The organism is Mesorhizobium sp. WSM4935 (genome assembly GCF_029625735.1).
Lineage (GTDB): Bacteria > Pseudomonadota > Alphaproteobacteria > Rhizobiales > Rhizobiaceae > Mesorhizobium.
This window is the reverse complement of sequence record NZ_JARTVR010000008.1, coordinates 56,536-113,398: the sequence shown is the minus strand read 5'-3', so window position 1 is coordinate 113,398 and position 56,863 is coordinate 56,536. Positions and strand designations below refer to the sequence as shown.

Annotated in this window: 51 protein-coding genes and 1 pseudogene (2 of these 52 running past the window's edge); 28 read left to right on the top strand and 24 right to left on the bottom strand. The window is 62.0% G+C overall.

Annotated features, from left to right (window positions below; translation table 11 throughout):
* The 4 genes in view from P9273_RS19420 to P9273_RS19405 are tightly spaced (each overlapping or abutting the next) and all read right to left on the bottom strand, a layout consistent with a single transcriptional unit that may run on beyond the window.
* Window positions 1-17 carry the start of a MaoC family dehydratase gene (locus P9273_RS19420; RefSeq protein WP_278050348.1) on the bottom strand. The gene continues 436 nt to the left of window position 1, outside the view, so 17 of the gene's 453 nt are visible here — the first part of the coding sequence; it begins with the start codon at window positions 15-17; its stop codon lies beyond the left edge, outside the window.
* Window positions 14-454 (bottom strand): Zn-ribbon domain-containing OB-fold protein, encoded by a 441-nt coding sequence (locus P9273_RS19415; protein ID WP_278050347.1) that lies wholly within the window; start codon window positions 452-454, stop codon window positions 14-16. Before P9273_RS19415 ends, P9273_RS19420 begins: the two co-directional genes overlap by 4 nt.
* A complete protein-coding gene (locus P9273_RS19410; protein WP_040998159.1) occupies window positions 454-1,605 on the bottom strand; it encodes a thiolase family protein in 1,152 nt (383 codons plus the stop codon). Before P9273_RS19410 ends, P9273_RS19415 begins: the two co-directional genes overlap by 1 nt.
* Entirely contained in the window at window positions 1,602-3,548 is a 1,947-nt protein-coding gene (locus P9273_RS19405; protein WP_278050346.1) for an acetoacetate--CoA ligase, read from the bottom strand. Before P9273_RS19405 ends, P9273_RS19410 begins: the two co-directional genes overlap by 4 nt.
* A 133-nt stretch (window positions 3,549-3,681) precedes the next feature.
* On the opposite strand from P9273_RS19405, the gene P9273_RS19400 reads away from it, so the two are divergent.
* Window positions 3,682-4,857 (top strand): acetyl-CoA C-acetyltransferase, encoded by a 1,176-nt coding sequence (locus tag P9273_RS19400; protein ID WP_278050345.1) that lies wholly within the window; start codon window positions 3,682-3,684, stop codon window positions 4,855-4,857.
* A 156-nt stretch (window positions 4,858-5,013) separates the two neighbouring features.
* Here the strand turns inward: P9273_RS19400 and P9273_RS32400 are convergent, their stop codons facing one another.
* Window positions 5,014-5,490 carry an alpha/beta fold hydrolase gene (locus P9273_RS32400; RefSeq protein WP_442920245.1) on the bottom strand — a complete coding sequence of 159 codons (477 nt, stop codon included), beginning with the start codon at window positions 5,488-5,490 and terminating at the stop codon, window positions 5,014-5,016.
* A gap of 428 nt (window positions 5,491-5,918) precedes the next feature.
* Window positions 5,919-6,206 (bottom strand): annotated as a pseudogene (locus P9273_RS32395) (winged helix-turn-helix domain-containing protein); the annotation flags it as partial.
* 174 nt (window positions 6,207-6,380) lie between these two features.
* On the opposite strand from P9273_RS32395, the gene P9273_RS19390 reads away from it, so the two are divergent.
* Both P9273_RS19390 and P9273_RS19385 read left to right on the top strand, forming a co-directional pair.
* Window positions 6,381-7,457, top strand: a complete 1,077-nt coding sequence (locus P9273_RS19390) for a methyltransferase (protein ID WP_278050343.1) — start codon at window positions 6,381-6,383, stop codon at window positions 7,455-7,457.
* A gap of 789 nt (window positions 7,458-8,246) precedes the next feature.
* Window positions 8,247-9,362, top strand: coding sequence for a branched-chain amino acid ABC transporter substrate-binding protein (locus tag P9273_RS19385; protein ID WP_278050458.1), 1,116 nt, complete (start codon window positions 8,247-8,249; stop codon window positions 9,360-9,362).
* 108 nt (window positions 9,363-9,470) lie between these two features.
* Here the strand turns inward: P9273_RS19385 and P9273_RS19380 are convergent, their stop codons facing one another.
* Entirely contained in the window at window positions 9,471-9,647 is a 177-nt protein-coding gene (locus tag P9273_RS19380) for a DsbA family protein (protein ID WP_278050342.1), read from the bottom strand.
* Window positions 9,648-9,654: 7 nt separating this feature from the next.
* Window positions 9,655-10,077 carry a DsbA family protein gene (locus tag P9273_RS19375; protein ID WP_278050341.1) on the bottom strand — a complete coding sequence of 141 codons (423 nt, stop codon included), beginning with the start codon at window positions 10,075-10,077 and terminating at the stop codon, window positions 9,655-9,657.
* Between the two features lie 389 nt (window positions 10,078-10,466).
* Here P9273_RS19375 and P9273_RS19370 point away from each other — a divergent pair, with 389 nt between their 5' ends.
* The 3 genes from P9273_RS19370 to P9273_RS19360 all read left to right on the top strand — a co-directional run bounded on the left by P9273_RS19370 (window position 10,467) and on the right by P9273_RS19360 (window position 14,005).
* Entirely contained in the window at window positions 10,467-11,369 is a 903-nt protein-coding gene (locus tag P9273_RS19370; protein WP_278050340.1) for a branched-chain amino acid ABC transporter permease, read from the top strand.
* A gap of 127 nt (window positions 11,370-11,496) precedes the next feature.
* On the top strand, window positions 11,497-12,612 hold the full coding sequence (locus tag P9273_RS19365; protein WP_278050339.1) for a branched-chain amino acid ABC transporter substrate-binding protein: 1,116 nt from the start codon (window positions 11,497-11,499) through the stop codon (window positions 12,610-12,612).
* Window positions 12,613-12,805: 193 nt separating this feature from the next.
* On the top strand, window positions 12,806-14,005 hold the full coding sequence (locus tag P9273_RS19360) for an MFS transporter (protein ID WP_336619396.1): 1,200 nt from the start codon (window positions 12,806-12,808) through the stop codon (window positions 14,003-14,005).
* 28 nt (window positions 14,006-14,033) lie between these two features.
* Here P9273_RS19360 and P9273_RS32390 read toward each other — a convergent pair whose 3' ends face one another.
* A complete protein-coding gene (locus tag P9273_RS32390) occupies window positions 14,034-14,273 on the bottom strand; it encodes a DUF1127 domain-containing protein (protein ID WP_442920244.1) in 240 nt (79 codons plus the stop codon).
* A 253-nt stretch (window positions 14,274-14,526) separates the two neighbouring features.
* Between P9273_RS32390 and P9273_RS19355 the strand changes: the two genes are divergently transcribed.
* Entirely contained in the window at window positions 14,527-15,489 is a 963-nt protein-coding gene (locus P9273_RS19355) for a LysR substrate-binding domain-containing protein (protein ID WP_278050338.1), read from the top strand.
* Between the two features lie 61 nt (window positions 15,490-15,550).
* On the opposite strand, the gene P9273_RS19350 is transcribed toward P9273_RS19355, so the two are convergent.
* Both P9273_RS19350 and P9273_RS19345 read right to left on the bottom strand, forming a co-directional pair.
* A complete protein-coding gene (locus P9273_RS19350; protein ID WP_278050337.1) occupies window positions 15,551-16,969 on the bottom strand; it encodes an aminotransferase-like domain-containing protein in 1,419 nt (472 codons plus the stop codon).
* A 47-nt stretch (window positions 16,970-17,016) separates the two neighbouring features.
* Window positions 17,017-17,532, bottom strand: a complete 516-nt coding sequence (locus P9273_RS19345) for a GNAT family N-acetyltransferase (RefSeq protein WP_278050336.1) — start codon at window positions 17,530-17,532, stop codon at window positions 17,017-17,019.
* Window positions 17,533-17,788: 256 nt separating this feature from the next.
* Here P9273_RS19345 and P9273_RS19340 point away from each other — a divergent pair, with 256 nt between their 5' ends.
* The 4 genes from P9273_RS19340 to P9273_RS19325 all read left to right on the top strand — a co-directional run bounded on the left by P9273_RS19340 (window position 17,789) and on the right by P9273_RS19325 (window position 20,540).
* Complete coding sequence (locus P9273_RS19340; RefSeq protein WP_278050335.1) at window positions 17,789-17,965, top strand: EamA family transporter; 177 nt, start codon at window positions 17,789-17,791, stop codon at window positions 17,963-17,965.
* Window positions 17,966-18,180: 215 nt separating this feature from the next.
* Entirely contained in the window at window positions 18,181-19,125 is a 945-nt protein-coding gene (locus tag P9273_RS19335; RefSeq protein ID WP_278050334.1) for a DMT family transporter, read from the top strand.
* A 346-nt stretch (window positions 19,126-19,471) separates the two neighbouring features.
* Window positions 19,472-19,687, top strand: a complete 216-nt coding sequence (locus P9273_RS19330; protein WP_336619397.1) for a nitronate monooxygenase — start codon at window positions 19,472-19,474, stop codon at window positions 19,685-19,687.
* 235 nt (window positions 19,688-19,922) lie between these two features.
* Window positions 19,923-20,540: an NAD(P)H-dependent flavin oxidoreductase gene (locus P9273_RS19325; RefSeq protein ID WP_278050333.1), complete on the top strand. Its 618-nt coding sequence runs from the start codon at window positions 19,923-19,925 to the stop codon at window positions 20,538-20,540.
* 689 nt (window positions 20,541-21,229) lie between these two features.
* On the opposite strand, the gene P9273_RS19320 is transcribed toward P9273_RS19325, so the two are convergent.
* Together P9273_RS19320 and P9273_RS19315 are read right to left on the bottom strand one after the other, a co-directional pair.
* The gene (locus tag P9273_RS19320; protein WP_278050332.1) at window positions 21,230-22,792 is read right to left on the bottom strand and encodes a hypothetical protein; all 1,563 of its coding nucleotides are present in this window, start codon (window positions 22,790-22,792) and stop codon (window positions 21,230-21,232) included.
* Window positions 22,793-23,167: 375 nt separating this feature from the next.
* Window positions 23,168-23,551 carry a GFA family protein gene (locus tag P9273_RS19315; RefSeq protein WP_442920243.1) on the bottom strand — a complete coding sequence of 128 codons (384 nt, stop codon included), beginning with the start codon at window positions 23,549-23,551 and terminating at the stop codon, window positions 23,168-23,170.
* A 766-nt stretch (window positions 23,552-24,317) separates the two neighbouring features.
* On the opposite strand from P9273_RS19315, the gene P9273_RS19310 reads away from it, so the two are divergent.
* The 11 genes from P9273_RS19310 to P9273_RS19260 all read left to right on the top strand — a co-directional run bounded on the left by P9273_RS19310 (window position 24,318) and on the right by P9273_RS19260 (window position 35,240).
* Window positions 24,318-24,632, top strand: a complete 315-nt coding sequence (locus P9273_RS19310) for a hypothetical protein (RefSeq protein WP_278050330.1) — start codon at window positions 24,318-24,320, stop codon at window positions 24,630-24,632.
* A gap of 1,440 nt (window positions 24,633-26,072) precedes the next feature.
* Window positions 26,073-26,792, top strand: a complete 720-nt coding sequence (locus tag P9273_RS19305; RefSeq protein WP_278050329.1) for a heme-binding protein — start codon at window positions 26,073-26,075, stop codon at window positions 26,790-26,792.
* 92 nt (window positions 26,793-26,884) lie between these two features.
* A complete protein-coding gene (locus P9273_RS19300) occupies window positions 26,885-28,663 on the top strand; it encodes a methanol/ethanol family PQQ-dependent dehydrogenase (protein ID WP_278050328.1) in 1,779 nt (592 codons plus the stop codon).
* Window positions 28,644-29,513, top strand: a complete 870-nt coding sequence (locus tag P9273_RS19295) for a substrate-binding domain-containing protein (protein ID WP_442920240.1) — start codon at window positions 28,644-28,646, stop codon at window positions 29,511-29,513. The genes P9273_RS19300 and P9273_RS19295 overlap by 20 nt, the downstream gene beginning before the upstream one ends.
* A complete protein-coding gene (locus tag P9273_RS19290) occupies window positions 29,510-30,043 on the top strand; it encodes a c-type cytochrome (protein ID WP_278050327.1) in 534 nt (177 codons plus the stop codon). The genes P9273_RS19295 and P9273_RS19290 overlap by 4 nt, the downstream gene beginning before the upstream one ends.
* Window positions 30,040-31,053 (top strand): cytochrome c oxidase subunit II, encoded by a 1,014-nt coding sequence (coxB, locus tag P9273_RS19285; protein WP_278050326.1) that lies wholly within the window; start codon window positions 30,040-30,042, stop codon window positions 31,051-31,053. Before P9273_RS19290 ends, coxB begins: the two co-directional genes overlap by 4 nt.
* The gene (gene ctaD / locus P9273_RS19280) at window positions 31,050-33,026 is read left to right on the top strand and encodes a cytochrome c oxidase subunit I (RefSeq protein WP_278050325.1); all 1,977 of its coding nucleotides are present in this window, start codon (window positions 31,050-31,052) and stop codon (window positions 33,024-33,026) included. Before coxB ends, ctaD begins: the two co-directional genes overlap by 4 nt.
* Window positions 33,023-33,628 carry a cytochrome c oxidase subunit 3 gene (locus P9273_RS19275; RefSeq protein WP_278050324.1) on the top strand — a complete coding sequence of 202 codons (606 nt, stop codon included), beginning with the start codon at window positions 33,023-33,025 and terminating at the stop codon, window positions 33,626-33,628. The genes ctaD and P9273_RS19275 overlap by 4 nt, the downstream gene beginning before the upstream one ends.
* A gap of 1 nt (window position 33,629) precedes the next feature.
* Complete coding sequence (locus tag P9273_RS19270; RefSeq protein WP_278050323.1) at window positions 33,630-33,971, top strand: hypothetical protein; 342 nt, start codon at window positions 33,630-33,632, stop codon at window positions 33,969-33,971.
* The gene (locus tag P9273_RS19265) at window positions 33,968-34,846 is read left to right on the top strand and encodes a cytochrome c oxidase assembly protein (RefSeq protein WP_278050322.1); all 879 of its coding nucleotides are present in this window, start codon (window positions 33,968-33,970) and stop codon (window positions 34,844-34,846) included. The genes P9273_RS19270 and P9273_RS19265 overlap by 4 nt, the downstream gene beginning before the upstream one ends.
* Window positions 34,827-35,240, top strand: a complete 414-nt coding sequence (locus P9273_RS19260) for a c-type cytochrome (RefSeq protein ID WP_278050321.1) — start codon at window positions 34,827-34,829, stop codon at window positions 35,238-35,240. The genes P9273_RS19265 and P9273_RS19260 overlap by 20 nt, the downstream gene beginning before the upstream one ends.
* Here P9273_RS19260 and P9273_RS19255 read toward each other — a convergent pair whose 3' ends face one another.
* The 4 genes from P9273_RS19255 to P9273_RS19240 are packed head-to-tail and all read right to left on the bottom strand — an operon-like array spanning window position 35,241 to window position 38,864.
* Window positions 35,241-36,047: an ABC transporter permease gene (locus P9273_RS19255; protein WP_278050320.1), complete on the bottom strand. Its 807-nt coding sequence runs from the start codon at window positions 36,045-36,047 to the stop codon at window positions 35,241-35,243. It abuts the gene before it with no gap.
* On the bottom strand, window positions 36,044-36,769 hold the full coding sequence (locus P9273_RS19250; RefSeq protein WP_278050319.1) for an ATP-binding cassette domain-containing protein: 726 nt from the start codon (window positions 36,767-36,769) through the stop codon (window positions 36,044-36,046). The genes P9273_RS19255 and P9273_RS19250 overlap by 4 nt, the downstream gene beginning before the upstream one ends.
* Window positions 36,766-37,725: a PQQ-dependent catabolism-associated beta-propeller protein gene (locus tag P9273_RS19245; protein ID WP_278050318.1), complete on the bottom strand. Its 960-nt coding sequence runs from the start codon at window positions 37,723-37,725 to the stop codon at window positions 36,766-36,768. Before P9273_RS19245 ends, P9273_RS19250 begins: the two co-directional genes overlap by 4 nt.
* Entirely contained in the window at window positions 37,713-38,864 is a 1,152-nt protein-coding gene (locus P9273_RS19240) for an ABC transporter substrate-binding protein (RefSeq protein WP_278050317.1), read from the bottom strand. The genes P9273_RS19245 and P9273_RS19240 overlap by 13 nt, the downstream gene beginning before the upstream one ends.
* A 1,141-nt stretch (window positions 38,865-40,005) precedes the next feature.
* On the opposite strand from P9273_RS19240, the gene P9273_RS19235 reads away from it, so the two are divergent.
* The gene (locus tag P9273_RS19235; RefSeq protein WP_278050316.1) at window positions 40,006-40,269 is read left to right on the top strand and encodes a hypothetical protein; all 264 of its coding nucleotides are present in this window, start codon (window positions 40,006-40,008) and stop codon (window positions 40,267-40,269) included.
* 452 nt (window positions 40,270-40,721) lie between these two features.
* Window positions 40,722-41,699: a manganese catalase family protein gene (locus P9273_RS19230; RefSeq protein WP_278050315.1), complete on the top strand. Its 978-nt coding sequence runs from the start codon at window positions 40,722-40,724 to the stop codon at window positions 41,697-41,699.
* A gap of 204 nt (window positions 41,700-41,903) precedes the next feature.
* On the opposite strand, the gene P9273_RS19225 is transcribed toward P9273_RS19230, so the two are convergent.
* From P9273_RS19225 to P9273_RS19215, 3 genes are all read right to left on the bottom strand, one after another.
* On the bottom strand, window positions 41,904-42,380 hold the full coding sequence (locus P9273_RS19225) for a DUF2269 family protein (protein ID WP_041000743.1): 477 nt from the start codon (window positions 42,378-42,380) through the stop codon (window positions 41,904-41,906).
* Window positions 42,380-43,666: an SDR family oxidoreductase gene (locus tag P9273_RS19220; protein WP_278050314.1), complete on the bottom strand. Its 1,287-nt coding sequence runs from the start codon at window positions 43,664-43,666 to the stop codon at window positions 42,380-42,382. The genes P9273_RS19225 and P9273_RS19220 overlap by 1 nt, the downstream gene beginning before the upstream one ends.
* Window positions 43,667-44,243: 577 nt before the next feature.
* Window positions 44,244-45,161, bottom strand: coding sequence for a hypothetical protein (locus P9273_RS19215; RefSeq protein ID WP_278050313.1), 918 nt, complete (start codon window positions 45,159-45,161; stop codon window positions 44,244-44,246).
* 307 nt (window positions 45,162-45,468) lie between these two features.
* On the opposite strand from P9273_RS19215, the gene P9273_RS19210 reads away from it, so the two are divergent.
* Entirely contained in the window at window positions 45,469-46,641 is a 1,173-nt protein-coding gene (locus tag P9273_RS19210; protein ID WP_278050312.1) for a glycosyltransferase, read from the top strand.
* Window positions 46,642-46,643: 2 nt separating this feature from the next.
* Complete coding sequence (glf, locus tag P9273_RS19205; protein ID WP_278050311.1) at window positions 46,644-47,780, top strand: UDP-galactopyranose mutase; 1,137 nt, start codon at window positions 46,644-46,646, stop codon at window positions 47,778-47,780.
* On the opposite strand, the gene P9273_RS19200 is transcribed toward glf, so the two are convergent.
* On the bottom strand, window positions 47,777-48,943 hold the full coding sequence (locus tag P9273_RS19200; RefSeq protein WP_278050310.1) for a beta-glucosidase: 1,167 nt from the start codon (window positions 48,941-48,943) through the stop codon (window positions 47,777-47,779). The two genes, glf and P9273_RS19200, sit on opposite strands and share 4 nt — an antisense overlap.
* Window positions 48,944-49,642: 699 nt before the next feature.
* Between P9273_RS19200 and P9273_RS19195 the strand changes: the two genes are divergently transcribed.
* Window positions 49,643-50,038, top strand: a complete 396-nt coding sequence (locus P9273_RS19195) for a DUF982 domain-containing protein (RefSeq protein WP_278050309.1) — start codon at window positions 49,643-49,645, stop codon at window positions 50,036-50,038.
* Here P9273_RS19195 and P9273_RS19190 read toward each other — a convergent pair.
* A complete protein-coding gene (locus tag P9273_RS19190; protein WP_278050308.1) occupies window positions 50,012-53,173 on the bottom strand; it encodes a GAF domain-containing protein in 3,162 nt (1,053 codons plus the stop codon). The two genes, P9273_RS19195 and P9273_RS19190, sit on opposite strands and share 27 nt — an antisense overlap.
* A 616-nt stretch (window positions 53,174-53,789) precedes the next feature.
* Here P9273_RS19190 and P9273_RS19185 point away from each other — a divergent pair.
* Window positions 53,790-54,626 carry a class I SAM-dependent methyltransferase gene (locus tag P9273_RS19185; RefSeq protein ID WP_278050307.1) on the top strand — a complete coding sequence of 279 codons (837 nt, stop codon included), beginning with the start codon at window positions 53,790-53,792 and terminating at the stop codon, window positions 54,624-54,626.
* Between the two features lie 40 nt (window positions 54,627-54,666).
* Here the strand turns inward: P9273_RS19185 and P9273_RS19180 are convergent, their stop codons facing one another.
* Window positions 54,667-56,004 carry an aspartate aminotransferase family protein gene (locus P9273_RS19180; protein ID WP_278050306.1) on the bottom strand — a complete coding sequence of 446 codons (1,338 nt, stop codon included), beginning with the start codon at window positions 56,002-56,004 and terminating at the stop codon, window positions 54,667-54,669.
* Window positions 56,005-56,142: 138 nt separating this feature from the next.
* A protein-coding gene (locus P9273_RS19175; protein WP_278050305.1) for a LysR family transcriptional regulator crosses the window boundary here: on the bottom strand, window positions 56,143-56,863 show its 3' portion. The gene runs 257 nt beyond the window's last position; 721 of the gene's 978 nt are visible here — the last part of the coding sequence; its start codon lies off the right edge, out of view; the stop codon is at window positions 56,143-56,145.

Below are 56,863 nucleotides of genomic sequence, written 5' to 3'. Positions count from 1 at the left end.
TTCGTCTCGGTGCTCATTGCGGCTTCTCCTCTGCTCTGGGTTCGACTGGTTTGAAGGCCGGCAGGACACGGCCGCCGATGGCGGTCGGCGCAAGCCGCAGCATGGCCCCGACTTGTAGCTGCTGTGTGCCGGGCAGGATGAAAGTCAGCATCGTCGGGCCTTCGACCAGCTCGACCAGGCCGACCACATAAGGCGCGGCCGGCAGCCAGCCGGGATGGCCGGGCTTGTGCACCGCCGAAAAGGATTTGAGCCGCCCCCTGCCCGATGCGTCTTTCCAGACCAGACGCTTGCTCCAGCAATGGGGGCAGATCGGGCGCGGATAGAAAACGCCCTTACCGCAATCCTCGCAGCGTTGGATGATCAGGCGCCCCTCGGCGGCGGCATCCCAGAATGGCTTGGTCAGCGCGGTGATTGTCGGGCCGGCGGTCTTCAGCGTGTTGAGATCTATGGACATCATGCGGCTCCCAGCACGAGCGCGGTCGCTTCGCTCATCGTCGCGCCATTGCCGGTGACCAGCGCAAGCCCGGCCTTGCCGATCTGGCGTTCGCCCGCCTCGCCGCGCAACTGCCGCACCGCCTCGACGACATGGGTCATGCCGCCGGCAAGGTCGGGCTGGCCGAAGCCGAGCTGGCCGCCATGCGTGTTGAGCGGCTTGTCGCCCTGGTGGGAAAGGTCGTGGTCGCCGAGCCACGCACCGAATTGGCCCGGCGCGCAGAGGCCGGCATCCTCGATCGTGGTCGCGACCATGATCGTGTAGCAGTCGTAGAGCGATAGAAGGTCCATCTCGTCGGCTTGTGTGCCGGACCGCTGGAAGGCCCGCGCCATGGCGCTCTTCAGCGGACCGGATGTCAGGCTCGGCGCCTGGCTGACGGCGCGATGCGTGACCTTCTCGCCGGCGCCGAGCAGATGCACGGGAGGCCTGCGCAGCGAGCGCGCGCGTTCGGCGGAGGTGACGACGACCGCCTCGCCGCCGGCGACCGGCATGACGATCTCGAGAAGATGCAGCGGCGAGGCGATCATCGGCGAGGCCAGCACCGCCTCCACATCGGCCGGCTTGCCGAAGAAGATCGCGTCGGGATTGAGCTGGGCGTTGGCGCGCGCGGCCGCCGCAATTATGGCGAAGTCCCGCGCGGTCGAGCCGTACTCCGCCATATGTGCCTGCATCAGCAGCGCGTAGGAGATATTGGCGCCCGAAGCGCCGAATGGCACGTCGAACTCTCGGATCGGATTGCGGTTGGGAGAACGGGGCGCCGTCTCCTCGCGGTTGTTTGCGAGCACGCAGAGCACCGCCTCGCACATGCCGGCCTCGATCGCCGCCGCCGCACGCCAGACCATGCCGGCGCCGGACGCGCCGCCGAGATCGACGACATTGGCCATGGTCGGGGAGAGGCCCAGATATTCGGCGATGGTCGCTGGAACATGCTGCGGCGTCTCGCCGACCTGCGGCCCGACCAGCAACCCGTCGATCGCCGCCGGCTCCAGCCCAGCGTCGAGCACGGCCAGACGCGATACCTCGGCGATCATCTCCAACGTCGTCACGTCTTGCGTCAGGCGTTGCGGCTTCAACTCGCCGATGCCGACGATCGATCCCCTCGATCGGCTCATGCCGCCTTGCTCCGGTCGAGCGCGCGATATTCCTCGAGGCATGCCGGATTGGCGAGCGAGGCCATGTTCTTGACCGGCTTGCCCTCGAGTGTCGTGCGGGCAGCGCCCTCGACACGCTTGCCATTCAGCGTATAGGGCACCGCCTGCACCGCGTGAATGCGATGCGGCACGTGACGTGGCGAAGCGCCTTCTCGGATCGCCTTGCGAATTCGCGCGGCAAGCTCGGGGGTCAGCGCATAGCCGTCATTGAGCTTGACGCAGAGCACGATTTCCTCGTCGCCCTCGGCGGGTGCTCCAAAGACCAGGCAATCCTCGATCTCGGCGAAATTTTCACAGGCCGCGTAGATCTCGGCCGTGCCGATGCGCACGCCGCCGGGCTTCAGCGTCGTGTCGGAGCGGCCATGGATGATGCCTGAGCCATGGGCCGTCATTTCGGCGACGTCGCCATGCGTCCAGATCTCGCGGCGCGCGGCGAAATAGGTGGCGTGATAGCGCGCATCACCGTCCTTGCCCCAGAAGGTCAGCGGCATGGACGGAAACGGCTCGGTGCAGACGAGATCGCCCTGGCGGCCGATGATCGGCGCGTTGCGCTCGTCCATCACAGCGACCGCAAGGCCGAGCCCTTTCACCGTCAGCTCGCCGCGACGAACGGGGTGGATCGGCGATCCCAGCAGAAAACAGCCGATGATCTCGGTGCCGCCAGAGATGGAAGCAAAGATCATATCGCGCTTCACGTGCTGATAGACCCAGTCGAATTGCCCGGGCGACACCGGCGCACCGGCCGACAGCAGAGAGCGCAGCGACGAGAGATCGTGCAGGCGCCCCGGCGCGTAACCCTCGGCGGCAAGCGTGGCCAGATATTTGGGGCTGGTGCCGAAATGCGTGACCCTAGCGCGCTCGGCCATTTTCCAAAGTGGGCTGGGGTCGAGGCCATCGGCCGATTTCAGGATCGGCGCGCCGTCATAGAGCACCACCGCGGCACCGCAGGCGAGGCCGGATATTAGCCAGTGATACATCATCCAGGCGGTGTTGGTGTACCAGCTCATGACGTCGCCGGGGCGAATGTCGGCGTGGAGCAGGTGTTCTTTCAAATGCTGGAGCAGCACGCCGCCGGCGCGGTGGACGATCGCTTTCGGCGCGCCTGTCGTGCCGGAGGTGTAAAGCACATAGGCCGGATGGTCGAAAGGCACGCGCTCGAAACTCAGCGGAGCGTCGCCGCCGAAATCGTCGAACGAAATGCAGTCCGCCGCGCAGTTTGGCCGGGGCCCCGGCTCGCCGGTCAGCACCAGCGTGGTCACCGTCGGCATTGCGGCGACGATCTCGGCCAGCCTGCCGGAGATGTCGTGCTCCTTGCCAGCATAGCGGTAGCGCGGCGCGGCGAACAGCACCTTGACGCCGATCTGGCCGAGGCGGTCGACGATCGCGGCGGCGCCGAAATCCGGCGAACAGGACGACCAGATGGCTCCTATGGAAAGCGTCGCCAGAAGCGCTACCAGACCCTCGACGCGATTGGGCAGGATGCCGCCGACGCAATCGCCCTTGCCGATACCGGCCGCGCGCAGGCCATGCGCCGTCCGGGCGACGAGCCGACGCAACGCGCCGAGCGTGACGGTGCGAAAATGACCGCTCTCGTCGACCTCGATAAGAGCGACCCTTGCCTCGTCGCCGCGCAGCAGGTTTTCCGCGAGATTGAGCGAAGCTTGCGGCAGGAAGCGGCTCCCGGTCATCGGCGCATTGTCGTCGCGCAGGAAGGAGATCGCGCCGGGATCGCCGACGACCTCGGCGAAATCCCACACTGCCCGCCAGAAAGCGCCGGGATCCCCGACCGACCAGCGATGCAGCGTCTCGTAGTGGCGCGGGTCGAAGCCGTTGGCTGTCGAAAAGCGCGCAAGATTGGACGATTGGAACGCGGCCGGCGCCGGCGTCCAAAGCACGGATGACATGGATTCCTCCCGCAATGCAGGCCGGGCTCGATGCCGCGACCTTGCCTGCCGATGCATTTCATGATTATTGGTTATAACCAGAATGTCAAGCGACGATCCGCCTCTGTGGATCGCGCGGGTCGGAGGATCAGAAATGGATGCGGTTTATATCGTTGCCGCGAAGCGTACGCCCATCGGCAAGCTGAACGGCGCGTTTTCCGACCTCTCGGCTGCGGAGCTGGGGGCGCAGCTTATCCAGAGCATGCTGGCGGAAACGCAACTTGCGCCTGACGCCGTCGGCGAAGTGATCATGGGCCAGGTGCTGACGGGCGGCGCCGGCCAGAACCCGGCCAGGCAGGCTTCACTGAAGGCCGGCCTGCCGGTCAGCGTTCCCGCCATGACCGTCAACAAAGTGTGTGGCGCGGGCCAGAAGTCGATCCATCTCGCAGCCCAAGCCATTCGCTGCGGCGACGCCGATTGCGTGATCGCCGGCGGGCAGGATTCGATGACCTCGGCGCCGCATTTCATTTCCGGTATCCGCGGCGGCATCCGCATGGGCGACCGTACCGTGAAGGATTCGATGATCACCGACGGCCTGTGGGACGCCTTCCATCAGGTGCATATGGGTGTCACCGCCGAAGCGCTGGCGCAGCGCTATCAGATCACCCGCGAGGAGCAGGACCGTTTCGCGCTGCGCTCGCAAGAGAAGGCCGACGCCGCCATCCGGGCCGGTCGGTTCGACGAAGAGATCGTCCCGATCTCGACAAAGGCCAAGCAGGGCGATCTCGTCATCGACCGCGACGAGCATCCCAATCCCTCCACCACCATGGAAGGCCTCGGCCGGCTGAGACCGGTCTTCGACGTGGCGGGAACGATCACGGCCGGCAACTCGTCAGGCCTCAATGACGGCGCCGCCGCGGTGCTGGTGATGTCGGAGGCGCGCATGACCGAACTCGGCCTGACGCCCCTCGCCCGCATCGCGTCTTACGCTTCCGCCGGTGTCGAGCCGATGGACATGGGCCTCGGACCGGTGGCGGCTTCGCGCCGCGCGCTTGACAAGGCCGGCTGGCGCGCATCCGACCTCGACGTGATGGAGATCAATGAGGCTTTCGCCGCTCAGGCCATCGCGGTCAACCGCGAGATGGGCTGGGACGAGGACATCATCAACCTGAGCGGCGGCGCCATCGCGCTTGGCCATCCGCTCGCCGGCTCCGGCTGCCGCATCGTGGTGACGCTGCTCCACGAGATGGTCCGCCGCGACGCGCGGAAAGGCCTCGCCTCGCTCTGCATCGGCGGCGGCCAGGGCGTGGCCATCTGCCTGGAGCGATGAACACGGGCGGTCGCCTTTGCTTGGGCTTGCGCGAGAGATGCGCTTCACCCTGCAATCGCATTGGCGCATGATTTGACGCGGCACCTGCCCGACCAGCAGTCTGCCGGGGCCGGTCATGCTCGGCCGACGCAATTGCGCAGCGCCGCGCCGGATCGTTTAACGGCCGTGCTGGCGGACCGCGCCCGCGGGCTCGCGACCGGCTAGAAATTCTTCAATGAGCCAAAGAATCTCATCAGTGTTGTTGCCCGCCCAGGGGAGATGATCAGCGCCAGGGAGTTCGACCAAACGTGCGTTCGGTATGCTGGCGGCAAGCTGCCGCCCCCCTTCAATATCAACGCAGGCGTCTCCCGTTCGGTGAATGACCAGGGTCGGAACACGGATGCGGGGAAGGATACCGGTGATATCGATCTCGCTGTTGAGACGCATAAGCGCCATGGCGGCGGCGGGAGTCGCGCCGAGCCGCTCGTATCGTCCCCACCATTCTTGGAATGCCGCATTTCCGACCATCGAGGGAGCGAACATGGGCAGGCTCGCGCCGCTGCCCCAACTCGTATCGATATATTGCAACAGTCTCTGCAAGGCCTCTTCGCTTCTGATCCAAGAGGCAAAGTGCGCGAACGCACCATAGAGCACGAGCGCTTCGCAGCGGCGCGGCTGCGTGGCGGCGAAATAGGCGGCGAGCGAGCCGCCTTCGGCGGGCCGATGATGGCCGCCCGTTCGACGCCCACAGCATCCAGGACGGCACGCAAGTCATCTACGCGCGCATCAAGGCCGGGAACCCTTTCGACACCGTCCGACATGCCGGTCCCACGCTTATCGAACATGACGACGCGCGCGAACTGTCCCATGCGGCGCAGAAACCGGGCCATGCTCGGCTCGGTCCACGCGTTCTCGATATGGGTGACAAAGCCGGGGCAGAACACGAGATGGCGAGGACCTTCTCCCCAGACCCGATAGGCGATGTGGACCTCGCAGCTTTTGGCGAAGCGGATCGGGGATACGGAGTCGGCTGAAATTGGTGGGTTCGCGCCGTCCGTGACGACCGCCGCGAACAGGTAGCCGCGTCGCGGAAGAGTCTTGACGATACGCCGCTCCTGATCGCAGATCGCCTCGCGAATGTCCTTTATGCACTGCACGAGCGAATCGTCCGTGACGACGGTCCCGGACCAGACCCTCTCCATCAATTCGTCTTTGGTGACGACGCGGCCAGAGTTCGCCGCCAGGTAACGCAACACTTCAAATGATTTGGGCCTGAGGAAAATCTCCCTGCCTTCGCGCTCCAGCGAAAGGCGTGCCAGATTGAGGGTCCAGCCGGCGAAGTGAAGGTTTCCGGGCAGGTCGGCTTTCATCCGCGATGCCGCCGCGTCCATGCGGCTTGCGGCACTTTCGTCGAAATTTCGGCCAACCATCGTCGGTCTTTCGTTACACGCCGAGCTGCAATCCCTACCATCGCCAGCATGGCGTTGAGTACCTGCGCGGTCACCCGCTCCGGGCGACCAAAGATTTCAGCAAAGGAGAATGCCATGCAGCAACAGCAATTGCGAGAGCTGGTCGAGGTTTCGCCGCCTCGGCACGCTCCGGCCGAAGATGTCAGCGCACAGGTGATCGAACTTATCTTCGGGCGATGGCGGAGCCAAATCCTCTATGCGGGAACCAAGCTGGGCGTCTTCGACGCCCTCGCGAGCGGTCCCAAGACCGCCGCCCAGGTCGCCGGCGTACGCGGGTTGGATGCCAACCTGTTGTACCGGCTCATGCGGGCGCTCGGTTCCTTGGGGCTGTTGAGCGAGGATCGGGCCAAAACCTTCTCATTGACCGCGAGCGGCCAAATGCTGCGCGAGGACCACCCGCACAGCCTGCGCGCGATGACCCTGCTGGAAGAAGGACCGGAGCACTACGCCGCGTGGAAGCATCTGAGCGCCCTGATCGCAGAAGGGAACCAGGACGGCTTTGCTCGCGAGTTTGGCGCGCCCGCCTTCGAGTATGCGGCGCGAAATCCGAATTACGGCGCCGTATTCAACGCGGCGATGAGCAGCTTCTCCGGCATGGACAATATGCTGGTACTGCAAGCGTTCGAAACTTACGACTTCTCCCGCGTCTCGCATCTCTGCGACGTCGCCGGCGGCCATGGCTATGCCCTGTCCAACCTGCTGGCCAAATACCGGCACCTCAAAGGCACGGTGTTGGAACTGCCTGGCGTGATCGCCAATCGAGAGCTGTTGTGGGCAGCGAAGTTGGGGGTAGCAGATCGCTGCACCTACGTGGCCGGCGACATGTTCCAAGCTGTCCCTTCCGCCGATGCCTACATGTTGAAGCGCATTCTACATGACTGGAACGACGCGGAATGCCTGCAGATTCTCTCCACCATTCAGCGGACGGCGCCGAAGCAGGCCAGGGTGTTGATCATCGAGCAGGTCGTCCCCGGCCCGGACATCTCGCATTTCTCAAAACTGTTTGACATCCACATGCTGGTCTGGGGCAGCGGCCGGGAACGCACGGGAGAGGAATACGCTGCGCTGCTGGAAAGATCCGGCTGGAAATATCGCCAGACCTGGTATCCGCCCTCGAAGATGCTGGGCATCGTCGAAGGCGTGAAGGAATAGCGGCGGCTTCCCGGCAGATGGGGCGCCCTCGTTTCGTCAGGGAGGCAGCGAAATCGCCTACTCTATTGCCGTCGTTTGCATCCCCTCACTCCCATTCAATTTTTTTAACTCAACTAGGCTGTTGATCCCTTGGTTTTTCCTTCTTTGCGGCACTGCAAGCCGGCGCTCGACCCGCAAAAAGTTACGCTGCTGATTTTAAAAGAAAAATTGCCACAAAAAATATTTTGCGGTTCCATCGATTATCGGGGCTAATCGGTCAACTTTTCCCACTTGTGGCATAGGACGACACCATGCCCGATCTCGAAAAGTACCGCCAGCGCTCCAGATAGGGACCCTTTTTCGCCATAGACGGCCCGGACGACGGCATCGCAGCGGACCACTGAAATACGCAGACCTGCTGTCATCCTCAGAAGCAACGCGACTCGTGTGGCGAATGTCCGATCTGGCGGTCGGAAGTTTACTGTCGGCTTTCAGTGTGAAAATCGCATAACCAAGCATTCACCACGAGGGATCTGCCCGTCCTGCCGCCTTTCTGAAGTCGCGCTCCATTGACGATTACCGCCCCGATATTCCGGAGTGATGGCCCTTCGATACAAATACCCATCAACCGGAACCGCCTTTGTGCCGCAGTCTGGGATTCCACGTGGCCTCGTTGGGCTTGCGCTCCTGAAGAGCGTTCATGGCGTGTTGAACAATTCTCTTTTGCCGGGCCATTTCAGCCTCGCCATTGTCCACCACCAACAGTCGGCGCCGCCGTTTCATGTCGAGGCCAAGAGGGAACAAGAGGCAATGAAAACGACAAGTTCGAGAACATCCTTGGGGCTCGCCGTTGTCGCGTCCCTCATTGCCATCACGGCAGCGAGGGCCGACATCACAATTGGCCTGGTCGCACCACTTACCGGCCCCGTCGCGGCGTACGGCGACCAGGTGAAGAACGGAGCCCAGGCCGCGGTGGACAACATAAACCAGTCAGGCGGCATAGGCGGCGAAAAGGTCGTGTTGAAGCTGGCCGATGACGCCGGCGACCCGAAACAGGGCGTGTCGGTAGCCAACCAGTTGGTCGGAGAAGGAGTGCATTTCGTCGTCGGCCCGGTCACGTCGGGTGTGGCGATTCCCACGTCCGATGTCTTCGCCGAAAACGATGTTTTGATGGTGACGCCGACGGCCACTGCGCCCGATCTGACGGCGCGTGGTCTCACCAACGTTCTTCGCACCTGCGGTCGTGACGACCAGCAGGCCGACGTGGCTGCGAACTATGTACTTCAGCACCTCAAAGACAAGCGCGTCGCCATCATTCATGACAACGGCACCTATGGCAAAGGCCTTGCCGATGCGTTCAAGAGAGCCATCAACGGCGGGGGCATCAATGAGGTCCTCTACGCTTCATTGACACCCGGCGAGAAGGACCTTTCGGCCCTCGTCGCGAGGCTGAGGTCGGAGAAGGCGGACGTGGTCTATTTCGGCGGCTTCCACCCGGAAGGAGGACTGCTCGCCCGGCAGCTCGCCGACATCCAGGTCAAGGCGCAGATTATCGGCGGCGAGGGCATTTCCAATACTGAATACTGGGCCATTGCAAACGAGGCCGCCGCCGGCACAATCTTCACAAACGCCAGCGACGCCGCAAAGAATCCAGCCTCGGCCGACGCTGTCAAAACATTGAAGGAAAAGAACATTCCGCCGGAAGCCTTCACCCTTAATGCCTATGCAGCGGTCGAGGTCTTGAAATTCGGAATCGAAAAGGCCGGAAAAACCGCGGATGCCGGCGCCGTCTCGGCGGCGATCAAGTCCGGCGAGGCGATCCCGACCGCCATCGGTCAGTTGACCTACAGCAAGAACGGCGACCTCAGCTCTCCCCGCTTCAGCCTGTTCACATGGAAAGACGGCAAGATCGTCGACATGGAATGACGGCATCGCAAAATACAGGCAAAAGACCGGGTAAACGCGGCCTCCTGTGCGCTCAAAGGTCGCCATAAGAGCTGGCAGCTGGCCCACAACGAAGCGTGGGCGGAAAAGCTACCAGCCGCCGCTCGCCAGCCACCGATCGACCATCGCCAACCGATCGGATCCCCAGAACCCCTCACCGTCGACCACGAAAAAAGGCGAGCCGAATATACCGCGCTCGACTGCTTCTTCGTTTCGGGCCCGCAGCGCGTCCTTCCATCGTTGGTCCGACGCGGCATCGGCAAGCATCTGCTCGTCATGCCCAAGCTCGGCGCAAAGGCGCGCCGAGGTGGGACACCTCGGCTATATTGGCTCCCCGTTCGTACATCGCGGCAAGGAGATGACGAGCCAAGGCGCCAGCCATGTCCGGGCCCATGGCATCCACGGCATAAGTCATACGGGCCGGGGCAAGCGAGATGATCGGAAAAACCGCGGGCAAGGAGAACGGCACGCGGCGCAATCTCGCCAGGCGCTGCCAGTCATGAATTGCATAAGCACCGCGCATTGGCTGGCCGGGCAACGGCTCCATCCTGGTCACCTTGAACACGGCGCCGAGTAGAAAAGGACGCCAGACAATCGACCGCGAATGGCGCTTGGCGATGTCACCGATCTCGAACGCCGCGAAATAGGCGTAGGGGGAGCTGTATTCGAACCAGAATTCGATTGGTCCGTGCCTCATCGGTCCGCTCCTGCCAGCGCCACCCAACGCGAACTCGGCGCGACACAAAAGGTGGAACGGTCAACAGGTCACAGAGACCGCTAAAGGAATGGGAGTCCTTGGCGATTTCCGTTCGTTGACCGTTCCGACGAGCCGTCCGCTAGCCCATCCACAAGCAGCGGGCGGCCCGAAGTCATGTGGGTACGCCGTCTTGGTAGCCAGCTCCCCAGCTATGTCACAAGCGAACTATCTTCAGCCGCTCATTAGCAGCGCTCATGCCGAAAACGCGCCGGTCACAGCGCGCGTGAGCGATCCTCACTCGGGCGCGAAAACAACTCGCTTGAGACGCCCATCCGCACGCCTTCTGTTGCGCCGATGAAGAGGGCTCCAATCACCAGCAAGAGGCCTAGATGGAATATTTCGCCCAGCAAGTTTTCAACGGCCTGACCTTGGGCGCCATCTACGCGCTGATCGCCCTTGGCTACACGATGGTCTACGGGATCATCGGCATGATCAATTTTGCCCATGGCGACATCTTCATGCTTGGCGCCTTCGCCGCGATGATGGTGTTCCTGATCCTGGTGGCGATTTTCCATTCCTTGCCCGCGGCGGTCGCCTTGCTGGTCATGGCGATCGTCGCGATGGTCCTGACCAGTCTCTGGAGCTGGATGATCGAGCGGATCGCTTACCGGCCGTTGAGAGGCTCCTTTCGGCTGGCGCCTCTGATAACGGCCATCGGGATCTCGATCGCGCTTTCGAACTTCGTGCAGGTGGTCCAGGGGCCGCGCAACAAGCCGATCGCGCCGATGATCTCCCAGACCTTTGACGTCTTCGGCGTTGTCGTTGCGCTGAAGCAGATTGTGATCATCGGCGTGACCGCGGTGCTGCTTGCGGTCTTCTGGTATCTCGTCAACAAGACACCGCTCGGGCGCGCCCAACGTGCCTGCGAGCAGGACCCGAAGATGGCGGCGATGGTCGGCATCGACGTCAATCGCACTATTTCGGTAACGTTCATCATGGGCGCCGCGCTGGCCGCGGTGGCCGGCACGATGTTTGTCATGTACTACGGCGTGATCTCGTTCTCGAGCGGCTTCATCCCAGGCGTCAAGGCATTCACCGCGGCAGTTCTGGGCGGCATCGGTTCGATTCAGGGCGCTGTTCTCGGCGGGCTGCTTATCGGCCTGATCGAGGCACTTTGGTCGGCCTATTTCTCCGTCGACTACAAGGATGTGGCGGCATTCTCGATCCTTGTCGTGGTGCTGATCTTTCTTCCTTCAGGCCTTCTGGGCAGGGCCGAAGTCGAGAAAGTCTGAACACTCGCAAATCCCCACAGCGATCCCGCTAGCCGGGTCATCGTCGGACACAACGAATTCCCGTGGCGAGGGGTGAGGGCTGCGGGGGAAGCCAGCATTCTCACCATTTAACCAATGGAGCACAGGCATGAGAAAACGACTTGTCCCAGTCCTGGCCGCAGCAACACTTGCGGCTTTCGCAGCCAGCGCGCATGCCGACATACTGCTTGGTGTCGGCGCGCCGATAACCGGTCCGAATGCCGCGTTCGGCGCGCAGATCCTGCGTGGCGCCCAGCAGGCGGTGGACGACATCAATGCGGCGGGCGGCGTCAATGGCGAAAAGTTCAAGATCGTTGTCGGCGATGACGTCTCTGATCCCAAGCAAGGCATTTCCGTTGCCAACAAGTTCATCGCAGACGGGGTAAAGTTCGTTGTCGGACACTATAATTCGGGTGTGTCCATACCGGTCTCCGAGGTTCTGGCGGAGAACGGCGTCCTGGAAATCACCCCCGCCTCGACCAACCCTCGCTACACCGAACGAGGCCTGTGGAACACATTCCGCATGTGCGGCCGCGACGATCAGCAAGGTGTGGTCGCGGGGGCCTATCTGACCAAGACTTTTCCGGGCGCCAAGATAGCGATCGTTCACGACAAGACGCCCTACGGCCAGGGCCTCGCGGACGAAACGAAGAAGGCGCTGAATGGAGCTGGCGTGCATGAGGTAATGTATGAGGGTATCAATCCGGGAGACGTCGACTTCTCGGTCCTCATCGCCAAGATGAAAGATGCCGGGATCTCTGTCGTCTACTATGGCGGCCTGCACACCGAAGCCGGTCTGATCCTTCGCCAGCTTGTCGATCAGGGACTCAAGGCCACGGTCATGTCAGACGACGGCACCGTCTCCACTGAAATCTCGTCGATCGCGGGAGACGCCATTGACGGCTTCACCTTCACCTTCCCGCCGGACCCCCGCAATCGTCCCGCCGCCAAGGCAGTCGTTGAAACATTCCGCAAGGCAGGCTTCGAGCCCGAGGCCTATACGCTCTATTCCTATGCCTCGGTCCAGGTGATCGCCGAGGCGGCCAAGGCCGCCAACAGTCTCGATCCGACGGCGGTTGCCGAGGAGATCAAGAAGCACGGCAAATTCAACACCGTGCTTGGCGATCGCAGCTTCAACGAAAAAGGCGACACCACAAACCCCGACTATGTCGTCTATCGCTGGAAAAAGGGGGAGGATGGCAAATACAATTACAACCAGCTCTGATGGCGGCAACGCCTCGGCTTGTGACCGCGGCGTGAACAACCTTCCACTGAGGTGAGCCATTCTCGCACGCCTGAACCTCCTCGGCTGGCTATCATCCGCTAGCCGACATTCTTCCTGGGGATCACCGGTGAGCCGTTCTGTCGCCCATTCGAGCGAAGTGCCACGGCCGAGCTTGGCACCGTCATCGTTGCGGATGATCATCGTAGCCGCAGCCGTGCTCTCGATCTGCATGGGGCTGCGACAGAGCTTCGGCCTTTTCCTTCAACCCATGCGCGCCGACATCGGCGTTTCGGCAAGCGCGTTCGGCTTCGCGCTTGCCGTGCAAAACCTGGTGTGGGGCCTGGCTCAGCCTATCGTCGGGATGGCCGGCGACCGTTACGGTCCGCGGCCGGTGCTGATCGGTTGCGCTGCCACTTACGCACTTGGCCTTGTGCTGATGAGTTGGGGCGGGCCGATATTGGGGCTCAATCTCGAAGCCGGAGTGCTGGTTGGCGTTGGGATCGCAGGATGTGGCTTCGGCGTCGTCCTCGGCGCCGTATCGCGCAGCGTTCCGCCGGAAAGACGCGTTCAGGCGGTCGGCATCGTTTCGGCCGCCGGTTCGATGGCGACCCTGGTGATAGCTCCTCTGGGCCAATCCATCATCGAGAGGGCCGGTTGGCAGGCAGCGGCACTTGTCTTCGCCGCGCTCGCGCTCGCTATCGGCGCCATCTCGATTTTCATCGGCGGCCGGACGGCGCTTCTGGAGGACGCCGCGCGACGGCCCTTCTCCACGAAGGCCTCTATCAGCAGGGCAATGCGTCACCCCGGCTTCCTGGCTATGACGCTCGCTTTCTTCGCCTGCGGATTCCAGCTTCAGTTCATCACGGTCCATTTGCCCACTTATCTCGGGATTTGCGGCATATCCAGCGACGTCAGCGCGCTTGCGCTCGGGGTTATTGGGATCGCGAATGCGATCGGCTCATACGTTGCAGGAAGACTGGGGGCCCGCCATAGCCCGAAACAGCTTCTGGCTCTTATCTATCTCCTGCGCACCCTTGCCATCATCGGCTTTGTGGCAGCGCCAGTGACGGCATTTTCGACCCTAGCCTTCGCCGCTGTGATGGGCTTCCTTTGGCTGGGAGTGGTTCCCCTCGTTTCCGGCCTCGTCTCGAAACTGTTCGGCCTGCAATATTTCAATACGCTGTTTGGAATTGCCTTTCTCAGCCATCAGCTCGGCGGCTTTGCGGGAGCGTGGCTGGGCGGTTTGTCCTACGACCTTACGAACTCATACATGACCGCCTGGGCTTCCATGGTCGTGGTGGGCCTTGCGGCCTTCCTGCTGCAATGGTCGATGGACGATCGCGACCGTTCGCCCGCAGATCCTGCCAACGATCTCGTCGGGCGCGCCGCTTAGACAATTAAGCCTTAGGGGGACCGCAACCTTAAAGGTCAATACCCCGGCGCCGTGCGATTTCGCGAAGCGACTCGGCGGGGTCCATGGAAAGCGGGAGTTTCAGCACCAGCCGCACGTCGTGGCTCGACAGTCCGATATCGTTCAATTCGTGGTCGCTCAATTCCAAGAGCGCGGAGACCCTCCTCCTGCTCGCCAAGATCCTGCAGAGTCTTATCGGCCAGCATAACGGAGAGCGTTGACCAAGGGCGGCGATGTCGCAGCGGGGCATCGTCACGGCAATCTCCTCGACATGATTTTCGCCCGGGAAGATCAGGCCGGGGGTAAGAGCCCGCAAACGAATCTTGCTTGCCGCCGATGAAACTGGCTCACGCGCGAACAGCTGGCAGGCTGGAAAATTGTATCAGATACAATATCAATATTGACTTAGAGACGCCGCCGGTGTGACTACTCGGGGTGCAGCCGGCTCCTGGGCATGCCGGCATCTGGGGACGAGGAAGATCATGGGTTTCAGGCTTCCCCCGATGAACACGCTGCGCCTTTTCGAGGCCGCGGCGAGGCTCGGCAGTTTTAAACAGGCCGCCGAAGAGGTCCATGTCACCCCAAGCGCGGTAAGTCACGGCCTGCGGACGCTCGAACATTGGTTGGGGGCGGAGCTTTTTCTGCGGGACGCCCGGGGCCTCACTCTCACTCCCGCGGGGGAGACCTATGCGTCGGAAGTCCACCATGCGCTGAAAATCCTGGCGAGCGCGACGGAGGGATTCCCCGGCCGCCGGAAGGCGACTGGCGCGCTGTCGGTCAGCGTGGCGCCGACATTCGCAAATCGCTGGCTGCTGCCAAGACTGCCAAAGTTCACGGAACGCTACCCGGACATAAGCATCACGATTGACACGGCGCGAAGGCATGTGGATTTCCTCACTGATGGGTTCGATCTCGCCATCCGGATGGCCACGTCGTCGCGCTCGAGCGAATCGTGGACGGAACTGGTCGCCGAAACATTCGTGCCAGTCTGCTCCCCCGAATTGTTGCGCAAGCATGGGCCCAACGACGAGATCCGTCTGATCGAGCGGGTTCCGACGATTCATGTCACCGCCGCCTCCGAAGACTGGGCAGCGTGGTTCCGTGCCAAGGACATGACTGCTGTTACCGGGTCGCGGCGGATCAACGTCGATACCATCCAGCTGGCCGCGGAAGCGGCTATTCAGGGGCTCGGCATCGCGATGGGGCGCAAGCCCTTGATGAACGGCTACATTGACGCTGGCGACCTTATCGAGATAGCTGGACCGCCTGTTCCGGTCGCGACGAGATACTGGCTGGTGGGAAGCCACAAATCGTTTGACCGGCCCGAAATCAAATCGTTCCGAAACTGGATCCTGCAGGAGCTCAAGTCACGCTCCTCACCACAGGCGCCATCGCATTCGCACGATGCAAGGATTTCGATGAGCGGCTTGCCGAATTTGGGGCTGGTTGCGCATGGTCAGGAATAGCCCCGCGACCCACTCCACCGTTGGTCCAAGCGCAATTCCGGGCAGAAAACGTTCGGATTCTCTATACGACAGCAGCGGAGGAGCCCGACATCTCGTCCTTCAGCGCGTGCAACACTATCCCTAGCGCTCGTTGAAGTGCGGAACGATCCGTAACACTGCCAAGGCATATCCTCAGTCCGCTTATGCTGTGGTCCACCATGGGCGCATCGGGGGGCGTAATCTGCACGCCCGCGCGAAGGGCGCGGCCATAGGCACGTTCCGCCCGCAGCGACTCCAGCGGCATCCACACATGCAACGTCTGGTCAGCGCCCGGCTTAGAAACCGCGTCCCCCAATATGCGCAAGGCCATGGCGGTGCGCGCCTGCATTTCCTGGAGCACGTTACCGACAAGGGCATCGACAGTGCCATCCTCCACCCACTGAGCGAATATGAGGGCGTTCTGAGCAGGTGGCGCGTAGCCTGTCGCAACGATGTTATCCAATATCCGCTCGCGCCATGAGGTGTCGGGCGGCAGCAGAAAAGCCAGCCTGAGGCCAGGCGAAATGCTTTTGGAGACGGACGCGACATAGAATGTGCGCTCCGGCGCAAGATCGGCCAACGCGGGCGGCATGCGAGAAGAACCGCGCGCAATGGCGCGATATGCGTCGTCCTCGATTATGAGAACATCGTAGCGGCGTGCGATCGCCACAACCTCCCGCCGCCGTGCTGCGGACATGGTGGCGGCCGTCGGGTTTTGCAGAGTTGGCACGGTATAGAGAACCTTGCTTCCCGTCGAGGCGATCGCCCTTTCCAGTGCTTCAGGAAGCAGGCCCTGCGGGTCCAGGGCGATGCCGCGGAGCTTCAGATTCGCGGCCCTGGCTATCAGCTTGAGGCCGTGGAAAGTCACGGCCTCGCAAAGGACGGTGTCGCCGCTTCTGCAAAGCGTCTGCAGAAGCAACGAAAGTCCGTGCTGACCGCCATTGGTCTGGATGAGATTGCCGGCGGAAGCGACCTCGAGCTCATGCCGGTCGCGAATCCACCGGGATGCCGCAGAGCGCACGCTGTCGAGGCCTTCCGGGGCAGTGTATCGGCTGGTCGCAGTAAAGTCCTGGCGGCGCCAGAGCCTCCCCATGGCCTCCGCCAGGTAGCGTGATGTCAGCCCCACCGGCGGGAAGTTGTATGCTAGGTCGACAGGCCCGGCCGCGGCGCGATCTTGCGCCTCGATCGGAGCGGTGACGAACGATCCCCGACCGACCTGAGAGGACAGAAGGCCGCGTCGCTCGGCTTCGCCATAGGCCTTGGTCACAGTCCCGGTGCCGATGGACAGCGCGTGCGCCAGATCACGATGCGCCGGCAGGCGCGCACCTGGCGCCAGCCGGCTCTCATGAATGTCACGCTCGATCGCGTCTGCGATGCGTTCGTAGAGCGGCGCCGGCCCTTCCTCGATGTTTGGCTTCCAGGACTCCATCGCATCACCCGGGATCACAGCGCGATCCAACATACGCCAATCCTCCCATCGGAGTCCTATCGCGAAAGCAGAGGCGTTGATCAAGCCTCCGTCGGCGCAACCCAGGAGAATTCGATCAGGGCCTGATCGCCAGCGGTCGGGCGGAAGCCGGCTGCCAAGGCCAATCGAAGCATGATCCTGTTATCAGACATGACGTGGCCAACGAGTCGTCGCAGTCCAGCGGCCCTCGTCCACCTCATGACGTGTCGCAGCAATGCAGATCCGATCCCCCGTCGCTTCAAATCCGAGCGGACGACCAAGGCAATCTCCGCCGTGGCCGGATCAAGATACTCGACGTTGAGGATGGCGAGGATCTCCCCCGACATATTGGCGGCAGCAAATGCGAGGCTACACCGGCCCGCCACGCGAGCAGGCAAGAGGCAAGCCCCGGATAAACGTGGCCCACCAAATCGCCACCGGACATCGTGGCTGCAAAGGCGGCTGAAGAAGGCGTCGCAGGCTTCGGTTTCCGTACTTCGCAGCTTTCGGATTGTGTAGGATTCGCCGATCTCCAAAGCCACGAGAACAGCGTTCAGTGGTTCAGAGTTCTCGGCCATCGTGACAATATCCGCAAGCTGCTCGCCGCATCGCGTGCGCCTTTCTGCTATTCGGCGCATCGGTCGGAAACGACAAGTGAAAGCTGTTCACCTTCTCCGACAGCTTATCATTGGCCTGCTAGGCGCCTCTGCGTAGGTAATGCGCACAACCCAGCGGCGATGCGCGGCGTCCCACGGGGTGTACTGGCTATGCGCGCGGGAGATCGATGATGGCCGCGCCAGGCACAAGTTTCCCCGGTAAGATGGAGGTGAGCAAATGGCCCTTCGTGACAAGGTACTCGGAGTCCTGATCGCTGCCGTCTGGGGCTTCAATTTCATTATCATCCGAATAGGGCTGCAGAGTTTTCCACCACTTCTGCTCGCGGCGCTCCGTTTCAGCGTGGCGGCGACCGCGATCGTCATCGTCTCCCGACCCCCGCTGCCCTGGCGCTAGCTTGTCCTGGTCGGGATGATCTGGTTCACAGGGCAGTTCGCGTTCCTCTTCGTCGGGATGCAGGTCGGGATGCCGGCGGGTCTGGCCTCGGTGCTCATGCAGACGCAGGTTATCCTCACCGTGCTTCTGGCGGGATTGCTCGGCGAGCGCATCCTGCCCTGGCAGATCGCGGTATCTCCGTAGCGTTCAGCGGACTCGGGGTCATTGGCTGGACCGTGACCGACGCTGCTCACGACATAACGATCGCCGGTCTGGCTTGCATCGCCGCCGGCGCTACGAGTTGGACCTTCGGCAACATCCTCGTGCGTCGTTCGGGCAAGGTCGATATGCTCGCCTTGGTGACATGGCTGTGCCTGGTGCCGCCCCTGCCCTTGCTGTTCCTTTCTGTGCTCTATGAGGGCCAGGACGCGATCCTGCCCGCGTTGCGACATCCGGCCTGGCAAGGGATCGGGGCGGTTTTCTTCCTTGGTTTTGTTGCCACGACCGCATGTTTTGCCGGCTGGGGTCAATTGATCAAGCAATACGGCGCCGCAGCAACGGCGCCTTTTGCGTTGCTTGTACCTGTCTTTGGTGCTCTCTCCGCGTGGATCTTCCTGGGAGAGACCTTCAACCTAACCCGCCTGACCGGGATGGCGCTCATCGTCATCGGCGTGGCCGCCGTCATTCTCTCGCCTAGGCACTCAATCGCGTCGGCCAACCAATCCACACGGCCCCTCGATCATCTTCCCAGTCATGATGGCGGCGACAGCAGCGAACATACGCTGACAGAGTGGGCTGAACTTTCTTCCTCGGCCCAGAAAGAGACTCGTTTGCTGACGGGTCGCGGTACTGCCATGGTTGTAGGCGGAGGGCCGAGATCGCGTTTGCGATCGTGCCGGGCGAAGGATCGTTGCCCGACCGGCGGGACCGATCCAAACGCCGCGAGATCTTGCCGATGGTCTACTTCAAGGGAGTGCAGGACAACCACCACGAGGGCTCGCTTCGGCTTGCTCGCTGATGCACTGGCTTCGCTCGACCGCAGTGCTGGCGAGTTCGTTGGTGCGGAACGCCCTGCGACGCAAGGCTCAGGTGGAGTTGAGCAAACTCAGCGACTTCACGCTGCTGAGATTGGGGGTTCAGCGCAACGCAATCCCGACCGCGGCCGACAAGTATGCGCGTAGCGTTTGTCCCAGACCGAAGGGCGGAACGGCGTCCCGGACCGGCTGCGCGCAAGGGCAATAAGGTCACCTGATCGCCGCGGAGCCTTGAGCGCATTTTCTGAACCGCGAAAACGGGGGCAGGAGAGCGTGTTGAATATTGCTCCCAGTCCCTGAAAATCACTCCTTTGCGAGGGGTTACGCGGCCTGACATCCTCATTCAGTAGCGAAGCGCGAAGGAGACTCCGGTTGCCAGATTTTCGCAAAAAAACTGCGCATATCTGGGCCGGCCCGTCCGAGGTCTTGGTGGGCAAGATGGCCCGTGACGAGATGAAGTCGGGTGCTTGGTAATCTGAAGAGAAAGACCGTAATGGTTTCTTGTTTGCGCTCGCGAGAATTCTGCGAGCAACACGGCCTCGAGATCCCCTTGCTTCTGGCACCGATGGCCGGTGTTCCGGCTCCCCGATTGTCAGCAGCGGTGGCACAAGCTGGTGGGCTTGGCGCTTTGGGAGCGTTGCTCATGCAGCCCGGCGAGATCGGATCTTGGGTGAGCACCTTCCGATCCATGACCGACGGACCGTTTTAGCTCAATCTCTGGGTTCCCGATCCCGCGCCGGCGCGCGACGCGAGAAGGAGGAAGAGGTTCGCGAGTTCCTGGCTCAGTGGGGACCAGATGTGCCAGCGGCGGCAGGCGATGCGGTACCACCCGATTTCGAGGCACAATGCGACGCCCTCATTGTGGCGAGGCCGCCGATCGTGTCATCAGTTATGGGACTCTTTCCGCGCGTGTACGTGGAGAGGCTCAGGCAGAATGGGATCTCTTGTTCGCTGTCGTGTCAACATTGAGCGAAGCTCTGGAGGCAGAGGCAGCCGGCGCCGACGCCATTGTCGTCCAGGGTATGGAAGCAGGAGGACACAGGGCGGCGTTCAACCCGGAGAAAGCGGAGCGGGAGCTGGTTGGCCTTTTTGCGTTGTTGCCAATTGTTGTTGACGCGGTCCACGTTCCGGTGATTGCGACAGGCGGCGTTGCCGACGCACGCGGAATTGTGGCGGCTCTGGCGCTCGGAGCCAGCGCGGTGCAGATCGGAACGGGATATCTGCGCTGCCCGGAAGCAGAAATCCATCCGGCTTGGGCGGATGCCATCGGGCAGTCGGCGCCGGAAGGAACCCTCGTCAGCCGTGTTTTCAGCGGAAGGCCGGGTCGCAGCATCGCAACGCGCTATGTCATCGCGGCGACCGGTCCCGATGCCCCGCCTCCCGCACCATATCCCGTACAAAGGGGCCTGACCGCGCCGATGCGCAGTGAAGCAAACAGGGATACTTCGGTTGACCGGCTCCAGGCGTGGGCTGGCCAAGGAGGCCGATTGTCCCGCTCTGATCCCGCCGGGGAGTTCACGCGTCGGCTCTGGGCCGAAGCGCAAGCAATGCTTGCAGCATGAACCTGCCGAGCCGGTCATCTTGGCGCAGCGTCAAAGCCTGACCACCACTGGTTAGATCATGGCGGCGGAGATCAGCATCTCCATATGCTGGAAGGTCTTCTGGCCGTGGGCGCTAAAAACATCAGCTCCCCGATCGGATCGGCTCTCAGGCGCGGGCCTTCGGCTGAAAGAAGCGATGGAAACTCCAGTTCCTGCGCCACCGACGTAACGGCGTTGCCAAAGCCGATGTCGACCCGCACAGGAATTGCGGGGTCTCCCAATGTCTGTCCATCCAGTTGCACAGCGGTCCGATGCTGCCATGCTTGATCCGGTAATATTCCGCCAACGTCTGGAAGCGATCGCGCTCCTTAGGCTTCCAGGCCGAGTTCGCTCGCCATGGCCTCGATCAGCTTCTCTCATGAAGGGAGTCTCACGCTCATCGAAACACCAGCTCCGACAAAAAGCACCGTATTGCGCTCTCGGATAGCTTTTGCGAGTGGTACGATCGGGTCCTCATACATTGCCGAAACCGAGTTGGCTCCCGCGGGCGGTACATGGCGCACGACTCCCGAACCCGGAGGTGGATGGAGTGTTCCCCCACTCAGCCGTGAGAGATCAGAGGACCGCCAGATACTCCGATCAGGCTCGCCAGATGCCTCAGAGCTGACATCCAGCAGGCCAGGTGGAGAGCGGCTTGGCTTCGGTCCCTCTCAGCATCGACGAATCGCCAGGGCGAGATCGGTGGCGAACGGCGGCACCTCCAGCTTCAACCAGCCGTCGGATTGCGCCTGCCATTCCGCCGTTTGCCTGCCGGCCCCAGTAGCCCAGCCGACTATGCGGTAGCTACCGGGAGCCATCCAGGGCAGGTCGATTGTGACGGGCTCGGGTTGCGCGTCGGCCCGCAGCATGCCGTTGGGCCCGATCGTTGCGCGCCGCACCAGCCAGGCCACTGCCTGGGCATCGTCGCCGCAGGCCACCGCCGCGACATCGGGCCGCGAAACTCGGGCCCGGCCGCCGAGATGGACACGCCGGAACCGGCGCCAGTCGATCAGGGGCAGGAAACCGGCCATCGAGCGCTGCGCCCGCCGCATGCCGGGTGTGAGCACATGCGGCTTGCGGTTTGGCCAGCGCATGCCGCCGCCGGCACCACCGGCAGCCAGGTGCGCCCATTGCATATGGCGGAAATATTCGTCATCGAAGGGCTCGGGCAGTGTGATCTTCTTGTCCTTGAAGGAATGGATTGGGCCATGTTCGGTGTCGAGGAAAGGGCGTCCGTCGCGGATTTCGGCCAAGGCTTCGCCGACCATCCGCCCCATGCCAAGAGCCGGGGCCACCGTGTCGCGGGGATCGTCGATCGTGCCCTCCTCGTAGATGTGGAGGGAGGCAAAATCGAGATCTGGATGTCGGAAGATTGGGTCGCGTAGCGGCATGTGCGCCCGCCAGCGAAGCTCCGGTCCGAAGAGCGAAACCGTTTTCGGGTGGGAGCGGCCGTAGAGCGAAACTTCCAACCGGCGAACGAAATCACTGAGATCGTGGATGAAGTCGCCGAAATCGTCGGCCCTGCCCTCAGCCTGCTCGGGATGGATCTCGTTCCAGAGGTCCCAAGCAAAGAGTGCGCCGCTGCCTCCCCATCTGCGTACCGCGAATTCCAGCCGTGCCTTGATGGCGCGTCGCGTGGCTCTGCAGACCAGGAACCGGGAGGGGTGATCCAGCACACCTCCTTTGCCTTGATTATAGGGGTGATGACGCCAGTGCCGCCACTGCCAGAACGTATCGAACGGGGTGAGCAATATCCTCAAACCGTGTTTCTCGCAGAGACGAAAAAGGTCGTCCCACAGCCGCACCATGGCCGGAACGAAGCGACCCAACGGCCGCTCGAAATAGCGGTGACGTACCTGAGCATATTCCAGCATCAGCCTGAGGCAGGTGACGCCGCTTTCCTTAAGCCAGCAAAGATGTGCCTCCACCCCGGCTATGTTCCTGCGCCGGAACAGCCCGTTGAGTTCGGGCCAGCTTATCGCATCATTCTGCCCGATCGGGATCCATGGATCGCCGTCCTCGGTAGCGAAATATGAGCCGGCCGTCGTGACCCACTGCAGCGCCACGGCCCGGGCGGGCGGTGTCCGCTCCGCGTCACCGCTCGTCCTGACCGTTAATCCGGTATTGTCCAAAGTGGTTTTCCAATATTTTCCCCAAGGCACTCCAAACCATTTCAAGGGAAAAATGTTCACCGTCCTCCGGGACCACAGCATCGCAGCCCGCTCAGTCGTCACCGCTGGGTTGATGGAAGCTTCAAGAAATGGCCAGTTGATCTCAACGCCATGGTATCAGGCGTAACACTGCCGTTCCCGAGAAGACAGATGCGGTCGTCGAGGGGCTGTATCAGCTTCGTCAATCAAGTTTCGCGAACTGCCTCGTAGTCTATCGGCAAATGGCGATAATGGTGGGCCCGGAGCGTCGCCGATTGATTTAGACACCAGCCAAAGCCTTAATAATCCACGCGGCATTCACCCAACTTAGTGGCTGATCGAACGTCCCGTTAGCGATTGCGTTGATTAAACCGCTGCTCGCTCCAGACTAGCTTTATAGCAGCATCAACGTCGGCGACGATCGTCTGTGACCCCCATTCGGGTGTCTGCCGGCTGAGCCTAGCCATCCTGCTCCTGCGGTAGGCCGTCGGTTAGATCATAAAAATCGGATTTCGAGCCCACGAAAATATGCTTGGCGAGGCGCAGGCCTGTCGGTGGGTCAAGGGTTCCGGCAGCGACGAAGGTTTGAATGCCCGGAGCCGCCTTCCAGAATAGATTACCGCCGCAACGCGAGCAGAAGCCGCGCTCGACGTTTTCTGACGAGCGGTACCAACTGAGGGTAGACGACGCTAGCAGTTCAAGATCCTCCGAACGACAGGCCGCCATAGCCGCGAAGTTGCCGCTGGTGCGGGCGCATTGGGTGCAGTGACAGGCTATAGGCTGTGCAAGCACACCTGCGATTTCGTAACGCACTGACCCGCATAGACAACGACCCGATGACATGGAGACCTTACCCGCCGCGGGAGATTTTGTTCCATGAAGTTGCGAAGCTGGAGTCATTGAGCTGGGCCTTCCAGAAGCGTTTCAGCGACGCAGCTTCTCCTTCGCCTGCAGCGTTTCGACCTCGCCGATCAGGCCAGGCTCGGCCACTGCGCTTTTTCCTTTTTCAGCTCCTTGGGCGATGGCGCGAAGCGGCCGAAGTCTAAGGCGTCTTCTGAATCCGCTCGCGGCCACGGCGAAGGGCTTCAGATATGCAAATGGCATACCGCCGTTCGACCAGCTTGCGTTGCTCGTCAGCCAAATCGCTCCGCTCCAAAATGCGCACAAAGTAGCTGATCAGGCGGCGGAGATCGCTGTCGCTCAGATTTGCAAGAACCTTTGGCATTGGAGGAAAATTGGTTGAGTTCGCCCATCTGCTGTGCCCGGGGCGCGCGCCGTCATTAAAAAAAGATGTGGCGTCCCTAAAATTAGCCTGTGCAATGTTCCCTTTTCTGTTCCTTGAAGGCAACCCGGCCGCGTATCTCTGATCTTGCGGCGAAGCTTCCGATTCGCCGGGCCGGCGCCGGGATTCCAACCCCAACAGGCAACGGGCGCCGGTCACTTTGCAAGCTGACACCCGTGAGCTTGGTTGCGATTACACCCAACCCGACGCGGCGCGCGGATGGGAGCAGCCCAGCCCGCGCGCCGACTGCTTGATCACCCTCGCCCTGCGTTCGATGTTCCATTAGCAAGCGCTTGAATAATGCGCTCCCCGCCCCAGAGTCATGACATGGCCAAGGGCTCTTTCAACATTGGCGATGAGGTGGCCATCACGGCCAACGTGCGTAGGCGTGTCACGAAGGACTGGGTAAGCGTTTCCGTTCCCTCCTATGGGCAGCCACACTCGATTGTCGATCGAACGTCTAAGGTGAAGCAGGGCCAAGAAATCGAGCTTATTGGGCACGTCACTTACGTCGACAGGGAAGCCGGCAAGGTCACAGTCAACCTGGGTATTCCAGTAACCGTGAAAGCCGACACTCTCAGGCTTGTCACGCGCTACGTGCCGCCGAAGCGGAAGACGCCCCTGGTGGACAAGGCGACATGACGAAGCTCTCGGAGCTCGGCCCATTCGAACCTCATCTCTACGGGAAGGTTCGCGAGCACGAAAGTGAGTATTTCTACCGCTGTCCCCGGTGCGGCCAGATGGTGGATGAACGGGACGCGCGGCAGGTGGTCTGGCACGCTTCTTGGAGCACGAGCGTCTCGTGATCGATGGGGACGCGCCTCACTTGCCATAAAGCGGCGGAATCGCAGCCAGGCTGCTGCTGTTGCCGGCCTACTTGCCCGATCTCAATCCACCGTTGCCTTTGGCGATTCTGAGATCATCGCTGGGCGTGGGGTATTTTTTGTGGTCGAAAGACGGCTCGAGTCCACATTGTAGGCTGTCTCGTAAACGTGCAGCAAAACCTTAAATGGTGCTTTTGGTAGGTGCGGAGGATGTAGCAAGTGCATTGATCTCATTGCTTTTTTCGAGAGTCAAACCTGCGAAGCTTCCCGTATCCGCCCCAACCTGTGAAATTGCGATTTGGCCGATCGACAGATGCGAACGCGACCCTTGGACCGCACCACACGCGCAATCACATACAGTGGCAAATCCTTACTAGGAAAAATACACCCACTCCATAAGGGATAAGGAGAAGTCCGAGGGCGATCCAATAGCCCGGCTGCGCCATTGACGCTAAATCTGAACGAAGCTGTTCCATTGCCACCAAACGATGCGCCAACATCGTTGTTCCAAGGGGCAACAGTCCGAGTTGCATATGATATTCCCGTTTTTTCGGCATGGAACATGTTTTCGAGCTTCCAGTTCGAGGCGGGATCAAAAAGCAGTGGAGATGTTCGGTGGCTCGCCTAACGCCAGAGCAGGTAGCGGCGGCTAGAGCCTTGTTGAACCGGCCTCGGGTCCGGCTGGGGCCAAGTGCGATTTGAGCGAGGCGAGTATTCGGAATTAGAGCGCGGTGGCCATCTCCCCTCCCCAGAAAGCTGCTTGCCACGCGCTAGGCGTTCCAGGCCGCCGGCATCGTGCTTTTCGGCCAGGCAAACCTGTCCTTCGATTGCAAACACCGGTTCGTGTTCCGGTCACCAATCTTAGTGCTGGCGAGGCTGGGATAATCGGCAACAGCGAAATGTAGCCGCGGCTCATCCCGATCGGGATGAGGAGCAGTTCGGGGGAATTCGCCTCTCAGACAGGCAGGATAGCTTTGCAATCCTGCTGCGGTCGCAAAAAATGCCGAGGCCATGATCCGACCTGTCGCCGACGCATTTGATGCGGCCGGTGATCAAATAAAATCCGCTGCTTGGCGTCCTTCCACACCCGCTGACTTGGTCGGCTACCAATCTTTTCATGAAAGAGGAACAAAGCAGACGATTGCCAGTTCGGTAACATCAACAAACGTTCTCAAATGTTTTCAAACGTTTCCGGATCATGGCTCATCGTCGGTTTTCGTTGGTAGCTCTGGGCCTTCTGGTCTTGGCGTTTGGCTTGATGCAGAGTGCGGCTCGCGCCCAAGCACCCTGTCCAGCCGATCACGACAAGCTGCTCTCGGCCTTGAAGGCCAATGTGAAGGCGAGCGGCGGTCCCGCGAATGGCGGCTTCGAGACCAATGAATGGGCGGCGATCGTCAACCGCGACGGTACCGTCTGCGCGGTCGCCTTCAGTGGGCCAACCGCCGATGCGCAATGGCCCGGCAGCCGGCTGATCGCGGCCGAGAAGGCCAACACGGCCAATGGGCTCAGCCTAGCGAACATGGCGCTTTCGACAGCCAATCTCTATGCCGGAGTGCAGCCGGGTGGTCCTCTGTTCGGCCTGCAGGCTACCAACCCCGTCAACGAGGCAGCGGCTTACGCCGGCGACCCTAAGACGTTCGGCAGCGCCAATGACCCGCTGATAGGCAAGCCTATCGGAGGCGTCGTCGTGTTCGGCGGGGGCTTGGCTCTGTATGACGGTAAAACAATCGTTGGGGCGCTCGGCGTGAGCGGCGATTCCTCCTGCGCCGACCACAATGTCGCCTGGCGCGTTCGGGCAGCCCTCGGCCTCGACAAGGTTCCGGCGGGCGTCAATCCCAACCGCAAGGATGCCATCGTCTATGATCTCGATCCCGGCGGGAAAAGCGCCTCCGGCTGGGGTCACCCGCTTTGTGCCGGGCACGAGGCAGACATCGCGGCGGAACTCGGCGCCGGAGTCGGAGGCGCGGCGCCAAAATGAAGCAAGCAACGCAACCTGCAGCATCCTGCATTGACTTGGCGCGTATCGATCCTCCAGCGGTATCCCGAAAACATCTTGGCGTTCTTAAAGCGATGCTGCTGGTCTGCATCCCCTTGCTGACAGCCGCTTCGGAAACCCCGCCGTCGCCGGCGATCTCTCCGCCTGCCGCGGCCGCGCCGCCCGATGACGGGCAATGGACGATGCCGGCCAAGAACTACGCCTCGACCCGCTATAGCGAGCTCGCGGAAGTCAACGAAGCCAATGTCAAGAACCTGCAGGTCGCCTTCACCTTCTCGACCGGAGTGAACAAGGGCCAGGAAGCGGCGCCGCTGGTCATCGGGAACACGATGTATATCGTGACGCCGTTTCCCAACATCGTCTACGCGCTCGACCTGTCCAAGCCCGGCGCGCCGATCAAATGGAAATACGAGCCCAATCCTGAGCCCGCCGCGCAAGGGGTTGCCTGCTGCGACGTCGTCAACCGCGGCGCGGCTTTCGCGGACGGGCGCATCTTCTTCAACACGCTTGACGGCCATACCATCGCGCTCGATGCGAACAGCGGTCAGCCGATCTGGAACGCCCATATTGGCAACATCAATATCGGCGAGACCATCACCATGGCGCCGCTTGTGGTGAAAGGCAAAGTGCTGGTCGGCAATTCCGGCGGCGAGATGGGCGTTCGCGGCTGGATCAAGGCGCTCGACGCCGGCGACGGTCATGTCGTGTGGACGGCTTACAATACCGGACCCGACAAGGACGTGCTGATCGGGCCCGACTTCAAGCCGCATTACGACATGGACAAAGGCAAGGACCTCGGCGTCACGACATGGCCGCCGGAAGCCTGGAAGATCGGCGGCGGCAACATGTGGGGCTGGATTTCCTACGATCCGGACCTCAACCTGATCTTCCACGGCACCGGCAATCCCGGCCCCTGGAATCCCGATCTGCGGCCCGGCGACAACAAATGGACATCAGGCATCTTTGCCCGCGATCCTGATACCGGGGCGGCGAAATGGTTCTACCAGTGGACCCCGCACGACCTGCACGATTATGACGGCATCAACGAGCAGGTCCTGCTCGACATGAACTGGCAGGGCAAGCCACGCAAGGTGCTGGTCCGGCCGGAACGCAACGGCTATCTCTACGTCCTTGATCGAACCACCGGCGAGGTCCTGTCTGCAAAACCTTATGGCCCCGTCAACTCCAGCAAGGGTGTCGACCTCAAAACCGGCCGCCTGATCGAAAATCCGGACAAGCTGACCGGTACCGGCAAGGTCGTCCGCGACATCTGCCCCACCGCGTCCGGCCTCAAGGACTGGCAGCCTTCGGCCTTCTCGCCGAAGACAGGCCTGCTCTACATCCCGCACAACAACCTGTGCATGGATGAAGAAGGCGTCGAGGTGAACTACATCGCCGGCACGCCCTATGTCGGGATGAACGTGCGCATGATCCCCGGGCCCGGCGGTAACCGCGGCGCCTTCACCGCCTGGGATATCGCGGCCGAGAAACCCGCCTGGAGTCTCAAGGAGAACTTTCCGGTCTGGAGCGGCGCGGTCGTAACCGCCGGCGACGTGGTCTTCTATGGAACGATGGAAGGCTGGTTCAAAGCCGTGAGCGCCAAGACCGGCGACCTGCTTTGGCAGTTCAAGACCTCGTCCGGCATCATCGGCCAGCCCATCACCTATCGCGGCCCGGACGGCCGCCAATATGTGGCTGTGTTGTCCGGCGTTGGCGGCTGGGCCGGCGCCATCGTCTCGGGCGACCTCGACCCGCGCGACGCCACCGCCGCGCTCGGTTTCGTCAATGCGATGAAGGACCTGAAGAACGCGACCACGGCGGGAGGCACGCTCTATGTGTTCCGTCTGCCCTGATGTATTCGGCTTGATCCACAGCGTCGCACGGAAGCTGTTCCCGCGCATCGCGCTCGGCATCACCGCGCTTGCCTTCCTGCTCCTGCCGGCGACAGCCGGCGCTCGTGAGCTCAGGGTCTGCGCCGACCCGAACAACCTTCCATTTTCCAACGCGGCCGGTCAGGGCTTCGAGAACAGGATCGCCGAAATCATCGCCGGCGATCTCGGCGCCAAGCTGACCTACACCTGGTGGGCGCAGCGCCGCGGCTTCGTGCGCAACACGCTGAAGGCGGGCCTGTGCGATCTTGTGCCCGGCACGCCGGCCAATCTCGAAATGCTGCGCACCACCAGGCCCTACTACCGCTCATCCTATGTCTTCGTGACCCGCCAGAGCACCCCGGACGTGACCTCCTTCAACGATCCGCGGCTGCGCGCCTTGCGCATCGGCGTCCAGCTCATCGGCGATGACGGCGCCAACTCGCCTCCCGTGCAGGCCCTTGGCCGCCGCGGCATCGTCGGGCATCTCATCGGCTACCCCGTCTATGGCGATTACTCCGCTCCCAATCCTCCGGCGCGCATCGTCGAAGCGGTGGCGAGCGGCGAGATTGACCTCGCGGTGGTCTGGGGTCCGCTCGCCGGCTACTTCGCCCAGAAACAGAAGGTGCCGCTGCGGATCACACCGGTTGCGCCTCGCATCGACGGGCCGCAATTGCCGCTGGTGTACGACATCTCGATGGGCGTTCGGCGCGAGAACGATGCGCTGTGTAGCGAGGTGAACAGCGCGCTCGCCAGGCACAAGGCGGAAATCGACGCGATTCTGACGCAATATGGCGTGCCGCGTCTCGACATGGCCGGGAGCCCGGTGCGATGAGACCGACTGCCGCCATGCTTCTCCTGGCGATCTTAGCGCTGGCGGCCTGCCAGCGCGAGGAGCGGGACACACGCCCGCAATCGGCGCTCGGCTCCGGTGAGCAGCCGACGCCGGTGACAACTCTGGAACCCGGCGGCCAGCGGCCCTCCCCCACAGACAACAAAGCGGCAAGCTTCGAGGCCAATGCCTTTCATCTGAGCGAAGGCAAGCGCCTTTTCGGCTGGTTCAACTGCTCGGGGTGCCATGCCAATGGCGGCGGCGGCATGGGCCCGGCTCTAATGGACGAAAAGTGGATCTATGGCAGCTCGATGGAAAGCATCCACGCCACGATCCGCGACGGTCGTCCGAACGGCATGCCGAGCTTCCGCGACAAGATCCCCGACGACCAGATTTGGGAGCTCGCGGCCTTCGTTCGCTCGTTGAGCGGCAATGCGCCCTCCTCCGCCGCGCCGTCGCGCAATGACGACATGATGGCGCACCCGTCGGAAAACCGCATGCCGGATGCCGCCACGCTGGGGAAGTCACCGTGAAACGCCTCGCCTCGATTGCGTTCGCCACGGCAATCGCCCTGTTTTTTCAGGGGTGCGCAGGCTGGCAATCGGCTCTCGACCCGAAAGGTCCCGCGGCGAGCGAGCTCGCATGGCTGATCTGGTTCTTCACCGGGCTATGCGCAGTGGTGTGGGTGCTGGTGATGATCGCCTTGGCCATACCATTGATGATGCGATCGCGGGTGCGCGCTGAGCCGCTCGTGCTCGACGCCGGCGCCGACAGTCGCAAGCTGCGCGTGGTGATGACCGCCGTCGGGCTGACCGCCGTGATCCTGGTCGGCCTCACGCTCCTTAGCTTCTTCGCCAACAGGACCCTTGCCGCGATCGGCTCGGATGCCGCCCTGACCATCCGCGTCACTGGCCATCAATGGTGGTGGGAGGTGCGCTACGAGGACGCCACGCCGAGCCGCATCCTGACCACCGCGAACGAAATCCATATTCCGGCCGGCGAGCCGGTGCGGCTTCTTCTCACCTCGACCGACGTCATCCACTCCTTCTGGGTCCCGAGCCTTTCCGGCAAGCTCGACCTTATTCCGGGTCGTATGAATGTGCTCGACATCAAGGCCGACAAACCCGGCGTCTACCGAGGCCAATGCGCCGAGTTCTGCGGCGCGCAGCACGCCAACATGGGCACCTTCATTATCGCCGAGCCGCGCGCAAAGTTCGACGCCTGGTGGAACGATCAGTTGCAGCCGGCCGCTGAGCCAATGAGCGATGAGGCCATGGCCGGCGAGGACCTCTTCCTGAAACGCCCCTGCGTCATGTGTCACAAGATCGGCGGCACACCCGCGGGGGGAACGGTCGCGCCCGATCTCACCCATGTTGCGAGCCGGCAGACGCTCGCGGCCGGAACATTGAGGATGAGCCGCGGCAATCTCGCTGCCTGGATAGCCGATCCGCAAGGCGTGAAGCCCGGCTCCCACATGCCGGTGGTCCAACTCAATGGCGACGAGCTCAACGCGATCGTCGCCTACCTCGAGGGGCTGAAATGAGCAGCGCGGACCTGACCAGCGAACGCGACCTGCCGCGGGAACGTGAGGCGACGCCCAAAGGCGACATCGCGCCCGAGCGTGACGGACCGCGCGACACCGGTATGGACGACGCCAGCCTGCACCGCTGGCTGGCGCGGACTTGGCGCACGCCCCCCGGCATCATCGGCGCGCTGTCGAGCGTCGACCATAAGGTCATCGCACGCCGCTACCTGATCACCGCCTTCCTGTTCCTCTGTCTCGGTGGGCTCAACGCCGTCGCCATGCGCATCCAGCTCTCGGGCCCGCAACGCGGCCTGATCGGCCCGGATCTCTACAACCAGCTGTTCACGATGCATGGCGTCACCATGATGTTTCTGTTCGCCGTGCCCATCGTCCAGGCGACAGGCATCTATCTGGTGCCGTTGATGGTCGGCACCCGCAACATCGCCTTCCCGCGCCTCAACGCCTTCAGCTACTGGATCTATGTCTCAGGAGGTCTCTTCGCCTGGATATCTTTCGCCCTCTCGATGGCGCCGGATGTCGGCTGGTTCGCCTATGTGCCGCTGTCGGGACCGGAATACAGCCCTGGCAAGCGCGCCGACGTGTGGGCGCAGATGATCACCTATACCGAGGTCTCGTCGCTCGCGGTCGCCGTCGCGACCATCGTCACCGTGTTCAAGCAGCGCTCACCCGGCATGTCGCTGGACAAGATCCCGCTCTATGTCTGGGCGCTCCTGGTCACGTCTTTCGTCGTCGTCTTCGCCATGCCGGCGGTAATGGTTACCTCCACGTTTCTGATCCTCGATCGGCTCGTCGGCACGCATATCTTCAACCCGGCGGAGGGTGGCGACGCGTTGCTGTTCCAGCACCTGTTTTGGTTTTTCGGCCATCCCGAAGTCTATATCATCTTCCTGCCGGCGACAGGCATGGTCTCCGCCATCATTCCCGCTTTCGCCCGGCGCCCGATGTTCGGCCACCTCGGTTTGGTCCTCTCGTTGATCGCCGTCGGTTTTCTGTCGTTCGGCCTCTGGGTCCACCACATGTTCGCGACCGGGCTGCCGAAGCTCGGCGCCAGCTTCTTCACCGCCTCGAGTATGATGATCGCGATCCCCAACGGCGTTCAGATCTTCTGCTGGCTGGCGACTCTCTGGGACGGCAGACCGGTGATCCGCACGCCGCTGCTGTTCGTCTTCGGCTTCTTCTTCATCTTCGTCATCGGCGGCCTCACCGGTGTCATGCTCGCCTCCGTGCCTCTCGACCTGCAGGTGCACGACACCTATTTCGTCGTCGCGCACTTCCATTACGTGCTGATAGGCGGCTCGGTCTTCCCGCTGCTCGGAGCCGCCTATTTCTGGTTTCCCAAAATCACCGGCCGCATGATGAGCGAGCGCCTCGGGCGCTGGCACTTCTGGCTGGCGATGATCGGCTTCAACGCGGCTTTCTTCCCCATGCACATCGTCGGCCTGTGGGGCATGCCGCGCAGGGTCTACACTTATCCGGCCGAGCTTGGCTGGGGGAACATCAACCTCTTCATCACCGGCGGTGCGGTGCTCTTCTTCCTGAGCTTCGTGCTGTTCGCGTTCAACCTCGTGCATGGCGCCTTGAAGGGCGCGCCGGCTGGGGACAACCCCTGGGATGCCGGCACGCTTGAATGGGCCACGTCCTCGCCGCCGCCCAGCTATAACTTCGCGCGTATTCCGCTGGTGACGAATGTCGAGCCGCTCTGGGCCGAACGCGAGGCGCTTCCCGTCGCGACCGGGCTTCGCGTCGACGTGCGCGAACTGCTCGTCTCAACCGTGGCGGAAGCCCATCCCGACATCCGCGAGAAATCGGCGACGCCGTCGATCTGGCCGCTGCTGGCGGCCATCGCTGTCGGCGGCACTTTCCTCTACTCGATCTTCACGCCCTGGGCGATCGTCTGGGGCGCGGCGCCGATCGCCATCACCTTGATCGGCTGGTTCTGGCCGAAAGGCGATCCGGAGGACGAAGAATGAGCCAGCGTCCCGCCGTCGATCTTTCCGGCCTGCCGACCTTTGGACATGGCCCGCGCAGCCCGACCTGGTGGGGCACGCTAGGCTTCATGGCGTTGGAAGGCACGGGCTTTGCACTGGCCGCCGGCGCCTATCTCTATCTGGCGACGTTGTGGCCCAACTGGCGTCTGAGCGCACCGGAGCCCAACCATTGGCCGGGAACGATCGTGACGCTGCTTCTCGTGGTCAGCCTGGTGCCGAACCACATGCTCAACCGCTATGCCAAGCAATGCGCAATGGGGCCGGTGCGGATCGGCATGGTGGTGATGTCGCTGCTCGGCATCGCGCCGCTCATCGTGCGCTGGTTCGAGTTTCCGGCGCTGAACATCTACTGGGACACGAATGCTTACGGCTCGATGGTCTGGGTGCTGCTCGGTCTGCACACCACGCATCTGATCACCGATGTTGGCGACACGATCGTTCTGACGGTGCTGATGTTTACGCACCACGGCTATAGCGGCCGGCGCTACGGCGATGTCGGCGACAATGTTTTCTACTGGGATTTCGTGGTCCTCACCTGGATCCCGATCTACCTGCTCATCTATTGGCTACCGAGGTTGGGCTGAGATGCGCGCGCTGCGGCTAGGCACGTCCTGGGGTGGTTTGTTGTCGGGGCCTTTGGCCTGGGCAATCTCGACCCAGCTGAACTACGCGCTTGTGCATTGGCAGTGCAATCGCCAGGTACAGCTGGTGCTCCCGGTGGCGCTGTTGCTCGCAATATTTTCCCTGCTCGGCGGCGCGCTGTCATGGCGAGCGAAGCGGCAAGGCGGCGCCGCCTTCAAACCGGAGCGCACGCGCAGCACCGAGCGTTTCGTCGCCGATCTCGGCATGCTCGCGGCACTGCTGTTTGCCCTCGTCATCATCATGCAGGGCAGCGCCGCACTCATCCTCGACGAGTGTCTGCGATGAGCCTCGACGCGTTCTTCTCGACCTCGATCTGCTACGGCGCCGGCGCGCCCGAGGCCGGATGGACGTTAGCGTTCCCCATCACTTTTCCCTTGGCAGGTATCGCGCTCATGTATGGGATCGGCGCAAGCCGGCTTTGGCGGCGCAGCGGCCGAGGCCGGCCCGAGCGGCTTCGCCAAGCTCTGTTATTCGCGGCCGGCTGGGGCGTGCTGACGGCAGCGCTGGTCAGCCCGATCCATGCGCTCGGCGAGCGTTTGTTCTCAGCCCATATGATCGAGCATGAGCTGCTGATGGCCGTGGCGGCGCCGCTTCTTGTCGCCGCCTTCCCCGGCGCGGTCTTGATGTGGGCGTTGCCGGCCGCACTTCGCCGCGGAACGGGAAAACTCACCCATGGCAAGCTGCTGCAGGCGGTCTGGGCGTTCGCCGCTCGCCCGCTCAGCGCGACAATCCTTCACGGGATAGCGATCTGGATCTGGCATATTCCGGCGCTGTTCGAGGCAGCGCTGCAGCAGGGCGTGCTGCATTATGCGCAACATGCAAGCTTCCTCGGCACTGCCTTGCTGTTCTGGTGGGCGCTTCTGCCGCGTTCTGGTCGACAGCAAACTTACGGCAGCTCTGTCATGCATCTTTTCTTCACCTCGTTGCATACCGGCCTGCTCGGCGTCCTACTGCTGGTATCGCCCAAACTCTGGTATCCGGAGAATGCCTCCGGCGCGGCGCTTTGGGGCCTGAGCCCGATCGAGGACCAGCAACTGGCCGGGCTCGTGATGTGGGTTCCGGCTGGGCTGATCTACGGTGGCGCCGCCCTGCTGCTCGCCGGCCTCTGGATAAGCAACAGCGGAACCAGGGAGGCTACGCATGCGCTCCGACCTGGCTAGGCTGCTCGGCGGCGTCATCGTCGGGGTCGTGCTTCTGGTCATCGCGATCGCGGCGACCTTGTGGATCGACCGGCGCGAGCGCGTTCGGCACGAGTCGGATGTGGCGACCGGCGGCGTGGGCGCGCGCGCCATTCCGATCATGACCACGAATGGCTGTTCCGGCTGCCACACGATTCCTGGCGTGCCCGGGGCGCAGGGTCAGGTCGGGCCGCGCCTCGACGGCAGCCTCGCCGGTCGCGTCTATATCGGCGGCGTGCTGGCGAACAATCCGGAGAACCTGATCCGCTGGATCCGTTCGGCAAGGGAAATCAACCCGCGCACAGCCATGCCTTCGACGAGGATCACCGAGCAGCAAGCGCGCGATATCGCGGCCTATCTCTATGCCCTTAGATAATCAGCCCTCGCCGCCACGCCGGGCCCATAGGCCGCGGCCGGGATCGTAGCCGGCCACCGCCGCCAAGAAGAAAGCCACGAGACAGGCGACAACAACCAGCATGGAAACCATGTGGAACCGCAGGTAGAGCGCGAAGCGGATCAATTCGACCGCCGAGCTGAATGGATTCCACGCGGCGATCGTCGCCAGCACCGGACCGGCTTCAGCGAGGCGCCAGATCGGATAGAGCGCCGTCGAGGCGAAGAACATCGGGAAGATCACGAAGTTCATTACGCCGGCGAAGTTTTCCATCTGAGTGGACATCGAGGACACCAATAGGCCGAACGCGCCGAGCATCAAGCCCGACAGCACGAGCGCCGGGAACACGGCGACATAGCCCAGGATCGGCGGCCGCACGTCCCAGAATCGCGCCACGAAAAGAAACAGATAGACCAGCGGCAGGCCGACAATCACGCTGGCCAGCAGGCGCGCGGCGAGCAGATACCAGCGCGGCAGCGGAGCCGTCAGCAGCAGGCGCATGCTGCCCATCTCGCGGTCATAGACCATGGCCAACGAGCTCGCCATAGCATGGAACAGCAGCATCATAGCCGCCAGCCCAGGCACCACATAGACCTCGTAGAGAACATAGGTCTGGTAGGGCGGGGTGATCGACAGGCCGAGAACGGAGCGAAACCCAGCCGCGAAAATCGCCAGCCACACCAGCGGCCTCACTATCGCGGAGAACAGGCGCGCGCGCTGCCGCAGCGACCGCAGCATTTCCCGCCGCAAGATGCCGTCGAGCGCCCTCAATGCGTGACGCACCTTCATGGCGAACCCGTCAGCAAGGCGAATGCCTCAGCGATGCTTCCTACGCCGAGGTCGGGCGCGATGCGATCCGCAGGGCCAGCCCAGCACACCCTACCCCGATCCAGCACCACGACGTCATCGTCGGCCGCCACTTCTTCGAGGAAATGCGTCGCCCACAGTACGGCAATGCCGCGCTCGCGGCAAAGCGCCCTCACATAGCGCTCGAGCGCGCGCCGTCCCGGCACGTCAAGCCCGGTGGTCGGCTCGTCAAGCAGCATCAGGCGCGGGCCGTGCATCAGCGCCCGTGCGATCTCCACGCGCCGGCGTTGGCCGCCGGATAGCGCTCGGGTCGGATCGTCGATCCTGTCCAGCACTTCGAGGCGGCTCAATTCCTCCCTTGAGCGCGCGTTGCTCAGTTCCGTGGGAAGTCCGTGCAGCGCGGCGTGGTAGCGCAGGTTCTCGCCCGCCGTCAGATCGAGATCGAGCGTCGGCAGCTGGAAAACGACGCCCATTTGCGCGAGGGCGGCGGATGGGTTCGCTTCCATCGCTATATCGAAGACACGGACCAGCCCTGTGCGCGCGTAATAGAGACCAGTAATCAGCGAGAACAATGTCGTCTTACCGGCGCCGTTGAGGCCGAGCAGGATACACATTCTGCCTTGAGCCACAGTTAGCGAGACATTCTGGAGAACCTGCCTGGTTCCGAAACTGTGGCACAAATTCTCGACCGCCAGGGCGTTCATGGGCCGATCACGACTCCCCATGGACCGCGCCCAACCGGCAGCGACTTCACCACCTCCTGGTTCTCCAGGTCGATGAAGGAGATGTCGCCGGAGTTGCCGTTGGCGCTGATCAGTTGATTCTGGTCGTCAGAGCGCGCGACATGCCAGGGCCGCTGGCCGACAAGATAGAGGCGCTTGACGGTGAATGTCTTCGTGTCGACCTCGGCAATCCTGTTAGCCGGGCCGAGGGCGACATAGGCAGTCGCGCCGTCGCGTGACATCTCGATGCCGACCGCTTGTACACCCTCACGCCGGATTCCCGGCACCTCGAACTCGATCTTGCCCATTTGAGCGCGTGTCGCAGTATCGAAGACCGTGACGGTGCCTCGGATTTCAGACGACACCCATAATTGCTTGCCGTCCGGCGAGAACGCCGCGGCGCGCGGCCGCGTGTCGACGAGAAGGTTGTCGATGAGTTCTAGCGTGCCGGCGTCGATGAGATGGACCATGCTTGTCGTCTCCGACGTGCAGGCAACGATTCGGCCATCGGCGGTAACCGCCATCCCCTCCGGCTCGACACCGACGTCGACCGTGCCGATGATTTTGGCGCCAGCTATATCGACCACCGAGACCAGGTTATCGTTCTCATTGGCAACGAAGAGCCGCTTGCCGTCTGGATGCACGACAAAGAATTCCGGATCGGCGCCCGAAGGCAGTTGGCCGACGACCTGCCGCTTGGCGAGATCGACCACGTCGATGCGGTTGTCGTCGCCTTCGGCAACGAACAGCGTCTTCTTGTCGACCGAAAGCGCCATTCCGCGCGGGCGCCGGCCGACATCGATCGCGGCCTGCAATATCATGGTCGCCCCGTCCACGACCGCGACGGTGTTGTCCTGTTCGTTGGAGACGTAAATCGTCTCGGCAGCCGCGGGAACGGCAAGGACCAGCACAAGCACGAGCGCGATCAGAATTTGCATGTGCTCTCCTCCAGATCGATGCCCAGAGTATCGAGCGGCGTGCGCTGATGCAGAAAGCCCGGTTGTGGCGAACTGGAAACAAGCAGCCGGGGGCCCGCGATCAGAATGGGTTGGCGCATCTGCCCGTCCCACGGACGGAAACTCAGCCCTTGCCCCTTGAAGCCGGCGAGCAGGAAATCGTCGCTGCGCAGATACTTTGCGATCGCGGTCGGATCGAGGCTGTGCAGCCGCGTTGCCGCCTCGCCAATGCTTCTGACAGCTAGCCAGGCGGCGTAGTCGCTGGGCAGCATCCAGCGTCCGGCCTGCTTGTGGAAACGATCCTGGAGCTGCGTGGCGCCCCACTCCTCATTGACCGCGCTCCAGCCGGTGGCGATCAGCCCTTGCGTACCGGCAACCGGCCTCGGAAGGGCGGTGCGCCCTTCCAGATAGGCGCCGAATTCATCGGCCTCGTCGGCAACCACGAGCACATCATAATCACTGACTTGGGTGGCGGCGGGGATTTCGGTCTGCAGCGTGACATGGCCGGTATCGGCACGCCCGTTGGCGGGCCGGAACGTCCAGGGCTGATCGATGGTGATCTCCGCTCCGAAGCGCGTCGCAGCGCGCCGGAAGGCAACCGCCATCGCCTGGTCCTCAGGACGCGGCCCGGCCAGCAGGAACCATTGCCGCCAGCGCTTCCAGACCAGATATTGGGCCAGCCCGTCAGCGAGCATCGCACGGCTCGGAATGGTGTGAAGCACGTTCTTGCGGCAATCCTCCTGGCGGAGCCGGTCATCGGGTGCCCTGCTATTGAACAAAACCATCCGCTCGGCGCCCGGAGCGTCGCTCGCCTTGAGCAACAGGTCGGCATCGAGATCGGCGACGACGAAGCTGACACCCGCTGCCGCGAATTCCTTGACGGCTTCGGCCGGCGTCTTGCCGGGCGCCAGGATGACTTGTTGCAGTCGGAATTGCTGACCGAGGAAGCGGCCGGTGCTGGCATCGTCAGCGATGCCGAGGCGGGCGCCTTGAAGGCCGTCATCGGTGACGACCTCGTCCAATGGCCCGAGGGGTGGAGGCGGCTTGCGCTGTTCGCCTACGTAGCCGATCACCATCGTCTGCGGCTCGGGAAGCGCCGAGGGGGTTATGGCGAGCAGCATGACAAATGCTAGCGCCAGCCTTATCCGGCTCGGGTCGAGCAGGCCAAGTTGGATTTTTGGAATCGACACGGGCGCTCCAGGATGGAGCGATCCTAATGTTTTGGAACCAGGAATGTTCCCGTCTCCGTGAGCTCAGGCCGCCCGGGTCCGAATTCGGAGCGGGCTCAAAGCCGTGGACCGATGCGGGGAAGACCTGACCGCGAGCCTAGCTGACGGGACTGCCGACTGTCGTTGACCGCGAGTCTCTCCTCGGTCACCGTTTCGCGCTGTCGCTGTCGGTATCCGCCCGCGTCAGGACTGTTCCAGGGCCATGCCTATCGACACTGGAACGGCTACAAGCAAACACGTTTCGACAATAAGGGTTTCTTTGTCATTGAACATGGAAGGCAATGCTTTTCCGGGTTTAGGTTCGGGCTAAGAAAAACCCGCCGACCGAAGCCGACGGGCTATCTTCCCTCAAACTGCTTGTACGCCCCTTTCCCAGATGGTCCGCCGGAATCCAGGAGCCCCGCACAAAGCTCTTCCTAATGCAGTCTCGGCCAAGGGGCTGTAGCTCGGGAGCAACAGTCAGCGAAATCGGTGGAAAGGCATAAAAATCTATATCAATGCGAGGATGCTAATTTAGCCTCTTCTTTTAGCCGACCTTAACCCTACCGAGTCGGCTAGGCCCGGCGGTTCAACCCAACGCACCCCAACGCGGAACTGTCGGGCCGCTTGCTTCGTGCTGTTCCGGCGCGACGGCAAGCTTCGTGAACTGCAGGTTTCAATTATCCGGCTAGCCGCGCGGCGTGCGCTGCGGCGGATGATTTTAAGTCACGAGGACCGCCCAGTTGCTCTCCGTTATAAGTTCCACCGCATGATGTTCGTGTGGCGCTACAGTCTTCCCCTACGGCAGGCCGCAACGCAGCGGATAAGAGATGATTACGCACAATCGCATCTGAGGATCTATTTGGGATTGCGCCTGCGTAGGATCGGATTGACCTGCGGGAGACGGGTCCGACTTTCAGATTCACGCGCCAGGCGAGCTCTAGTGTTGAAGCTGACGGAATCGCCCTTTATGGCCTACGCCCCTCCTGTCGCAGCTTAGTCGGCGGAACTTTCGGCGGCCGGCGGAGTTGATCACGGCCAACGGGGGGATGCTGTGCAAATATTCGACAGGCTTGAAGCGCTGGTCCACGCAGAGGATGCCTCAGCGGCGGCGAGAGAAGCGCGATTGCTGTTGGCGGAAATCGATCGCCGTGGCTCTGAGATAATCTCGGCCGCCGTCGACGATTTTCTCATCGACATGTTGACACTGGCATTCGTTGCCGAAGCATTCGAGGGCGGGGCTTTGGTAGCCACTCGCCGGCTGGCTCAGAAGAGATTATCCAAGATCAAGCTGTTGTCGGTGGTTCTGCCGGCTTAATTGCCGCAATTGGCCGGGTCGAGCAAAAGCGTCTTAATTCGATCCAGCGCCGACAAGGGTCGGAAGCGGGCCGGTTATCGTAGAGCAGTGTCCCACCCCGGGCATAGGATCGACTCAAAGCCGTCGATCACGGGCGGGTCAGCGCAGCAGCCCTTCTCCCGCAAAATCTTCCCAGCCGCGCAGCTGGAGCAGGGATCCTCGTCCCAACTGCTGTCGGTTGAGCCTGCGCCCCCCGACGTCTCGGCGCGCTCTGATCGTCTCGGCCCATCTGCTCAAGTATTATATAAGGTGATCTTGCAGCAATTGGCGTGCAAGACTGATCAGAATGCGGACGCGACGCCAAGGGCGGCTCGGCGGATTTAAAAACGCGCCGTTTAAGCCATTCTATTTTTTGCGGAGGAACATTCCAGGAGGCGGCCGGTTAGTGAACGTCAACCCTTGGAGGAAGCCTCATGTTCATGCACAACAAGCGACTGCAATACACCGTTCGTGTCTCGGAGCCGAACCCGCGGCTGGCGTGCATGATCATGGAGCAGTTCGGCGGCGCCGATGGCGAGCTTGCCGCGGCGATGCGCTACTTCACCCAGGGACTGGGTGAGGACGATGTCGGCCGCAAGGACATGCTGCTCGACATAGCGACCGAAGAACTCAGCCATCTCGAGGTCGTCGGTTCGATTGTCACCATGCTCAACAAAGGCCTGAAGGCACAGCTGGCCGAGGGCCAGATGAAGGAGGCCGAGCTGTATTTGATGGTCGGCGCGAGCGGCACGACGGCAAAAGAGTCTATCTTGTTCGGCGGCGCACCTGCATTGTGCGACTCGGCCGGAGTGCCGTGGACTGCCGCCTATATCGATTCCCGCGGCGAGCCCACCGTCGACCTGCGGTCCAACATTGCTGCGGAGGCGCGTGCCAAGATCGTCTATGAGCGACTGATCAACATTACCGACGATCCCGGGGTCAAGGATGCGCTGGGATTTCTCATGACGCGCGAAATCGCGCATCAAAAATCGTTCGAGAAAGCGTTGTACGCGATCGAGAACAACTTCCCCACGGGCAAGCTCCCCGGCATTGAGAAATTTGCGAGCATGTACGTCAACACGTCACAGGGCGAGGGGGACACGAATGGGCCCTGGAACTCGGGAGACGAATGGGACCGCGTGGATGATCTTGAGGAAGTCATGCCGGCGGACACTGGCGATGGGACGGCAACAGTCAAGCTGGCGGCCAAGGACATGAAGGTCGTAGCCAAGATGGGCGAACGGACGCTCTCTGACCCCTCCTCCGACCCGACCACAGGCGCGGATCTCGGTGCCGGTCCGGGGGCGGGACGGACCAAGAATGGCGACATGGGCGGCGCCGCCAGTATCAAAGAGGCGCCTGCGCGGGCCGAGGCCACCGCTCGCAAGAAAAATAAGGCTCGGGCTGGTTGAGCCCTGCCGACTTGACGAGGCTCGGTTTCGTCTACCCGTCAGCGTTCTGACGGGTAGCACGAGCCGCCGCCAAGAAGGAGACGCGGAAGCGCCTCCCGCACCCCTCCGCCATCTTCGCTGTTTCGAGCACGCTGGGTGCGCGATCCTGAACTTCTGTCAGACACTGCGGTTGCGTGTCGATATCGGGCAGAGTTCGCGGACTCGTTAGAACAACTCAATTTCGGGTCGTGTGATCATCAGCCAATAGATTGCGGCCACGCATGCAAATGCCGGAAACCCGAAAGCGAACCAAACACGGAAGAGCTGATTGTAGCGCTCTGGCGGCGGAGTGCCGGCGGACGCAGCTTCCACCGCGAGATCCCGCATGCGCATCTGCATCCACACCACGGGCAACCAGAACAGCCCCGTGACGACGTAGAGCAGGATCGACAGCACGATCCAGCCCTCCCGGAGCGAATAGCCTGACTGCCAGGCCAATGCGGCCCCGGTTATCGGTTGGGCGATTACAGCGGTGGCGGTAAACAGGAAATCGGCAATGACGACGATGCGAGCGACGGCGGCAATCGTGGCGGCGCTGCCGGTCCGGTGGGCGAGGAGCATGAAGAATGCAATGCCGGCACCGGTGCCGAGCAGCACGGCAGCGCCGATGACGTGCAAGTACTTCAGCACAAAATAAAGCATCAGCGTTCCTCCAGGATCGCCAGCGCGCAGAAGTGCAAGACGAGTATGGGCAGAATTTTCATCAATGGGCCAAGGGGCTCATTCCACAGGTCCGGGCGCAGAATACTTCCCGCAATCGCATAGAAGCACGAGACTGCGATAGCCCCCCACAACCCTGCCCGGCTCGTCGGCCGCCACGCGATCGTTGTGCCGACAACCATGTCGGCCAACGCGCCTGCGACAACAGCTGGACCGGCCAACGCCTCGAAGGCGGTGCCGAGGAGAAGCTCCACACCGCTGCGCCACCCGGTGGTGAGCGAAATGATGCCGGTCGCGATCCAGAAAAACGGCAAAACCACGAAGATCGCCGGCTTCACGAAGTAAAGCCCGGCGAACCAGCGCTCTTGTACGGTGGGAGGGCTGGCGGCCAGGGCGGACGCGAGGCTCGAGGGCTGGATTCCCGTTGCAAGCTTCCACGGCTCCAAGGCGCCGGTCGCGCCGCGCGCAATTTCCTTGGCGGCGTTGGTGCGCATCGGAGGCCGCCAGCCGAGGAGGCCTGCAAGGTCCCCAAACCGGTAAAGCATTGCGGCAATCCAACCGGGCAGGACAAACTCCTTCGCCCTCCCCCACCCCAACCATTCGCGGTAGCGGGCGACGACTTCGCTCATCGTCAATGCTTCTGGCCCTGCGAGTTCGAGCGTCAGGCGTGACGGGCTATCCTTGCTGAGCAGGGTCAAAACAGTTGAAACGACGTCGTCGAGCTGGACGACCTGCAGGCGACCTGTGCCGGGCATTGTCGGAAGCAGAGGCAGGGCGGCCAAGCCGCGAAAAAGAGCGCTTGCGCCGAAAGCTGGCCGCCCGAGCACCACCGAGGGCCGAAGGATCACCCAGTCGAGATTGCGCTCCATCAACGCTCGGTCCCCCGCCAGCTTGCTGGCCGAGAATGCTGAAGGCTGCTCCCGGTCGACACCGATCGCGGAGAAATGAATGACCCGTCCCACGCCGGCGCGTTCGCAAGCAGCAAAGAGAGCCGAGGCGCCGACAGCATGAACTTTGCCCGTATTCTCCCGAGCACTGTCCTGCAGCACGCCCGCGCAGTTCACGACAGCGTCGACCCCCACCAGGTGTGGGAGCCAGTCTTCCGGCTCCAGCGCTTTCGCCATGTCGATGACGACGGTTCGCTCCTTGGAAAGGCCGTTCGGGGCGCGGCCACGGACCACTCGGACGACGTCGTGCCCCTCGACCACCAGGCGCGCGCACAATGTCGCGCCAATCAGACCCGAAGCGCCAGTGACTAGAACGATCATGGCTTTGGTTGGCCTACTGCATTGGCTCCCGTCTTGATCACACAGCGTTCTCCCAGATGCGTTGCGACCCGGTCTTTGCTTCGCGAGCCGTAACTTCCCAATACTTCAACTTCTTCTATCGAACCTGGGGCGCGTCCTAGTGTTCCAAGCTCCGGAATGGCAATGGCGTCGCATCCCTGATCTATATCGGCAGCACCGTTCTGTTCCGCCCTGCTTGCTGCAGAACGCGGGGCTAATGAAGCCAGTCCCCGACCCGACATCGCGGGCTGCGAAAAGCCCGGCGGAACAAGCGGTCCGGCGCCAAGTTCGGATAGCGGTCCGGAGCGACGCAGAGCATGAAGACCTCGAGTGGCGGTGTCGCGCCAGATTGCTGAGGCGGCCGGGTTCGCCGTCTGGGCGTGCGGGGCAATTCTCCGCTTGTTAGCTCCAGGCACATGGCTGGCCGCTCTCCGCTGGAACGCAACCGAACCCTGTCCCCTACAGACTTTGTTCCCGACCGCGATCTTGTTTTGAGGACCGGCCGAGCCCAAAGCGGACGAAACTTGTCGAATACGTCCGCGAGCTTGTGAGGATCCGGTCAGGCCACTTTCGAAAGCAGGGACACGTCGAAGCTCGCCAGGCCATAGCGCCAGCGATGGTCCGTCGCCGCAACGCGACTCTGGTAGAAAAGGGTCAGCCGTTCGCCGTTTATCATAACCGTCGAGTGGCCGTTTTCTCCAGGCCCGCCCGGATCAAGCACTGGGCCTATCGAGACGTAAGGTCCCGTAACGGCGTCCGCGATGGCGAAGAACACCCGCTGCCGGCTACCCCTCGGTCCGTGCGGAAGGAAGCAGGTGGCGTTGAGGAGCACGCGACCATCCGGAAGCTCCACCAATTGGGCGCCTTCAATTCCCCATTCGTAGTCAGGGTCTTCCCGCGTGTTGTGGTGGGGAATGTCGTTGTGATCCAGGATTTTGCCCAGGCGCTTCCAAGGCCCGAACCATGAATCGGACTGGCTTCGCGCCAGATAGATATCCGGCTGCGGGACGCGGGTGAATTTCGGCATGCCGGAATAAACCATGTAGCGTTTGCCGCCGACGAGAGCCGGATGCGGATCATAGATGCCGTCTTCATCCGTTCCCGGCAAGGACAGGATTGCCGGGTTGAGCACCACCCAGTTGAACCCGTCGTTGGACACTGCGTGTTCGCAACGGCCGCCTGATTTCATGAACTCGGTCTGGATGAACATATGGAAGACGCCGTCTTCGTGCACGACACCCGGCGCCGCGACGCCCGAGCCCGTGACCGGAAGCTCGATCGGCGCGTGCTCCGTCCACGGTCCATGCAATTCGGGCGCGGTTGCGTGAAGAATCTTCCAGGTCTCGCTGGTCACCGTGCCGCTCGACCCGAACACATGCCAGAGCCGGCCGTCGTAGACCGGGCATGGATCCTTCAGATCGTCCACCGTCTGAGGGTGAAACAATGGGAACACATTCGTCTCAAAAGCGATCTTCATCTTTCTGCCCTAGCGATTGCCTGTCGTTAAAACGCCGCTCGCGCTTCGGTCCGACGAATCAATTCAGCCATCGAATATTTTAGCTGCTCATTCAACGGAAATGCGGCATCCGAGCGGCCGTCCCCAGAAAGCTGCTGGCAGACATGCCGGACGCTCTGGCCCAGCACGCCAGCCTGCATATCGCTCGCGGGCTGGAACAAGTTAATCAGCGGACAGTTAGACATGTGGCAGGAATAGGTTCCTGCATCTCGCGCTTAACAAATGTTAATCGCAGTCTAAGCGGCAATGTCTCCAGGGAAAAGCTTATATGGACGCGGCAATAAGAATACCTGTCACCCTCAAGGTCAGAAAAGAACAAGCTTTACTGATATGTTTTTCCCATCTGCGATGGAATTTCGTTTATCAACGCCCGCAGCACATTCTCACGCTTGCCTCGCAAGAGCATCAGATCGTCTACTTCGAGGAACCGATCTTCGAAGAATGCTCGCACTCGTCCATTCGGTTTTGCGATGCGGCGCCGGGCGTTCGGGTCGCGACCCCTTTGCTGCCGATCGGCACCAGCCCCGCCAGGGCGGATGCGATCCAGCGCAGATATCTTGACCGGATCATCGCGTCGACGCCGCACGCTCAGTTGACCGCCTGGTATTATACCCCGATGGCCTTGCGGTTCAGCGCGCATATCGACTTCGACGTATGCGTCTATGACTGCATGGACGAGCTTTCGGCATTCAAGAATGCGCCGGCCCAACTTGCGCTGATGGAACGGGCGCTCTTCGAGCGCGCCGATCTAGTCTTCACCGGCGGCCTAAGCCTGTTCGAAGCCAAGCGCTGCCAGCATCGGGCAATCTATCCCTTCCCCAGCAGCATCGACGTCAGCCACTTTCACAAGGCGAGGACGCCCGGCGAGGAGCCGGCGGATCAACAGGGCATCCCGCACCCTCGGGTAGGCTTCTTCGGCGTCATCGACGAGCGCCTCGATATCGATCTCGTTGCGCAGGCTTCCAGGACGATGCCGGACGTGCACTTCGTGATGCTTGGTCCGGTCGTCAAGATCGATCCTGATAGCCTGCCCAGAGCGGACAACCTGCATTGGCTCGGCAGCAAAGCCTACAAGGATCTGCCGGACTACCTTCGGCATTGGGACGCCGGTTGGATGCCGTTCGCGCTCAACGAAGCGACACGCTTCATCAGCCCGACAAAAACTCCCGAGTTCCTCGCCGCGGGCCTTCCCGTGGTCTCGACGGCAATCGTCGATGTCGTGCGAAGCTACGGCGCTGCGGGCCTCGTCGATATCGCGGATGCCGAAGATATCGAACCCAAGCTGCGCTCGGTGCTGGCGCAACCGCGTAATATGCGGCTGGCAGCGGTCGATGCCTATCTGGCCAACATGTCCTGGCAGCGAACATGGGAAGCCATGGCCGCCCACATCAAGAAAGCCAGTGCAGGCAAGAAGGTCGTGCCCTTCCGCAGGAGCGCATGATCATGTTCGACTGGCTGATCGTCGGGGCAGGCTTTGCCGGCAGTGTTCTCGCGGAACGGATCGCCTCGCAAAGAGGGGAAAGCGTTCTCCTCATCGACCGCCGCAGCCACATCGGCGGCAACGCCTATGACTGCTATAACGAAGCTGGCATCCTCATTCATCGTTACGGACCGCATATATTCCACACCAACGCCCAGTCGATCGCCGACTATCTGTCGCAGTTCACCACCTGGCGCCCTTACGAACACCGCGTGCTCGCTGCGGTGGACGACAAGCTTCTGCCGATTCCGATAAACCTCGACACGATCAACCGCCTTTATGGTCTCGAGCTAAGCTCGGCAGAGCTGGAAGATTTCTTCGCATCGCGTCGTGAAACCGTTGACGAAATCAATACTGCCGAGGATGTGGTTGTCAGCACCGTGGGCAGAGAACTCTATGAGAAATTCTTCCGCGGCTACACCAGAAAGCAGTGGGGAGTCGATCCCAGCCAGTTGAGCAAGTCCGTGACGGCCCGCGTTCCGACCAGAACGAACCGCGACGATCGCTATTTCGGCGATAGTTTCCAGCAGATGCCGGCGGACGGTTACACGCGCATGTTCGAACGGATGTTGGACAATCCCAACATCAAGATCATGCTGCAGACCGACTATCGCGAGATCCGAGATCGAATACCCTTCCGGCGGCTGATCTATACCGGACCGATCGATGAATTCTTTGACTGGAAGCTTGGCCGTCTGCCCTATCGTTCATTGCGCTTCGAGCATGTCACCCTCGACTGCGAGCAGTTTCAGCCGGTGGCCGTGGTCAATTATCCCCAAACGGAAGCCTATACGCGCATCACCGAGTACAAGCATTTGACTGGCCAGAAGAATGTCCGGACGAGCCTCACCTACGAATACCCGACAGACATTGGCGACCCGTATTACCCGGTGCCGCGTTCGGAAAACGAAGCGCTCTACAAACAATATGAAGCGCTTTCTGCAAATTGCCCCGACGTGTGGTTCGTCGGCCGTCTGGCAACCTACCGCTACTACAATATGGATCAGGTCGTAGGGCAGGCCTTGGCCACTTTCGCGCGCATTCAGAAGACGGTACCAATTGCGGATGATGTGCAGACGGCCATCGCGACGCCCGCTTAGCCGTCCCTCCGCTTGTCCGGCACCGCCAGGTCGCGCGGCTCAAGTATGTCAGCGAATAGCTTCTGCTGCCTTGCGAGTTCATCGGCCATCGGTTGACGAACGCGGCGCAAACCATCCGCATGGATGACGGAAAAAAGGCCAACCTCGGCGTGGCGGGAATTGTCCCATCCAGGATAAGCCGTGATCGGATAGAGGCAAATTCCTTGGACCGGGGCTCCTTGACTGATTGCAGTCCGAACTTCATCGCATACGTAGTGAAGCCATGCGGGGCCGGCGGATCCCTCGGAGCCGGTCTCTGCAATATACAAAGGCTTGGTGTAGCGTCGGGCGACCTCGACAAGCATCTCTGATAGAGCCCGGTATTCATGATGGCCCATCGGGATTGTCGGCCCATGCAGGTACCATTGATTGTGCGGATAGAAGTTGAGGCCAATCACATCGATCAGATCCTCGGCTCCTCCGAGCTCTGGCTCGATACGGCCCATCAGCATGTCATATGCTTCGAACTGCCCTTGGCGGGCCTGCTCCGCACGACGGACCTCCTGACGAGTGCGGTCGCGCGGCGCGATGTGAATGAGCGGTTCAGCCCACACGAAACGGCATTCGGGGTCAGCTTCACGCATTGCGCGGATACCCTGTACGGCCGCCTTGACCAGATGTCGCTTGAACCACCCCTTCTTTTTAGGTCCGGCGGGAGGAAAATATCCGACTTCGACCGCCCATGCGAAGAACGATATTTCGTTGATGGGACAGACCACCGCGGCTTTCCCGGTCACCGCTCGGTGCAGTCGGATCGCTTCGGCTGCGAAGGAAGCATAGCTCTGGATCATCTGTTCGCTACCCTGGTCGAGGTGATCGGGGGAGCCGTAGTGAAAGATATCCCAAATGACCTGAACGCCGGCGGCACTCGCGGCATCCAGCATGGACTTCCAATTCGACCAGTTGTAGACGCCCGGCGCCGTTTCGATCAGATGCCACCGCAGTCCATCACGAATGGTTCTCAATCCCAAGTCCGAGCATCGATGGTAGTCGTTCTCCGCGTGGATGTCGTGGCTAGTGGCCCGGACAAGGTCCAGACGTAGGCCATCTTTGCGATGATGCGAAGAACACTCGAACCCCGCCATGAAGAAGCTGTCGAAACTGAGTGGAAGAAGATCAGGCATCAAACTTGTCTTGCTCCGCCGTGCGCCGCCGGATGTTGCGGACCGAAATTGATATTGAAATTCCTTACGGCGCTCTCGGCGATGAAACATTCCCACGCGACAGGCGCCGAACCCAGAACAGCGCAGGATGTTCCAGGCTTCGACCGCGGCGAAACCCCACGATGCCCTGAGTGACACGGGCTTTCGAGCTGGCCAAACCGGTCTTCGTTCTCGTTCAACGCTACCCATCGAGCAGCACCGCGGTTTGCGATGCACACGCCATGGCAACTGCTCCGCTATCGGGGTTACCTTTGTCGCTCCTTTCAACAAATGAGATTTCCGCTCTCTTCCTGTCCCGCCAACTTTCTGACAACAACGTCAGACTGAGGTGAAATGAAGCCGATCGAAAATTGGGCCGATGCCTACGAACCGTCTGAATTCGCAGCCAAGCACGGTCTCACGCTCGATCAGGCAAAGGCGGTCATAAGCTCCAATGGCCCTCCAGGCACAGCTGCGACATGGGCGGCAGGGCGTTTCTGAGAGCACTCGAAATCAAGCGCTATCGGCAGTCCGCCGCAGGGAAATAGAAGCGGCGGAGTATCCCTCGGCCATCCTTGACGCCGAAACAGCTACTTCCAATATTTTAGACAAGCCGCGCCCTAGAGCCCTCACGATATTGTGGCCTGTGGCGCCGCACCGGATCACGACGGGAGTAAGCACATGGGAACCGAAGTCTCCCCCAGCCCTGACTGTGCTTCCGAAGAGTATGCGTACGCCTGCGGAGCAGTGGACGAGCCTCCGGAGGCCTTCGCACGTCCCGTTCTCGTCGCTGACGAGTTCCTCGGCTCCCGAAGCATATGCTGCGTCATGGACGCTATTGAATGTCTTGAGGAATGGCCGATTGAGCAGCGTGGGCGCCTGCACTCACGCGCCAGCGATTTCTGCTGTGCCGCCTATGATGGACGCAGCCCAGCCGATCTCGCCCGACAAATGTTCGTCGCTTGGGCTCGGGATGTAGGGATCGCTGTCGGCCTATCAATCGACGCGGAGGCCGTCACCAGCGCCGGCCACACTGGTTGCGATCTGGGATCAGCCTCCTGTTCCTCGACCGAGTGACTGCCGGATTTTCTCGCCCAGTTCATCAAGCGTGTAGGGTTTGGTCAGAAGCGCGGTCCCGTGGTCGAGCGTGCCGTTATGGACGATGGCATTGCGGGTGTAGCCGGTCGTGTAAAGCACTTTCACCGACGGATGTATCTTCTTGATGCGGTCGACGAGCTCGCGTCCGGACATTTCGGGCATAACGACATCCGTAAACAGGAGGGTCGGCAGTTGGCCCGCCTGGACGGCCTCCAGCGCCTCTCGGGGGCTCCTCATCTCAAGGACCGAATACCCCAGTTCCCGAAGGGTTTCGACGGCCATCAGCCGCACGCGGTCCTCGTCCTCGACCACCATAATGACGTCTTCAGCGCGCCCTCGGGGCTGAGCCGGGACGGACACGACCTCGCTATCGGCGGGTGCACCATGCGCCCGGGGCAGGTAGATTCTCACGGTAGTGCCTACCCCTTGCTCCGAATAGATTTTCACGCTGCCGCCGGACTGGCGCACGAATCCATACACTTGGCTGAGACCCAGGCCGGTTCCCTTGCCGACGCTCTTGGTGGTGAAGAAAGGATCAAAAGCCTTCGCCAGCACATCGGCCGTCATTCCGGTTCCCGTGTCGGTGACGGCTATCATGACGTACTGCCCGGATACGATGCCGTTTTCCCGGCCGTAACGATCGTCCAAGTGGGCATTTGCCGTTTCGATCGTCAGTTTGCCTCCGCCCGGCATGGCGTCGCGCGCGTTGACGCATAGGTTGAGCAGCGCACTTTCGAGTTGTCCGGCATCGACCTCGACCTGCCAAAGCCCGGCAGCGAGCACGGTTTCGATCAGGATCGTTTCTCCCAGCGTTCGGTTGAGCAGTTCGCTCATGCCGGCGACAAGGCGGTTGGCCTTCAGCCGCTTCGGCGCGAGCGGCTGTTGGCGGGAGAAGGCCAGCAGGCGTTTGGTCAGCTCGGCCGCACGCTGCGCGCCTTCGATTGCACCGTCTACGAAGCCGTGCACATTCGTGTCGCCGTTTCGGAGCTTGCGCTGCACAAGGTTCAATCCTCCGATGATCACGGCGAGCATATTGTTGAAATCATGGGCGATGCCTCCGGTCAATTGACCGATCGCCTCCATCTTCTGCGCCTGCCGAAGATGCTGCTCGGCTTTGGCGCGTTCGGCGACCTCCTCCACGACGCGTTGTTCGAGGGTGGCGTTCAGTGCCTGCAGTTCCTTGAACAGCCGGGAATTGTCGATGGCGGTCGCGGCGTGGCCGGCGAGGCCCAGCAGTGCCGTCTCATGCTCCTTACCGAACACACCGGTTTCAGCATGGCCGAAAAAGAGTCCGCCGAGGACTTCACCGGACCGGGATACAACCGGTACAGCGAGATAAGAGCGCACCGGCAGATGGCCTTCAGGCATTCCTCTCCGCGGCGCATTTTTGCCGTATCGCGGGTCCTGCAGGATGTCGTCGGAGCGAACCACACCCGTTCCGCGAAAGGTGGGCTCGAACACGGCCGTGTTGCGCGGCATCGGGAAGTTCTCGAACGCCGAACGCGGTGCGCCGGACAAGGTGTAGAGCATGTATCTGTCGCCCTTGTCGTCGACGACATTGTAAAAGAACGCGCCAAACTGGGCGCCAGCCAATTCAACGCCGGCGTCGGTGACGGTCTGGACGATGCGACCGACATCGAGCTCAGCGGCAACCAGGGCGGCGGTCGCGTTCATCATCTGAAGATGATGCTCGACGCGCTTGCGTTGGCTGATATCGATCACGGTGCCGATGAAGCGGATCGCGCGTCCATTTTCGAAATAGGCCTGGCCGGTGGCCGAAATCCAGCGCTCCTTCCCATCGCGCAGCCCTACGGTCCGGTATTCGATGTCGTAGCGGGCGCGTTTGTCGGGCGCGATCGCCTCACGTACAGCCTGATCGGCGCGGTCCCTGTCCTGCGGATGCAGCCCCGCTAGAAAGGCGTCTTCATAGGTCACGTCAGCGTCGGGTGGCAGACCGAACAGGGCCTTGCAGCGATGGTCCCAGCGCAGCATCCCATTGATTAGATCGTAGTCCCATATGCCGATCTCGGCCGCATCCGTCGCCAGTCGTAACCGCTCTTCGCTGGCGCGTGCCGCCTGCTCGGCACGGACACGCTCGATATGCGCCCAGGAGCGCTCGGCCACTTCGGTCAGCAGGTTCAAGTCGCGCTCGGACCAGACGCGAGGTTGTCTGTCGTGGATCGCCATGAGCGCGGTCAATCGCCCCTGCTTGACGAGAGGCATGCAAATGGTCGCGGTTATGCCGATCTGCTGAAAGGTCCTCGCCTCCTCGGGCGCGATCTCGACCTGATTGTTGTTGATGACCAGAGGAAGATTGGCGCGGAGGTTCTTCACCGCCAAGCGGCCAAAGTCCGCCAGGCTGTAATAGCCTTTGATGCTCGCTGAGCCGGGAGCGCTCCAGTCGCCGCGGATAGTGAAATGGTCCTGGTCCGGCTCCATGTCGGCGTAGGCGCAAATGGACACGCCGAGATGCTCGCCCAGAAGCTGCGTGGTAATCGCCATGATCGCGTCGGCGTCCGTGGCGATCGCCGTTTCTCGTCCGAGCCGATCAAGGAATGCCAGGCGTTCCGCGCTGTCGCGCAACGCGCGCTCGGCCCGCAGCCGCTCAGTGGCCGTGCGGGTTCGCTCGGCTACCTCGGAGATGAGTGACACCTCCTCCACCGCCCAACGTCGCGGCGCCTGATGATTAAGGTATAGTAGCGCCACCAGGCCGCCATGCTCGGTCACCGGCATATTGATCAGCGATTGCGCATTGATGGCTTTGAGGGCGTCGGCATGCCGCCGCGTGCGAGGGTCGGTTTCCGCATTCTCGATGACCACGGTCTCGCCACGCTTGAGATCCTCGACGTAGGAGCCGTAGTCTCTGAATTGCAACAGACCGGCCAGGCTGTTGACGCCAGGGGCATTCCAGTCGCGTTCGATGGTGATGGTCTCTCGCTTGAGATCCACGGTCCCGTAACCCGCGCGGCTCACGCCGAAATGCGTGCCGAGCAGTTCCGCGGCCGCATAGGCCAGCACCGCAGGGTCTTCGATTTCACGAATCCGGTCGCCCAGCGCAGCCAACAGTTCGAAGCGCTTCTGTTCTGCTCCGCGATCGCGTGAGATATCCCCCATGCCGTCCCCAAATGACCGAAGCCGATAAATGCGCAGGAGCGTAAAGAGTTCCCTTAGGGATGCCACCTTGCCTGGGCTATGCCGGCTTGTCAGCCGCTCCGTCGGCGCGGAGCTCGTCGTCACCTGTCGCTTTGCCGACCTTGTCCTTGACCTTGCCCCGGAGTTTCTTGGCAGATCCTTATACTTGGTCCTTGTGCATCATCGTGCTCCTCTGTCCTGGACGACCGAACTTTGGTTTGAGCTGGAATGTTTCTGGTGCAACGGGGCGATGTCTCCGGACGGGAGCGCAGATCCGGCGCCCCGCCTTTTGTTCGGCGTGCAGGGCAATGGCAGCCGAAGGCTGCCATTGCCTTCGCGCTTGCCAAACTGCCGTCTATGGGGTCTGCGCTCCCCAGATTGTGAAACGCTTCAGAGTGGCCGGGGAAGTTGCGAGCCAGATGTCGCACTTACCCTGGCGGACTGAGCAGCAAGGCGGTGGATTTTTTTGCCGAATAACCCCGCGATGAGCTGCCCAAATTATGGCTCGAAATTGGATAGAATGCTTGTCGGGTCGGCCGACCTCGGGGAATGCCCTGATGGGCGGAGATGATCCGCGAGACTTGCACCAAAAAGGGCGATGATCATGGAAGCGGCGCGGGGGTCACAGGTTGCTAAACACTACGCGCGAGACAGCCTGATCGCAGATATCCGTGATGGTCTTGCCGCCATGGGCAAGACCGAGAGCACGGTCACCGCCGAGGACCTCTCGCCGGTAGACGAGTTTCACATTGGCGGCCGCGCCGCCACGGGAGAGTTGGCAGAGCAACTTGCGCTGACCGCCGAGGATCGAGTGCTCGACATCGGCTGCGGCCTGGGTGGCCCGGCCAGACAGATCGCTGCGCATTACGGCTGCCAGGTGACCGGCATCGATCTCACTCGCGACTACGTCGAAGCCGGCAACGTCCTCTCCGGCTGGCTGCATCTCGAGGACCGCATCTCGTTGCAGCAGGGCGATGCTTTAGCGCTGCCCTTCGCAGATGAATCGTTCACTGCCGCATATATGTTGCACGTCGGAATGAACATTGCCGACAAGAGCGCACTGTTTTCGGAGATTGCGCGGGTGCTTCGCGTGGGGGCGCGTTTCGGCGTCTTCGACGTCATGCGCACCGGCCCCGGCGAGCTGTCTTATCCGCTGCCATGGGCGAGTACGGCAGATACGAACGCGATCGCCCAGCCAGAGCAGTACCGCGACGCGCTTTCCGCAGCCGGGTTCGAGATTATTTCGGAACGCCAGCGGCGCGATGTAGCGCTTGACTATTTCGCGCGGCAGCGCGCGCAGGCGGCTAAAGGGCGGGCAGTACTGGGCGTCCAGACACTCATGGGAGCACGCCGCCCCCAGATGGTCCAAAACATGACCGAAAGCATTTCAGCCAGCCTGATTGCGCCGGTGGAGATTATTGCCCGAAGGCGGTGATGCCTAAGCCGATCTTCAGCTGGCCCCGTAAGCCAATTTGTCAGACGTTCCGGCCGCTTACGGCTGCGAAACTTCTTTCAAATCGATCCGCGACATCATCGACGTCCGCCATCGCGAGGCAAAGCGGCGGGCACATCCTGATGACGTTCCGGTAGGGTCCGGAGCGGCTGGCGACGAGCCCGTTGCGGCGGGTTTCTTCGAAGACCGCTAGCGTTTCCTCGGGGGCCGGCTCTTTCGTCGTTCTGTCCCTGACGAGCTCGATCGCCAGCATCAAGCCGCGTCCTCTGACGTCGCCGATGATCGGAAAACGTTGCTTCATGTCCTCAAGACGAACCTTGAGCGCCGCGCCCACATCCCGGGCGTTCTCTTGAAGCCGTTCTTCTTGGATGACTTTGAGGACAGCGCGGCCAGCGGCGCATGCAACCGGGTTGGCGCCATAGGTGTGGAACAGGAACTTGTCGGCCATCGACTCGGCGACCTGCCGTTTAGCGATCACCGCCCCCAGCGGGATTCCGTTGCCCACGCCCTTCGCCACCACCACGATGTCGGGCACCACGCCGTGCGATTCAAAGGACCAGAAAGCGTGGCCCGTGCGTCCGACGCCGGCCTGCACCTCGTCAATGATGCAGACACCGCCTGCGGCACGTACGCGTTCGAATGCACTGGCAATATAGCCTTCGGGGATGGGGACGATACCGCCATAGCCCTGCACGGGTTCAATGATCATGCCCGCAAGCTTGCCACTCGTCGACGTCGCGATCGCCCGGTCAATCTCCTTCAGGTACGGCTCAACGCTTTCGCCGTGAACGCCACGATACTGGTTCGGCTCAGCTACGAAGACCACGCCGCCAAGCTGCGGGACGCAGTGGCGGAAACCGGCTATCCCTGTCACCGACTGCGCGCCGAAGGTGGCGCCGTGATAGCTAGACGCGAGCGCCAGCATGTCGATGTTGCCGGTATGCGAACGCGCCATCAGAAGCGCTAGGTCGATCGCTTCCGCACCGGAGTTGGTGAAATGGACGACCCAGTCATGACCGGCCGGCATTGTGCCCGCCAGTTCTTCGGCATATTGGGCGGGCACCGGATGGTAGAACATGGTCGTGCAGTGGGTGAGCTCCGCGACTTGTTCCCTCGCCGCCTTGACGACCTGCGGGTGGGCGTGCCCCACCGAGATGCAAAGGTTCATTCCAAGCAGGTCGATGTATTTCCTGTCCTGCTCATCCCATACATATTGTCCCCGGCCACGCTTGATGATCAGCGGATCTTTGTAGGGGACGAATTTGCGTTGGGAGGCGGAGTAGAAGCGGTTCCTGCGGTCGACGATAGCTTGCGTCGACCAGTCGGTCGCGAGCGATGAATGGGTATGAGGAGCGTTCATATCATGGCCTCCCGGATTGGATGGCAACAGGATAGAACATGGACGCGCGCCGAAGGCATCCGGCAAAATCCTCCATCAGGATAACTGATGCCGCCGATTAGCAGCTTCGGGGACCCGACGGGCGCAATACGCTGCGCCTCATGTTGAAGCGACGGATGGGTCCAAAGCGTAATGGTCCGGAGGCAGATCGGGCAGGCGCTCGTTTATCGTCTCTTTCAGCACTTCCGCAGTGCGCGCGGCAAAGGCCTCGGGCAGATCTCCCAGCTCGCGTTCACGCGCAACCAGGAGGATGTTGCGTGACAGGCTGGTGAACGGCAGCGGATGGATATCGATTTTCATCCCCTCCGCAAGACCGTCGATGAGCAGGGTCGGGGTCAGGATGGCAAAGCCCATACCCGCCGCTACGGGCGCCATCACGACGCTGGAACGGTCGCCCTCCATTGCCCGCGGCAATTCTATGCGCAGCCGGCTGAGATGCTGGTCGACGCGCAAGCCGACCGGCGTCTCTCTCGAGAAGCGGACGAATGCGAGTTTTTTGGAAAGCTTGGCAATGTCGCCAACATCGCCGGAAAAGCCCTTCGGCGTCACAAGCAGGAATTTTTCGGTCATGACGGGGTAGCGCGTCAGCCCCTCGATCTCGAACAACTCGCCCGAGGTTACCGCAAGATCGGCGCGGCGGGCGCGAAGCAGCGCCACGTGGTCGGTGGCGAGTCCGGCAAAAAGGCTGAGTTCGGGAATGCCGAAATTCTTGCGCGCCAGCACGGAAAGCGCCGGTGCCAGCGTGGTGGCGATGGACGCCAGCAACGCCACCCTGAGCAGCGGCAGTGGCGCGGCGTTGATGCGGCGGGCGTCGGTGCGC

Excerpts from the sequence above, each read along its gene's own strand:
- P9273_RS19415 (WP_278050347.1), bottom strand. The coding sequence starts at position 454 with ATGTCCATAGATCTCAACACGCTGAAGACCGCCGGCCCGACAATCACC.
- P9273_RS19410 (WP_040998159.1), bottom strand. The coding sequence starts at position 1,605 with ATGAGCCGATCGAGGGGATCGATCGTCGGCATCGGCGAGTTGAAGCCG.
- P9273_RS19405 (WP_278050346.1), bottom strand. The coding sequence starts at position 3,548 with ATGTCATCCGTGCTTTGGACGCCGGCGCCGGCCGCGTTCCAATCGTCC.
- P9273_RS19400 (WP_278050345.1), top strand. The coding sequence starts at position 3,682 with ATGGATGCGGTTTATATCGTTGCCGCGAAGCGTACGCCCATCGGCAAG.
- P9273_RS19390 (WP_278050343.1), top strand. The coding sequence starts at position 6,381 with ATGCAGCAACAGCAATTGCGAGAGCTGGTCGAGGTTTCGCCGCCTCGG.
- P9273_RS19385 (WP_278050458.1), top strand. The coding sequence starts at position 8,247 with ATGAAAACGACAAGTTCGAGAACATCCTTGGGGCTCGCCGTTGTCGCG.
- P9273_RS19380 (WP_278050342.1), bottom strand. The coding sequence starts at position 9,647 with ATGCTTGCCGATGCCGCGTCGGACCAACGATGGAAGGACGCGCTGCGG.
- P9273_RS19375 (WP_278050341.1), bottom strand. The coding sequence starts at position 10,077 with ATGAGGCACGGACCAATCGAATTCTGGTTCGAATACAGCTCCCCCTAC.
- P9273_RS19370 (WP_278050340.1), top strand. The coding sequence starts at position 10,467 with ATGGAATATTTCGCCCAGCAAGTTTTCAACGGCCTGACCTTGGGCGCC.
- P9273_RS19365 (WP_278050339.1), top strand. The coding sequence starts at position 11,497 with ATGAGAAAACGACTTGTCCCAGTCCTGGCCGCAGCAACACTTGCGGCT.
- P9273_RS19360 (WP_336619396.1), top strand. The coding sequence starts at position 12,806 with ATGATCATCGTAGCCGCAGCCGTGCTCTCGATCTGCATGGGGCTGCGA.
- P9273_RS32390 (WP_442920244.1), bottom strand. The coding sequence starts at position 14,273 with ATGCCCCGCTGCGACATCGCCGCCCTTGGTCAACGCTCTCCGTTATGC.
- P9273_RS19355 (WP_278050338.1), top strand. The coding sequence starts at position 14,527 with ATGAACACGCTGCGCCTTTTCGAGGCCGCGGCGAGGCTCGGCAGTTTT.
- P9273_RS19350 (WP_278050337.1), bottom strand. The coding sequence starts at position 16,969 with ATGTTGGATCGCGCTGTGATCCCGGGTGATGCGATGGAGTCCTGGAAG.
- P9273_RS19345 (WP_278050336.1), bottom strand. The coding sequence starts at position 17,532 with ATGGCCGAGAACTCTGAACCACTGAACGCTGTTCTCGTGGCTTTGGAG.
- P9273_RS19340 (WP_278050335.1), top strand. The coding sequence starts at position 17,789 with ATGGCCCTTCGTGACAAGGTACTCGGAGTCCTGATCGCTGCCGTCTGG.
- P9273_RS19330 (WP_336619397.1), top strand. The coding sequence starts at position 19,472 with ATGGTTTCTTGTTTGCGCTCGCGAGAATTCTGCGAGCAACACGGCCTC.
- P9273_RS19315 (WP_442920243.1), bottom strand. The coding sequence starts at position 23,551 with ATGTCATCGGGTCGTTGTCTATGCGGGTCAGTGCGTTACGAAATCGCA.
- P9273_RS19310 (WP_278050330.1), top strand. The coding sequence starts at position 24,318 with ATGGCCAAGGGCTCTTTCAACATTGGCGATGAGGTGGCCATCACGGCC.
- P9273_RS19305 (WP_278050329.1), top strand. The coding sequence starts at position 26,073 with ATGCAGAGTGCGGCTCGCGCCCAAGCACCCTGTCCAGCCGATCACGAC.
- P9273_RS19300 (WP_278050328.1), top strand. The coding sequence starts at position 26,885 with ATGCTGCTGGTCTGCATCCCCTTGCTGACAGCCGCTTCGGAAACCCCG.
- P9273_RS19295 (WP_442920240.1), top strand. The coding sequence starts at position 28,644 with ATGTGTTCCGTCTGCCCTGATGTATTCGGCTTGATCCACAGCGTCGCA.
- P9273_RS19290 (WP_278050327.1), top strand. The coding sequence starts at position 29,510 with ATGAGACCGACTGCCGCCATGCTTCTCCTGGCGATCTTAGCGCTGGCG.
- ctaD (WP_278050325.1), top strand. The coding sequence starts at position 31,050 with ATGAGCAGCGCGGACCTGACCAGCGAACGCGACCTGCCGCGGGAACGT.
- P9273_RS19275 (WP_278050324.1), top strand. The coding sequence starts at position 33,023 with ATGAGCCAGCGTCCCGCCGTCGATCTTTCCGGCCTGCCGACCTTTGGA.
- P9273_RS19270 (WP_278050323.1), top strand. The coding sequence starts at position 33,630 with ATGCGCGCGCTGCGGCTAGGCACGTCCTGGGGTGGTTTGTTGTCGGGG.
- P9273_RS19265 (WP_278050322.1), top strand. The coding sequence starts at position 33,968 with ATGAGCCTCGACGCGTTCTTCTCGACCTCGATCTGCTACGGCGCCGGC.
- P9273_RS19260 (WP_278050321.1), top strand. The coding sequence starts at position 34,827 with ATGCGCTCCGACCTGGCTAGGCTGCTCGGCGGCGTCATCGTCGGGGTC.
- P9273_RS19255 (WP_278050320.1), bottom strand. The coding sequence starts at position 36,047 with ATGAAGGTGCGTCACGCATTGAGGGCGCTCGACGGCATCTTGCGGCGG.
- P9273_RS19250 (WP_278050319.1), bottom strand. The coding sequence starts at position 36,769 with ATGAACGCCCTGGCGGTCGAGAATTTGTGCCACAGTTTCGGAACCAGG.
- P9273_RS19245 (WP_278050318.1), bottom strand. The coding sequence starts at position 37,725 with ATGCAAATTCTGATCGCGCTCGTGCTTGTGCTGGTCCTTGCCGTTCCC.
- P9273_RS19240 (WP_278050317.1), bottom strand. The coding sequence starts at position 38,864 with ATGCTGCTCGCCATAACCCCCTCGGCGCTTCCCGAGCCGCAGACGATG.
- P9273_RS19230 (WP_278050315.1), top strand. The coding sequence starts at position 40,722 with ATGTTCATGCACAACAAGCGACTGCAATACACCGTTCGTGTCTCGGAG.
- P9273_RS19225 (WP_041000743.1), bottom strand. The coding sequence starts at position 42,380 with ATGCTTTATTTTGTGCTGAAGTACTTGCACGTCATCGGCGCTGCCGTG.
- P9273_RS19220 (WP_278050314.1), bottom strand. The coding sequence starts at position 43,666 with ATGATCGTTCTAGTCACTGGCGCTTCGGGTCTGATTGGCGCGACATTG.
- P9273_RS19215 (WP_278050313.1), bottom strand. The coding sequence starts at position 45,161 with ATGAAGATCGCTTTTGAGACGAATGTGTTCCCATTGTTTCACCCTCAG.
- P9273_RS19210 (WP_278050312.1), top strand. The coding sequence starts at position 45,469 with ATGGACGCGGCAATAAGAATACCTGTCACCCTCAAGGTCAGAAAAGAA.
- glf (WP_278050311.1), top strand. The coding sequence starts at position 46,644 with ATGTTCGACTGGCTGATCGTCGGGGCAGGCTTTGCCGGCAGTGTTCTC.
- P9273_RS19200 (WP_278050310.1), bottom strand. The coding sequence starts at position 48,943 with ATGCCTGATCTTCTTCCACTCAGTTTCGACAGCTTCTTCATGGCGGGG.
- P9273_RS19195 (WP_278050309.1), top strand. The coding sequence starts at position 49,643 with ATGGGAACCGAAGTCTCCCCCAGCCCTGACTGTGCTTCCGAAGAGTAT.
- P9273_RS19190 (WP_278050308.1), bottom strand. The coding sequence starts at position 53,173 with ATGGGGGATATCTCACGCGATCGCGGAGCAGAACAGAAGCGCTTCGAA.
- P9273_RS19185 (WP_278050307.1), top strand. The coding sequence starts at position 53,790 with ATGATCATGGAAGCGGCGCGGGGGTCACAGGTTGCTAAACACTACGCG.
- P9273_RS19180 (WP_278050306.1), bottom strand. The coding sequence starts at position 56,004 with ATGAACGCTCCTCATACCCATTCATCGCTCGCGACCGACTGGTCGACG.